53 protein-coding genes (1 of these 53 running past the window's edge) are annotated in these 56,141 nt (G+C 68.9%); 15 read left to right on the top strand and 38 right to left on the bottom strand.

The window, feature by feature from the left end:
* The 13 genes from AC3FMM_RS26760 to zwf form a co-directional block, all read right to left on the bottom strand.
* Positions 1-511: the 5' portion of an MFS transporter gene (locus AC3FMM_RS26760; RefSeq protein WP_115707971.1), read on the bottom strand. Its footprint begins 827 nt before the window's first position; 511 of the gene's 1,338 nt are visible here — the first part of the coding sequence; the start codon lies at positions 509-511; the stop codon falls past the left edge of the window.
* Between the two features lie 32 nt (positions 512-543).
* Positions 544-1,530, bottom strand: coding sequence for an amidohydrolase family protein (locus AC3FMM_RS26755; protein ID WP_116312090.1), 987 nt, complete (start codon positions 1,528-1,530; stop codon positions 544-546).
* Between the two features lie 3 nt (positions 1,531-1,533).
* Entirely contained in the window at positions 1,534-2,484 is a 951-nt protein-coding gene (locus tag AC3FMM_RS26750) for a VOC family protein (protein ID WP_326347038.1), read from the bottom strand.
* A complete protein-coding gene (locus AC3FMM_RS26745) occupies positions 2,481-4,073 on the bottom strand; it encodes an FAD-dependent monooxygenase (protein ID WP_488687716.1) in 1,593 nt (530 codons plus the stop codon). Before AC3FMM_RS26745 ends, AC3FMM_RS26750 begins: the two co-directional genes overlap by 4 nt.
* Entirely contained in the window at positions 4,070-4,834 is a 765-nt protein-coding gene (locus AC3FMM_RS26740; RefSeq protein ID WP_115679249.1) for an SDR family NAD(P)-dependent oxidoreductase, read from the bottom strand. Before AC3FMM_RS26740 ends, AC3FMM_RS26745 begins: the two co-directional genes overlap by 4 nt.
* Positions 4,818-5,762 carry a fumarylacetoacetate hydrolase family protein gene (locus AC3FMM_RS26735; protein WP_488687715.1) on the bottom strand — a complete coding sequence of 315 codons (945 nt, stop codon included), beginning with the start codon at positions 5,760-5,762 and terminating at the stop codon, positions 4,818-4,820. Before AC3FMM_RS26735 ends, AC3FMM_RS26740 begins: the two co-directional genes overlap by 17 nt.
* Before the next feature lie 30 nt (positions 5,763-5,792).
* Positions 5,793-6,191, bottom strand: a complete 399-nt coding sequence (locus tag AC3FMM_RS26730; RefSeq protein WP_115679247.1) for a RidA family protein — start codon at positions 6,189-6,191, stop codon at positions 5,793-5,795.
* On the bottom strand, positions 6,188-7,312 hold the full coding sequence (locus AC3FMM_RS26725) for an Ldh family oxidoreductase (RefSeq protein WP_197722696.1): 1,125 nt from the start codon (positions 7,310-7,312) through the stop codon (positions 6,188-6,190). Before AC3FMM_RS26725 ends, AC3FMM_RS26730 begins: the two co-directional genes overlap by 4 nt.
* Positions 7,293-7,709: a cupin domain-containing protein gene (locus AC3FMM_RS26720; RefSeq protein WP_115679246.1), complete on the bottom strand. Its 417-nt coding sequence runs from the start codon at positions 7,707-7,709 to the stop codon at positions 7,293-7,295. The genes AC3FMM_RS26725 and AC3FMM_RS26720 overlap by 20 nt, the downstream gene beginning before the upstream one ends.
* A gap of 55 nt (positions 7,710-7,764) precedes the next feature.
* Positions 7,765-8,523 carry an SDR family NAD(P)-dependent oxidoreductase gene (locus tag AC3FMM_RS26715; protein WP_115679245.1) on the bottom strand — a complete coding sequence of 253 codons (759 nt, stop codon included), beginning with the start codon at positions 8,521-8,523 and terminating at the stop codon, positions 7,765-7,767.
* Positions 8,520-8,924, bottom strand: coding sequence for a Zn-ribbon domain-containing OB-fold protein (locus tag AC3FMM_RS26710; RefSeq protein WP_115707966.1), 405 nt, complete (start codon positions 8,922-8,924; stop codon positions 8,520-8,522). Before AC3FMM_RS26710 ends, AC3FMM_RS26715 begins: the two co-directional genes overlap by 4 nt.
* The gene (locus tag AC3FMM_RS26705; RefSeq protein WP_488687714.1) at positions 8,921-9,850 is read right to left on the bottom strand and encodes a thiolase family protein; all 930 of its coding nucleotides are present in this window, start codon (positions 9,848-9,850) and stop codon (positions 8,921-8,923) included. Before AC3FMM_RS26705 ends, AC3FMM_RS26710 begins: the two co-directional genes overlap by 4 nt.
* 144 nt (positions 9,851-9,994) lie before the next feature.
* Entirely contained in the window at positions 9,995-11,482 is a 1,488-nt protein-coding gene (gene zwf / locus AC3FMM_RS26700; RefSeq protein WP_115707958.1) for a glucose-6-phosphate dehydrogenase, read from the bottom strand.
* 572 nt (positions 11,483-12,054) lie between these two features.
* On the opposite strand from zwf, the gene AC3FMM_RS26695 reads away from it, so the two are divergent.
* Positions 12,055-12,777, top strand: a complete 723-nt coding sequence (locus tag AC3FMM_RS26695; RefSeq protein ID WP_115707956.1) for a GntR family transcriptional regulator — start codon at positions 12,055-12,057, stop codon at positions 12,775-12,777.
* Here the strand turns inward: AC3FMM_RS26695 and AC3FMM_RS26690 are convergent.
* The 3 genes from AC3FMM_RS26690 to AC3FMM_RS26680 form a co-directional block, all read right to left on the bottom strand.
* Positions 12,759-12,947, bottom strand: a complete 189-nt coding sequence (locus tag AC3FMM_RS26690) for a hypothetical protein (RefSeq protein ID WP_111521806.1) — start codon at positions 12,945-12,947, stop codon at positions 12,759-12,761. The genes AC3FMM_RS26695 and AC3FMM_RS26690 overlap by 19 nt on opposite strands.
* 77 nt (positions 12,948-13,024) lie before the next feature.
* A complete protein-coding gene (locus tag AC3FMM_RS26685) occupies positions 13,025-13,666 on the bottom strand; it encodes a LysE family transporter (protein ID WP_115679238.1) in 642 nt (213 codons plus the stop codon).
* 81 nt (positions 13,667-13,747) lie between these two features.
* Positions 13,748-14,350: a hypothetical protein gene (locus AC3FMM_RS26680; protein ID WP_115679237.1), complete on the bottom strand. Its 603-nt coding sequence runs from the start codon at positions 14,348-14,350 to the stop codon at positions 13,748-13,750.
* 140 nt (positions 14,351-14,490) lie between these two features.
* Here AC3FMM_RS26680 and AC3FMM_RS26675 point away from each other — a divergent pair, with 140 nt between their 5' ends.
* From AC3FMM_RS26675 to AC3FMM_RS26665, 3 genes are all read left to right on the top strand, one after another.
* Positions 14,491-14,994, top strand: coding sequence for a thioredoxin fold domain-containing protein (locus AC3FMM_RS26675; RefSeq protein WP_488687713.1), 504 nt, complete (start codon positions 14,491-14,493; stop codon positions 14,992-14,994).
* Between the two features lie 134 nt (positions 14,995-15,128).
* Entirely contained in the window at positions 15,129-15,662 is a 534-nt protein-coding gene (locus AC3FMM_RS26670; protein ID WP_488687712.1) for a TlpA disulfide reductase family protein, read from the top strand.
* A gap of 152 nt (positions 15,663-15,814) precedes the next feature.
* Entirely contained in the window at positions 15,815-17,923 is a 2,109-nt protein-coding gene (locus tag AC3FMM_RS26665) for an ATP-dependent helicase (RefSeq protein ID WP_488687711.1), read from the top strand.
* A gap of 9 nt (positions 17,924-17,932) precedes the next feature.
* Here AC3FMM_RS26665 and AC3FMM_RS26660 read toward each other — a convergent pair whose 3' ends face one another.
* From AC3FMM_RS26660 to AC3FMM_RS26625, 8 genes are all read right to left on the bottom strand, one after another.
* Positions 17,933-19,381, bottom strand: a complete 1,449-nt coding sequence (locus AC3FMM_RS26660; RefSeq protein WP_488687710.1) for an aldehyde dehydrogenase family protein — start codon at positions 19,379-19,381, stop codon at positions 17,933-17,935.
* A gap of 16 nt (positions 19,382-19,397) precedes the next feature.
* Entirely contained in the window at positions 19,398-21,041 is a 1,644-nt protein-coding gene (locus AC3FMM_RS26655; RefSeq protein ID WP_488687709.1) for a GMC family oxidoreductase, read from the bottom strand.
* A 104-nt stretch (positions 21,042-21,145) separates the two neighbouring features.
* Positions 21,146-22,084 carry a LysR family transcriptional regulator gene (locus AC3FMM_RS26650; RefSeq protein ID WP_488687708.1) on the bottom strand — a complete coding sequence of 313 codons (939 nt, stop codon included), beginning with the start codon at positions 22,082-22,084 and terminating at the stop codon, positions 21,146-21,148.
* A 41-nt stretch (positions 22,085-22,125) separates the two neighbouring features.
* Complete coding sequence (locus AC3FMM_RS26645; RefSeq protein ID WP_116312082.1) at positions 22,126-23,322, bottom strand: class I SAM-dependent rRNA methyltransferase; 1,197 nt, start codon at positions 23,320-23,322, stop codon at positions 22,126-22,128.
* 218 nt (positions 23,323-23,540) lie between these two features.
* Positions 23,541-23,849, bottom strand: a complete 309-nt coding sequence (locus AC3FMM_RS26640) for a YbeD family protein (protein ID WP_111521801.1) — start codon at positions 23,847-23,849, stop codon at positions 23,541-23,543.
* A 61-nt stretch (positions 23,850-23,910) separates the two neighbouring features.
* The gene (locus AC3FMM_RS26635; protein ID WP_111521800.1) at positions 23,911-25,110 is read right to left on the bottom strand and encodes a D-alanyl-D-alanine carboxypeptidase family protein; all 1,200 of its coding nucleotides are present in this window, start codon (positions 25,108-25,110) and stop codon (positions 23,911-23,913) included.
* Between the two features lie 62 nt (positions 25,111-25,172).
* Entirely contained in the window at positions 25,173-25,814 is a 642-nt protein-coding gene (locus AC3FMM_RS26630) for an alpha/beta hydrolase (protein ID WP_012351581.1), read from the bottom strand.
* 154 nt (positions 25,815-25,968) lie between these two features.
* Complete coding sequence (locus AC3FMM_RS26625; RefSeq protein WP_012351580.1) at positions 25,969-26,289, bottom strand: (2Fe-2S) ferredoxin domain-containing protein; 321 nt, start codon at positions 26,287-26,289, stop codon at positions 25,969-25,971.
* Positions 26,290-26,677: 388 nt separating this feature from the next.
* On the opposite strand from AC3FMM_RS26625, the gene AC3FMM_RS26620 reads away from it, so the two are divergent.
* From AC3FMM_RS26620 to AC3FMM_RS26585, 8 genes are all read left to right on the top strand, one after another.
* The gene (locus AC3FMM_RS26620) at positions 26,678-27,979 is read left to right on the top strand and encodes a dicarboxylate/amino acid:cation symporter (RefSeq protein ID WP_092307412.1); all 1,302 of its coding nucleotides are present in this window, start codon (positions 26,678-26,680) and stop codon (positions 27,977-27,979) included.
* Between the two features lie 79 nt (positions 27,980-28,058).
* Complete coding sequence (locus tag AC3FMM_RS26615) at positions 28,059-30,062, top strand: sensor histidine kinase (RefSeq protein ID WP_326347043.1); 2,004 nt, start codon at positions 28,059-28,061, stop codon at positions 30,060-30,062.
* An 11-nt stretch (positions 30,063-30,073) separates the two neighbouring features.
* Positions 30,074-31,399, top strand: coding sequence for a sigma-54-dependent transcriptional regulator (locus tag AC3FMM_RS26610; RefSeq protein WP_115679231.1), 1,326 nt, complete (start codon positions 30,074-30,076; stop codon positions 31,397-31,399).
* Between the two features lie 249 nt (positions 31,400-31,648).
* Positions 31,649-32,782: an NAD(P)/FAD-dependent oxidoreductase gene (locus AC3FMM_RS26605; RefSeq protein ID WP_488687707.1), complete on the top strand. Its 1,134-nt coding sequence runs from the start codon at positions 31,649-31,651 to the stop codon at positions 32,780-32,782.
* Between the two features lie 9 nt (positions 32,783-32,791).
* Entirely contained in the window at positions 32,792-33,487 is a 696-nt protein-coding gene (gene creB / locus AC3FMM_RS26600) for a two-component system response regulator CreB (protein WP_277343476.1), read from the top strand.
* 9 nt (positions 33,488-33,496) lie between these two features.
* Positions 33,497-34,927 (top strand): two-component system sensor histidine kinase CreC, encoded by a 1,431-nt coding sequence (gene creC, locus AC3FMM_RS26595; RefSeq protein ID WP_488687706.1) that lies wholly within the window; start codon positions 33,497-33,499, stop codon positions 34,925-34,927.
* Positions 34,928-35,058: 131 nt separating this feature from the next.
* On the top strand, positions 35,059-36,036 hold the full coding sequence (locus AC3FMM_RS26590; protein ID WP_115707942.1) for an NAD(P)H-dependent flavin oxidoreductase: 978 nt from the start codon (positions 35,059-35,061) through the stop codon (positions 36,034-36,036).
* A gap of 85 nt (positions 36,037-36,121) precedes the next feature.
* A complete protein-coding gene (locus tag AC3FMM_RS26585; protein WP_115707940.1) occupies positions 36,122-36,523 on the top strand; it encodes a YbaN family protein in 402 nt (133 codons plus the stop codon).
* 77 nt (positions 36,524-36,600) lie between these two features.
* On the opposite strand, the gene AC3FMM_RS26580 is transcribed toward AC3FMM_RS26585, so the two are convergent.
* From AC3FMM_RS26580 to AC3FMM_RS26550, 7 genes are all read right to left on the bottom strand, one after another.
* Positions 36,601-37,851 carry a phenylacetate--CoA ligase family protein gene (locus AC3FMM_RS26580; RefSeq protein WP_488687705.1) on the bottom strand — a complete coding sequence of 417 codons (1,251 nt, stop codon included), beginning with the start codon at positions 37,849-37,851 and terminating at the stop codon, positions 36,601-36,603.
* Between the two features lie 172 nt (positions 37,852-38,023).
* The gene (locus AC3FMM_RS26575; RefSeq protein ID WP_018003769.1) at positions 38,024-38,839 is read right to left on the bottom strand and encodes an ABC transporter ATP-binding protein; all 816 of its coding nucleotides are present in this window, start codon (positions 38,837-38,839) and stop codon (positions 38,024-38,026) included.
* A gap of 191 nt (positions 38,840-39,030) precedes the next feature.
* Positions 39,031-40,368, bottom strand: a complete 1,338-nt coding sequence (locus AC3FMM_RS26570) for an ABC transporter substrate-binding protein (protein ID WP_115707936.1) — start codon at positions 40,366-40,368, stop codon at positions 39,031-39,033.
* Between the two features lie 93 nt (positions 40,369-40,461).
* Positions 40,462-41,538, bottom strand: a complete 1,077-nt coding sequence (locus AC3FMM_RS26565) for a branched-chain amino acid ABC transporter permease (protein ID WP_115707934.1) — start codon at positions 41,536-41,538, stop codon at positions 40,462-40,464.
* A gap of 120 nt (positions 41,539-41,658) precedes the next feature.
* Positions 41,659-42,573: a branched-chain amino acid ABC transporter permease gene (locus AC3FMM_RS26560; protein WP_062796483.1), complete on the bottom strand. Its 915-nt coding sequence runs from the start codon at positions 42,571-42,573 to the stop codon at positions 41,659-41,661.
* Between the two features lie 11 nt (positions 42,574-42,584).
* Positions 42,585-43,547 (bottom strand): ABC transporter ATP-binding protein, encoded by a 963-nt coding sequence (locus AC3FMM_RS26555; protein WP_115707933.1) that lies wholly within the window; start codon positions 43,545-43,547, stop codon positions 42,585-42,587.
* Positions 43,548-43,578: 31 nt separating this feature from the next.
* Complete coding sequence (locus AC3FMM_RS26550) at positions 43,579-45,537, bottom strand: AMP-dependent synthetase/ligase (RefSeq protein ID WP_488687704.1); 1,959 nt, start codon at positions 45,535-45,537, stop codon at positions 43,579-43,581.
* A 280-nt stretch (positions 45,538-45,817) separates the two neighbouring features.
* Between AC3FMM_RS26550 and AC3FMM_RS26545 the strand changes: the two genes are divergently transcribed.
* Complete coding sequence (locus AC3FMM_RS26545; protein WP_012351564.1) at positions 45,818-46,486, top strand: Crp/Fnr family transcriptional regulator; 669 nt, start codon at positions 45,818-45,820, stop codon at positions 46,484-46,486.
* 13 nt (positions 46,487-46,499) lie between these two features.
* On the top strand, positions 46,500-46,922 hold the full coding sequence (locus AC3FMM_RS26540; protein WP_116312078.1) for a DUF3293 domain-containing protein: 423 nt from the start codon (positions 46,500-46,502) through the stop codon (positions 46,920-46,922).
* A gap of 40 nt (positions 46,923-46,962) precedes the next feature.
* On the opposite strand, the gene AC3FMM_RS26535 is transcribed toward AC3FMM_RS26540, so the two are convergent.
* The 6 genes from AC3FMM_RS26535 to AC3FMM_RS26510 form a co-directional block, all read right to left on the bottom strand.
* Positions 46,963-47,313: a hypothetical protein gene (locus tag AC3FMM_RS26535; protein WP_116312077.1), complete on the bottom strand. Its 351-nt coding sequence runs from the start codon at positions 47,311-47,313 to the stop codon at positions 46,963-46,965.
* 127 nt (positions 47,314-47,440) lie between these two features.
* The gene (locus AC3FMM_RS26530; protein ID WP_488687703.1) at positions 47,441-47,566 is read right to left on the bottom strand and encodes a hypothetical protein; all 126 of its coding nucleotides are present in this window, start codon (positions 47,564-47,566) and stop codon (positions 47,441-47,443) included.
* A gap of 224 nt (positions 47,567-47,790) precedes the next feature.
* Complete coding sequence (locus AC3FMM_RS26525) at positions 47,791-48,645, bottom strand: 3-hydroxybutyryl-CoA dehydrogenase (protein WP_115707920.1); 855 nt, start codon at positions 48,643-48,645, stop codon at positions 47,791-47,793.
* Between the two features lie 44 nt (positions 48,646-48,689).
* On the bottom strand, positions 48,690-49,127 hold the full coding sequence (locus AC3FMM_RS26520) for an HIT family protein (RefSeq protein ID WP_115679221.1): 438 nt from the start codon (positions 49,125-49,127) through the stop codon (positions 48,690-48,692).
* A gap of 158 nt (positions 49,128-49,285) precedes the next feature.
* The gene (gene icmF / locus AC3FMM_RS26515; RefSeq protein WP_488687702.1) at positions 49,286-52,585 is read right to left on the bottom strand and encodes a fused isobutyryl-CoA mutase/GTPase IcmF; all 3,300 of its coding nucleotides are present in this window, start codon (positions 52,583-52,585) and stop codon (positions 49,286-49,288) included.
* Positions 52,586-52,850: 265 nt separating this feature from the next.
* On the bottom strand, positions 52,851-53,198 hold the full coding sequence (locus AC3FMM_RS26510; protein WP_115679219.1) for a DUF2917 domain-containing protein: 348 nt from the start codon (positions 53,196-53,198) through the stop codon (positions 52,851-52,853).
* A 201-nt stretch (positions 53,199-53,399) separates the two neighbouring features.
* On the opposite strand from AC3FMM_RS26510, the gene AC3FMM_RS26505 reads away from it, so the two are divergent.
* On the top strand, positions 53,400-54,809 hold the full coding sequence (locus AC3FMM_RS26505; RefSeq protein WP_116312076.1) for an aminotransferase-like domain-containing protein: 1,410 nt from the start codon (positions 53,400-53,402) through the stop codon (positions 54,807-54,809).
* Positions 54,810-54,812: 3 nt separating this feature from the next.
* On the opposite strand, the gene bcaP is transcribed toward AC3FMM_RS26505, so the two are convergent.
* Positions 54,813-56,141 (bottom strand): branched-chain amino acid transporter BcaP (bcaP, locus tag AC3FMM_RS26500; protein ID WP_488687701.1); only part of this gene is annotated, 1,329 nt, incomplete at its 5' end.

Raw genomic sequence — 56,141 nt, 5'->3', positions numbered from 1 at the left:
GGCTCCACGCCGACAGGAAGCCGCGCCGCGCGGGTGGTGCGTTCTCGCTGATGATCAGGATGCTGCCGCTCCATTCGCCGCCGGCCGCCAGGCCCTGCAGGAAGCGCAGCGACACCAGCAGCACCGGCGCCCAGATGCCGATCTGCTGGTAAGTGGGCAACAGGCCCATCGCGGTGGTGGCCACGCCCATCACCACCAGCGTCAGCACCAGCACCAGCTTGCGCCCGTAGCGGTCGCCCAGGTGGCCGCAGATCACGCCGCCCAGCGGGCGCGCGACAAAGCCCACGGCAAAGCCGCCGAATGCCGCCAGCGTGCCGACCAGCGGATCGGTGCCGAGCGGAAAGAACAGCTTGCCAAAGATCAGCGCCGCGGCCGTTCCATAAAGAAAAAAGTCATACCACTCGAGCGCCTGCCCGACGATCGACGTGATGATGGTCCTGCGCAGCGTGGCCTGCTGCGTGCCGGCCGCCGCGGGCATGCCGGTGGTGATGCTTGCCTCTTCCATGCTCATGCTGTCTCCCCCTTGTCCTTTCTGGAATTTGGTCAGGTGTTGCCTGTGGTGGTTGCGTGGTCTTGCGGCATGGCGGCGCCCCGCCAGGTGCGCGCGCTGCCGTCGGTGCCGGGTGACGGAATTCCCATCGGGAATGGCCAGTCGGAGCCGAACAACAGGTGCGATGCGCCAAACACCTCCGCGGCCAGCCGCAATCCGGCCGGGTGGTGTGCAATGCAATCGGCGTAGAACCGCCTTGCCGCCTGCAATGGCGGTTCGATCCCGGCAGGCACCCCGGGCCGGCCGGTGTCGAAGCCGCGCTGCAGCCGCCCGCATGCCGCGGGGAACAGGCCGCCGGCATGCGCCAGGCAAAAACGGATGCGCGGGTACTGCCGCGGCACATCGGCCAGCACCAGTTGGGTGGCCGCCAGCGCGGTTTCGTAGGGGTTGCCGAGCAGGTTGTCCAGGTAGGCGCGCGCCAGCCGGCCATCGCCGCAGCGGCCCGGGTGCAGGAAAACGAAGGCGCCGCGCCGGTCCAGCAGCTCCCATAGCGGCCGATGCGCGGGATCGCCGTAGTCGAGCGCCGGGTTGCCGCCGGCCGCCAGCGCAAACCCCGCGCACGGTGCCCCGTCATAGCTGTCGGCAAGCGCATGCGCGAGCGCGGCATGCTCGATCGGCAGGTGCAGCAGCGCGCCGAGCCGCTCGCGATGGCGCGAGGCCATCACCATCAGCCCATCGTTCAGGTAGCGCGCCCACTCACGCGCCGCCGGCGCGTCCAGCTGCTGGCGGTACAGCGGCGGCGGCACCGACACCAGCGCGCGCTGCACGCCCTGCGCTGCCATCCAGGCCAGCAGGCGCCCGGGGTGGTACAGGTCTGGCTGCCGGAGCGGCTGGCCGTCGATCACCAGCACGCCGTCGGCCTCGCGCCACCAGACGCCGTCGAGCCGCCGCAGTGCCGCGGTGTCCACCGGCACCAGGTGTGCATGCACGTCCAGTGCGATCGCGGACGCGGCGCCGGCCTCGGATTGGATCGGTTCCATGGCTTAGCGCGGCTCGAGGTTGGCATTCATCTCGCCGCCCCAGAATTCCGGCGACCATTCCGGCCCCCAGATATAGGGCAGCACCGACCAGTCGCGGCTGACCCAGCGCTCGCTGATCTTGTCCATGTCGGCGTAGTACTCGACCCAGCTGCCCCATGGATCGCGCACATACTGGAACAGGTTCGACGCCAGCGCATGGCGCCCCGGGCCGAAGCTGTCCCGGTAGCCGGCCTCGCGCATGCGCCACGCGCCCAGGCCGATATCGTCGATGCCGCCGACCTGGAAGCTGGCATGCTGGAAGCCGCGGTGCGTGCTGTGGACCAGGCCGAAGCAGTGATGGTCGATCACCCCCTCGCCGGCGGCGAGGAAGCTGACCTTGCCGACCGCGCGGTCGGCCACGCGCAGGCCCAGCACGTCGCACAGGAAGCGCTCGGCCTCGGCCAGCTGCGGCGTGAAGATCAGCACGTGGCCAAGCTTGCGCGGCGGCCGCGGCGCCTCCAGCGCCTGCCAGGCGGCAACGTCGACGCGCGCGGCCCAGCCGGCATCGCCCGGGCCGCCTTCGCGGCGGCGCGTCGAGGCCGGAAGCTGCGGGCACAGGTGGATCCATGTGCCCCACGGGTCCTGGAACCACAAGCCGTCGCGGCCGCCGCCCGGCGGCGGCTGGTCCCGCACCGCGAGGCCGGCGCGGCCCAGCCGGTCGGCAAAGGCGTCGCGTTGCAGCGGGTCGAAATAGAACGACAGGTGATGCAGGCGCTTGGCGCTGCCCGGCACCAGCACCAGCTCGTCGTTGCTGCGGCCCGGCGAGCGCAGGCGCAGCGCGCCCGACGGCTGGTCCGGCCCGGGCTGCGCCGCGACTTCGAGGCCGAAGGTTTCATAGAAAGTCCTGGCGGCGGCCAGGTCGGGCACTTCCAGGCCGAAGCCGTTCAGGCCCAGCACTTTGGGTCCGGCGATCATTGGGGGCTCCCTTGCGGCGCGGGCGCGCCGACGATGGCTGCATACAGGTCTTCGGCGCGCCGCGGCGCGATCGGCACGATCGCGGCAACGTGGTCGTCGGGACGGATCAGCACCAGCGTGCCGTCGGGCACGCCCAGGCGTTCGCGCAACTGGTTGCCGACGTCGAGCAGCGCGCGCTCGCGCAGCCCGGAATCGAGCGGCGCATCCCAGCGCGACACCACGAAATGCCGCAGCGCCGGCGAGGTGTTGTGCGGGATCTCGGGCTGGCGGCGCACGTCGGCGAAATACAGCGCGAGGAAGTTGCCGTCGACCAGGTCATGGAGCCGCAGCGGCCGTCCCGCCGGGCCGTGCAGCAGGAAATCCGGAATGCGCTCGCCCACGCGCAGCGGTGGCGGCTCGGCTTCGGCGCGGATCATCGACCAGTCGCCGCTGCCGTCGATGTCCAGGCGCACGCCCAGCAGCGTGCGGGTGCAGGCATTGCCCCAGTCCTGCAGCGCCGTGGGCGCATTGGCGCCGCCTTGCATGGCCATGTGGTGGCGCGCGGCCTCGGCCATCTCGCCGGCGCCTTCGGTCGCCACCGGGCGCTGCTCGCGCTCGTAGCCGTCGAGCAGGCTGCTGTCGGCCCAGCCGCGCAGCACCCACGCCAGCCGCCATGGCAGGCTGATGGCATCGAGCACGCCGGTATTCAGCCCGAGCGCCCACATCGGCGTGATCAGGTGCGCGGCATCGCCCATCAGGAACACGCGCTCGCGCCGCCACTGGCGCGCGATGCGGTGATGCACGCGGTAGGTCACGCGGCCGAGCAGCTCCACCTTGTCGACCTTGCCGATAAAGCGCAGCACCTTGGCGCGCAGTTCCTCGTCGCCGGGCTCGTCGGCATCCTTGGCCAGCGGATACAGGAAGCGCCAGCAATGCGGCTGCCGCACCAGGATCATCCACTCCTGCGCATCCGAGAAATACGCCAGGTACGGATAGTCGCGCGGGTTGGCCACGTCGAGGTCGAGCTTCAGGTCGACCAGCATGTAGCGCACATCGAGCGACATGCCGTCGACCGGCACGCCGCATTGCGCGCGCACGGTGCTGCGGCCGCCGTCGCACGCCAGCAGGTAGCTGCCCTCGACGCTGCGCGGACCTGCCGGCGTATCCAGCTGGACCACCACGCCGTCCGGGCCGGAACTGAATGACTCGAGGCGGTGCTGCATATGCAGGCTGCCCTGCGGCACACGCTCCACCGCCGCGCGCAGGATCGGCTCTAGGTGGTGCTGCGGCAGGTTGACCACGAACGGATAGCGGGTTTCGTCGCGCAGCACCGCGGTGCGCACCGACTGGCGCGCCAGGTTGGCTTCGCGCTCGATCTCGCCGATCTCTTCGACGCGCAGCGCGCGCGCCAGCACGTCGTCGGCCACGCCATAGCGGCGGAACGCTTCCAGCGTGCGCGTCAGCAGCGTGCCGGCCTTGGTGTCCAGCGACAGGCTGCCGTCCTCCTCGAAGATCTGGAACGGAATGCCGTAGTACGCCAGGCCGAGCGCGGTGGTCAGCCCGACCGGCCCCGCGCCCACGATCAATACGGGCTTCATGCCGGGGGTCATGGGGTGTCCTTGGTGGCGGCAGCGGGCGCGCTGGCGGGATAGGCATGGTCGCGGCTCAGCAGCGACGCGGTCATGGTGGCGGCATCCGACAGCAGGAACATCAGCGGGCCCACCACGTCTTCGGCCCGGCCCACGCCCAGGGTGTTGGCCCAGTGCGCGTCGTCGCTGCCGGCGTTGGCGTTGCGGTACTGCGCCGTGTCGATCACGCCCGGCGCGATCAGGTTCACGCGCACGCGGTGCTGCGCCACCTCCTTGGCGGCGCTCCTGACGAAGGCCCCCAGCGCGGCCTTGCTCGAGGCATAGGCCGCGGCCTGCGGCCAGCCGCTGTGAGCCAGTCCCGACGAGAACGCCACCACGCTGCCGCGCCGGCGCCGGATCATGCCCGGCACCACGGCCTGGTAGCACCACACCACGCCGTCCAGGTTGATCGCCAGTGCCTGCTGCCACGCCTGCGGCTCGGTCGCGTGGACCTCCCGGCGCGGCTGCACCGCGGCGGCGCACACCAGCCCGTCGATGCGGCCATGCTCGGCCTCGATCGACTGCATCGCCCGCATCACCGCGTCGCGGTCGCTGACATCGAGCCGGCAGAAGCGCAGCCGCGGCTCGCCAGCCAGCAATTGCGCGGCGGCGTGCTCGTCGACATCGCACACCACCACGGTGGCGCCGGCCTGCGCGCAGCGGCGTGCCAGCTCGGCGCCGATGCCGTTGGCGCCGCCGGTGATCACGATCACATCGCCGGCCGCATCAAAGATTGCCTGCATGGGCGCCTCCCGTGTCGTTGCCGGCCATCGCGGGGACGCTCGACTGGTGGTACAGGTCGGTGTCGACCAGCCGGTTCACCAGCTGGCCCAGTCCGGTACCGCGCACGGTGACGGTGTCGCCAGCGCGCAGGAACACCTGCGGCTCGCGCGCATTGCCGACGCCCGCCGGGGTGCCGGTGATGACCAGGTCGCCGGCCTGCAGGGTCATGCCGAAGGACAGCTCGGCAATCAGCTCCGGGATCGGGAAGGCCATCTGCGCCACCGACGCGTCCTGCATCAGCTCGCCATTGACCAGGCACTGCAGCCGTACCGACTCGGGGTCGAGCTCGTCGGCGGTGACCAGGAACGGGCCCAACGGCATGGTGCCGTCGATGCTCTTGCCCTTGAGCCACTGGCCGCCATGGCGCCGCTGCAGGTCGCGCTGCGAGACGTCGTTGGCCAGGCAATAGCCCCACACATGCCGCATCGCGCTGTCGGCGCGAATGCTGCGTCCGTCGGTGCCGATCACCAGCGCCAGCTCGGCCTCGTAGTCCCATTTGGCCGAGATGCGCGCATCGAAGGCGATATCGTCGCGCGGCCCGATCACGGTGTCGGGGCTCTTGGTGAAGAACGTCGGCGCCTGCGGGCGCGGCACGTCCTGGCCCTCGCGCTTGCCCTTGCCTTCGTCGAAGTGGTCCCAGTAGTTCCAGCCGACGCAGAGCACGTCGCGCCGCAACCGCTGCAGCGGCGGCAGCAGCCGCAGGCGGTCCAGCGCCAGGCGCGGCAGCTTGCCGGCACGCTGCGCCGCGGCCACCGCCTGCAGCGCGGCGTCGCCGCCCGCGATCACGTCGCGCAGGTCGCCCAGCGCCAGCGGCAGCAGCGCGACTTCCTCGCCCTCGACCACGCCGATGCGGGCCTGGCCGTCGCAGGTAAAACTTGCGAATCGCATGATTGAGTTCCGGTACGGATAAGGGTGGGCTCAGGCGTCCGGCAGGACGGCCACGGCGCTGATCTCGATCAGGTAGTCCGGCGACACCAGCTTGCTGACTTCGACCATGGTCGAAGCCGGCAGCGGCGCGCGGAAGTATTCGCGCCGGACCTTGTGGATGCGGTCGAAGTTCTCGATGTTGCGCACATAGACGTCGACGCGGCAGATGTCGTCGAGCGTGCCGCCGGCGGCTTCGGCCGCGGCCTTCAGGTTTTCGCAGACCTGCCGCGTCTGCGCCTCGATGTCGCCGATGCCGGCGATGCTGCCGTCGGGCCGGCGCGCGGTCATGCCCGAAATGAACACCAGCCGGCCGCGTGCCTCGATGGCTGTCGCTTGCGAGAAGTGGCCGTTGGGCTGGCGCAGGGCGTCGGAATGGATCTGGGTCTTCATGGTTGTGAATCGGTAAGGTTGGCAATGGATGACGGAACCGGCGCCGCAAGTGCGCGCGCCACGCTGACGATTTCGGCCAGCACCACCCGTTCGATGCTGCAGCGGCTGCCCTGCCGGCAGCGCGTGGCCCAGCCCAGTTCGCCGGGGCTATAGACGCGCTCGACCCCGGGCGCGTGGTCTGAGCCGCGTACCGCGGCGGCGGCGGCGCTGGCATTGCGCGCGAACGCGGCCGGGTCGCGGAAATGCGCCACGTCGAGTGCAAGGAAGAAGTGCGCGCAGTTGTACGGAACGGCGCTGTCGCCATAGAGCGGGCGCACCGCCGCACCGGTGCCGCCGCCGGACAAGCCGCCGCACAGCAGGTCGACCATGAAGGCCAGGCCGAAGCCCTTCGCGCCCGCGGCCGGCAGCAGCATGCCGCTCAGCGCGGCCACGGCGTCGGTGGTGGGATTGCCCTGCGCATCGGTGGCCCAGCCCGGCGGCAGCTCGAGCCCCCGGGTCGCCGCCAGCCGGATCTTGCCCATCGCGCTCGCGCTCATGGCCATGTCGAGCTCGATCGGAATCGGGTCTGCGCCCGGCAGCGCGATCGCCAGCGGGTTGTTGCCGACCACGCTCTGCGCGCCGCCCGGAGCGGGCATCAGCGGGCGCGTATTCGACATCACGATGCCGACGCAGCCGTCCCGGGCGAGCGCGCGCGCATACAGTCCTGCCGCGCCGAAGTGGAAGGCGTTGCGCACCGCCACGGCACCGATGCCGTGCGCCCGCGCCCGGTCGCGCGCCAGCGCCACCGCCTGCAAGGCCGACAGCTGCCCGAGCATGTTGGCAGCGTCCAGCACCACGCAGCCACCCCGGTCGCTAACCACGGCGGCGTGCGCGGCCGGCGTCACCGAACCGCTGCGCAACCGCTGCACATACATGGGCACCAGCATCACGCCGTGCGACGGAATCCCTTCGAGGTCGGCGTCGACCAGCGCATCGGCCACGCGCACCGCGTCCGCATCGGCCACGCCAAGCCGCGCGAAGATGGCACTCACGGCCGCGCTGAGCGCGCCCGCGTCGACTTCGCAGTGCGTGCGATGGCGATGCGCGTCGCCGCCGGTGAAGTCAGTGGGCATCGCGTTCATCGGTGTACCAGCTCGGTTTCTGCGGATAGTGCGGACCGTCGTAGATCTCGACCACGATGGTGTCCTCATGCGCCAGCGTGGGGCCGTGGACGTTGCCCTTCGGATTCCAGTAGAAGCATCCGGGCGTCAGCACCACCTGGGTTGCGGTGTATTCGTAGCGGCCCTGCAGGCAGAACATGAACTGGTTCGACGCGTGCGAATGGGGCTCGGGGATCGACACCCCCTTATCGAAGCGGATCAGCGCAATCGAAGCGCCGGTTGCCTCGTCGCGCCACAGCATCTTTTCGTAGAGGCCGGGCAGGGACTTGGGACGCCAGGGCATGTCGGCGCTTTGCAGCAGCACCTCCTCGAGCGGTGGAATGCCCGGCAGCGCCGGTTGAGGACAGGACGGGTTCATCGTGTTATCTCCGATCGTTCTGGTTGTATTGCGTGGCAGGCGCCGGTGACGGCGCTTACAAGGCCAGCGACGCGGCCAGGCTGCCGCCGCCGCAGACAAAGAGGTTCTGGCCGGTGATCCAGCTGCTGGCCGGGTCGGCGAAAAACAGCGCGGCGTGGGCCACGTCTTCGGGCAGGCCCAGGCGCCGCGCCGGCAGCGAGGCGGCCAGCGCGCGGGCGCGCTCGCCGTCCTCGGGAAAATCGCTGATCAGCATGCCGGTGACGGTCGGGCCGGGGGACACGGTATTGACCGTGATGCCCCACGGCCCCAGCTCCAGCGCCCAGGTGCGCGTCATTGCCGCCAGCGCCGCCTTGCTGGCGCCGTAGGCCGTGCGTCCGGCCAGGCCGACGATGGCGCGCGAGGCCACGTTGACGATGCGGCCGAAGTGCCGCGCCTGCATCCGCGGCAGGCATGCCTGCGCCAGTTGCATGGCACAGCGCGCATGCAGGTTCATCATCAGGTCGAATTCGGCATTGCCGACGTCGGCCAGCGCGGTGTTGCGCACCACGCCGGCGTTGTTGACGAGGATGTCGATGCGGGGCTCGTGCGCAACCGCGGCCACCAGCGCCGCAACGCCGTCGGACGTGGACAGGTCGGTCACGACACTGGTCAGCAACGGGTGCGCCGTCTCCGCCGGCGCGAGGCCCGCCGCGATCACGCGGGCCCCCTGTTTCAGCAGTGCATGGCTGATTGCCAGCCCGATGCCGGCGTTGCCGCCGGTCACCAGCGCGGTGCGCCCCGCAAAACGCAAACCTTGTTGGGTGCGCGGGCTCATGCGTGGTCTCCGTCCTGGTCCATGGGGAGGCAGCGGGCGCGCAGCACGCCATCGGGATGTGCATGGTCTCGGTCCAGCCATACCGTCACGCGCGTGCCGGCGGCCAGCATGGTGTCGGCGAGCGCGAACAGCGTCACGCCGGCATCCAGCCGCACCGCGGCCACGTGCACCGGCAGCCGGTCCGCGAAGCGCGGCTCGAGCGTGTAGTGCAGCACCGCCACCGACAGCACCACGCCGGCGCCGCCGTCGGGCAAGTGTTCGATATCGCCGTGCAGGCACCGCGGGCAGTACCTCTGCGGCGGATAGAAGCGGTGGCCGCAGGCCGCGCAATGCGGCAGCGCCAGGCCGTTGGACGGCGTCGCCGCGGCCAGCGCCTGCCAGGCCGGAGAATGGGCACTCATGCCAGGACTCCTTCGATGATCGCGGCGCCGGTCGCCAGGCAGCGGTCGTACACGGCCATGCCATAGCCGCTGGCAAGCCCGAGCCGTGCGCCCGGCACCTGGTTGGCGCCGGCCTGCCCGGTGACCTGGCGCAGCACCTCGACCAGACCCAGGTAGCCGCCGGCCGCGCCGGCCTGGCCGCAGCCGAGCTGCCCGCCGCTGGTGTTGTGCGGAAAATCGCCGCGAAAGCCCAGGTCATGCGCCTGTATAAAAGCCGCGGCGGTGCCAGGCTGGCAAAAGCCGAGCCCTTCCAGCTGCAGGAACACCACGGCGGGGTAATCGTCATAGGTGGCCAGCACGTCGATGTCTTGCGGCGTCGCGCCGGCCTGCCGGTACAGCCGCGCCTGCTCGAGCGCCCAGCCGCCGCGCAGGATGGCGTCGTCGTCGGCATAGGCGTTGTGGCGCTCCACCACCGCGCGCAGGTGCGCGTGCGCCAGGCCCAGACGGCGTGCCCTGCCGCGCGGCATCACCAGGAAACCTTCGGCGCCCGCGCACGGCATCACCAGGTCGAGCTTGTGCAAGGGCTCTGCGATCGGCCGCGCGTGCAGGTAGTCGTCCAGCGTGATCGCGGTGCCCAGCAGGGCATGCGGTACGGCGCTGGCGTTCTGGCGCTGGCTCACGCACAGGCGGCCGAAGTCTGCGCGGGTGGCGCCGGTGGCATCCATGTAGCGCCGCGTCAGATGCGCGAACGGCATGCCTGGCCCTGCCGCGCCGTACGGGTGGATGGCGTCGATGGCCGCCCACGAGAAGCGGCTCGCCAGCCCGGCAAAGCCGCCTTGCGGATTGGCGTCGGCACCGATGCAGGCGACCACGTCGGCGTCGCCGGCCTGCACCGCGCGCGCGGCGCGGCGCAGCGCGATCACGCCGCTGGCGCCGCCGAACGGCACCGATTGCGCGGCTGCACGCGCTCACGGCCGGGATGGATGCCGACGACAGCAGCGCGGCAACACGCGTGCTGCGCCATCTGCTCGCCGAAATCGACGATCAGGCCGCGGGCGGCACCTGAGGCAGGACGGCGCGGGCGCTGTGCCTCAGGCCTCTTCCGACCACTGCACGCCCTCGCGCGCCATGAACGCCGACGATGCCGCCGGCCCCCAGGTGCCGGCGGTATAGGGGCGCGGGCCCTCGTCCTGCGCGCGCCAGGCCTCCAGGATCGGATCGACCCAGGTCCATGCGGCCTGCAGTTCGTCGCGCCGCACGAACAGCGCCAGCCGGCCGCGGATGACGTCGAGCAGCAGGCGCTCGTAGGCTTCTGCGCGGCGCGTGGTGAAGGCCGAGTCGAGGTTCAGCGCCAGGCTCAGCGGCTTGAGCTTCATGCCCTCGCCCGGCTGCTTCACCATCAGCGTCAGCCGCACCGATTCTTCCGGCTGCAGCCGGATCACCATGCGGTTGGGCTGCAGCGTGCTGCCCGGGTCGAAGATGGAGTGCGGCACCTCGGCGAAGTGGATCACCACCTCGGTCACGCGCTCCTGCATGCGCTTGCCGGTGCGCAGGTAGAACGGCACCTGGTTCCAGCGCCAGGTGCCAAGCTCGGCCCGCATCGCGACAAAGGTCTCGGTGCGGCTGTCGGGCGGAATCCCGTCTTCCTGCAAGTAGCCGCGCACCAGCTCGCCGCCGATGGCACCCGCGGTGTACTGGCCGCGCACGGTATTGCGGCGCACGTCCTCGGGCGACATCGGCCGCAGCGAGCGCAGCACCTTGAGCTTTTCATCGCGCACCGCGTCGGAGTTGAGCGACGCGGGCGGCTCCATCGCCAGGATGCTGACCAGCTGCAGCAGGTGGTTCTGCACCATGTCGCGCATGGCCCCGGCCTCGTCGTAGAAGCCGCCGCGCGTGCCCACGCCCACGGTCTCGGCCACGGTGATCTGCACGCTGCGCACGAACGGCGTGCGCCACAGCGGCTCGAAGATCGAATTGCCGAAGCGCAGCGCCATCAGGTTCTGCACCGTCTCCTTGCCCAGGTAGTGGTCGATGCGGTAGGTGCGGTCCTCGCTGAAATAGCGGCTGACCACCTCGCCGATGTCGATCGCTGACGCCAGGTCCACGCCCAGCGGCTTTTCCAGCACCAGCCGGGTGTCGTCGGCAATCAGTCCGTGGCTGGCGAGGTTGTCGCAGGTGGCGGCGAACAGCCCGGGGGGCATCGCCATGTAGTAGATCCGCAGCGCATCGTTGCGCAGTTGCGCGGCCAGCGCCGGGTAGTCCGCCGCCTGCGCGGCGTCGAGATGGACGAAATCCAGCCGCTGCAGGAAGGCCTGCCATTTGGCGGCCTCGATATAGCGCGCATCGACAAACGGTTGTGCGCTTTCGTCGGCAAAATTGACAAAGGCCTCGCGGTCCCAGCGGTGCCGGCCCACGCCGAGGATGCGGGTGCCGTCGGGCAGGTTGCCGTCGCGGTGGCACATGTAGAGCGAGGGCAGCAGCTTGCGCGCCGACAGGTCGCCGGCGCCGCCGAAGATGACGAGGTCGAGCGGCCGGGCGTCGGCCGTGCCGAAGGCGGAGACGGTGCGGGAGGTTGGCATGACGGGCTCCTTGCGTGCCGATGGGGCGGATGAGGTTGGCCGGGGGCGGGGCAAGCCGGCATTGTTTGCGTTGTTCGTGCAGTCTGCCGGACCAGCATGTCTCGGTCACGTTGCGCGGCTATTGCGGCTGGCCGGCCGGCACAGCGGCAAACGCCATCGGACCATCCGCATCATCCGTGCCATCGAACGCGGCAGCGCAAGCGGACGGAGCACCGGAGTCCTGCCCGGTCAGCGTAACGATGAACGATTCACGCCAAAACGGGGATACCGGTTCGAGCCACTTCGACCAAGATGCATTGAACTGGTATTCAACGACGGTGCTGCGGCAGTATCACAGGCAGGCGTGGGACGAAAGTTCGGTGGCCCACAAAAAAGCGCAAACCGCAAAGGGTTCCGTAGCCAAGTGCCCTGCCGCAATGCCGTCCGGGCATGCCCGGGCTATGCAGTACCAATTGACGGATACCGTGCGCATGGCATGGGCGTCACCCCCTGCACTCCACTCCCCCGCAGGGCGATTAAATGTCCTAAAGTGGTATCACCGACATCAGGCCCTGGTACCCATGAGGAGTCGCATGGATCAAAGGCTGCAGGCGCTGCGGCCCGACGAGGCCGACGCCACGCCGATCTACCTGCAGGTAGCGCGCAAGCTCACCGCGGCCATCCAGGCGGGGCAATGGCGGGCGGGGGATGCGCTGCCGTCGGAACGCACGCTGGTCGATTCGCTGGGGATTTCGCGTGTCACCGCGCGGCACGCGCTGCAGGTGCTGGCCGAGGAAGGCACCATTACGCGCAACCGCGGCGCGGGCACCTTCATCGCCCCGCGCGCCGAGCCCAGGCCGGCGCGGCTGGACAACTTCAGCGAGCTGGCGCGCCGGCGCGGCATGACGCCGGCGAGCGAGCTGGTGGGGTTCGAGCGCCGCCGCGCCACCGCGCAGGAAAGCGCGGAACTGGCCCTGGCCGAGGGCGACGAGATCGTCCGGCTGACGCGGCTGCGCAAGGCCGATGGACAGATCTACTGGATGGACGTGACCACGCTGGCGCTGGCCGTGGTGCCCGATGCCAGCGCCATCGGCGAATCGCTCTACGCCTTCCTGGAGCGGATCGGCAAGCCGGTGCTGCGCGTCACCGAGACGCTGCGCGCGGTGGTCGCCACGGCGGAACTGGCCGCGCGCCTGGGGATCGAGCCGGGCGAGCCGCTGCTGCATATCCGCCGCACTGGCTACACCCATGGCGACAAGCCGGTCGAGCTGACCGACGCGTACTGCCTGAACGACTTCTACGAACTGAAGCAGTAGCGCCCGGCGGCGCCGGCCACTGGTGGTTCCACCGGCGGCGGGGGCGGGTCGTCCTCGGGCGACAGCGGCACATCGGGCGGCACGCCCGGCGGCGCGGGCTCTTCCACCGGGGGCACGGTATGGCGCGGCTGCAGGCGCGCACCGGCGATCGGGTTCAGCGAGGCAGGCATGCGGGGACTCCGTGGCGGGCTTACTTCCTCATTGAAGCAAACCCCGCGAGCGCGCGCCAGTGCGGATGCCGCGCCGCTCAGGCGTGCTGGCGGCGCACGAAGAACAGCGCCGCGCCCACCGCCATCAGCACGCTGCCGAAAAACCGGTTCTGCCACAGCACCGCGCGGGCATTGCGGAACAGCCCCTGCATGCGCGACGCCAGCAGCGCGTAGCCATGCATCACCACCAGGTCGACGCAGCACATGGTGGCCGCCAGGATCGCCAGCTGCAGCGCCAGCGGCCGGTTCGGGTCGATGAACTGCGGCAGCACCGCGACCATGAAGATGATGCCCTTGGGGTTGGTCACGTTGGTCAGCAAGCCCGTCGCAAAACGGCGGCGCCGGCTCATCACGGCCACGCGCACCGGGCCGCCGTCCTGCGCCGCATCCGCTTCCACGCGGGCACGCCATTGCTGGATGCCGAGATAGATCAGGTACAGCGCGCCGATGGTCTTGACCACCATGAAGGCCTGCTCGGAGGCCAGCAGCAGCGCGCCCAGCCCGCCGCCGGCCACCAGCAGCACGATCACCAGCCCGGCTTGCAGGCCGAAGATGGTGGTGGTGGTCCGGCGCAGCCCGTATGACAGGCCATGGCTCATCGACAGCACCGCACCCGACCCCGGCGACACCGCGATCACCCAGCACGCGGCGAAATAGGCCAACCAGACTTCCCAACGCATTTCAACTCTCCTATGACTGCAACATGCGGGGCGGCGCATCGCCCCCCCGGCACCTGTGATTCGCTGCGGCGCGGCGGCGCCTCAGAGCGGGTGGAACCCGCCCAGGAACTGCTCCACCTGCTCGGCCTGGCGCGCGTCGCGCGCGGCCTCGCCGGATTCCAGCACCACCGCCTGGAAGGCGCGCGTGCCCACCGCCACCAGCCGCGCGCTGAGCCGGCGCGGCGACTGGTCCTGCGGCGACACGCCGCTGGCCTGCAGCTCCAGCCCGGCCAGCGGGCGGCCCGGCCGGTCCGCGCTCATGATGGTGACCGGCCGCGTGCGCGGCTCGCCCGACAGCGTGCCCAGGTTGGCCAGCAGGCCGGCCTGCATCGCCGCCAGGGCCTCGCGCCGCAGCGCTTCATCGTCGGCGGGCAGGGTCACCACGCCGACGGCGAAGAGCGTGTCGTCGACGCGTGCGGCCTCCATCGTCATCGGCAGCTTGCGCCCGGCAATGGTCACGTCGCGCGCGGCGCTGGTGGGCTTGCCGGGATAGAGCGCGGCGTAGCCGCCCTCGCCCGACTGGATGGTGCGCCAGTCATAGCGCGGCGAACAGGCGCACAGGGCCAGCGCGAGCAGCGCGGCACAGCATGTGAGGGACCAGCGGGGCGCGGCAGCAGGGCTCGGCGGGGGCGGCACGGGACGCATGGAAAACGGGACGGAAGCACAGGCTCGGGACGGCGCGCGCGGGCGCGGTCGCCGGCGCGCGGAAACCGGTATTATCCCGGAAGCGGCGCGCCAGTGCTTGCCGCGCCGCCTGTCCCACCTGTGCCGCCCCGCGAACCGCCATGCCTGCCTCCCGCCTCGCCCTAACTGCTGCCGCCAGCACCCGTCTGCACTGGCTGGCCGCGGGCGTGTTGCTGGCGGCGATGGCCGGCGTGTCCGCCGCGGGCCCGGCGCACCTGCCGCCGGCCACGGACCTCGCCGCCCACGGCGCCGACGCCGCGCGCCGCGGCGAGCCGCTGGTGGTGCTGGTGTCGATGCCGGGCTGCGGCTATTGCGACGCGGTGCGCCGCAACTACCTGGGCCCGCAGGCCACCGCGGGCGAAATCGCCGTGCGCGAGCTCGACATGACCGCCGACACCCCGCTGCGTGATGCCGACGGCAGCCAGACCACCGCGCGCGCCTGGGCCCGCGCGCACCAGGTCCGGGTGGCGCCGACGGTGCTGTTCCTGGACCGCCAGGGCCGCGCCGCCGCCAACCCGCTGCGCGGCATGCAGCCCGACTTCTACGGCGCCTACCTGGAACAGGCGCTGGCGCAGGCGCGCGCCGCCGTCGCCGCGCGCAAGTGACGGAAGGGTTCCAGCGCATCACCGCAAGGCGGTACCGCGCAGCGCGCGAACGCCTGCCGCATTAGAATGTCCCACTGCTGATCGGCCCCGCCCGGTCCTCCCTGCACCAACGAAGCGGCTTCAGCCGGATTCCCATGACCACTACCCCCGCCTCCAAGACCTCCCGCAAGCCCTGGTCCATCGTCGCCGCCGTGGTGGTGCTGGCGCTGCTGGGCTGGTTCGGCTACCGCGCGCTGTCGCCGTCCGGTACCGCGCCGGCCGCCACCTTCACGCTGCTGTCCGGCGAAAAGGTCAGCACCGCCGACCTCAAGGGCAAGGTCTACCTGGTCAACTTCTGGGCCACCAGCTGCGCCACCTGCATCAAGGAGATGCCGGACATGGTCAAGACCTACGAGCAGTTCAAGGGCAAGGGCCTGGAATTCGTCGCGGTGGCGATGAACTACGACCCGCCCATGTACGTGATGAACTTCGCCAAGACGCGCGGGCTGCCGTTCAAGGTGGCGATGGACAGCGACGGCAGCGCGGCCAAGGCCTTTGGCAATGTGGGCCTGACGCCTACCACCTTCGTGATCGACAAGGAAGGCCGCATCCTGAAGCGCTATGTCGGCGAGCCCGAATGGGAAGCGCTGCACAAGCTGCTCGACGGCGCGCTGGCAAAGTCTGCGTAACTCAGCGCTGCGAACACACGACAAAAGGTGCTCATCGAGCACCTTTTTTTGTTTTCGGGACCGATCCCGCGCGCGGCGGGTTGCGCCGGCGGGCTGTATGGATATACAGTTGGCGCCAGTTTTCTCATCGCGTGTCCTGCCCGCCCCAACCCGTGACCCTGGACCTTGCCCCCGCGGCTGAATCAGCCGAAGCCGCCACCCCTGACGCCGAAGCGCTCCCCGCCTACCTGTCCCGGCTCAATCCGGAGCAGCGCGCCGCGGTCGAGCACGGCAGCGACGCGCCGCTGCTGATCATCGCCGGCGCCGGCTCGGGCAAGACCAATACGCTGGCGCACCGGGTCGCGCACCTGGTGCTGGCCGGCGCCGATCCGCGCCGCATCCTGCTGCTGACGTTCTCGCGCCGCGCCGCGGCGGAGATGGGGCGGCGCGTCGAGCGCATCGTCGACCAGGCGCTGGGCACCAGCACCGGCGCCGGGCGCGCGGCGCTGCAGTGGTCCGGCACCTTCCACGCCATCGGCGCGCGGCTGCTGCGCGAATACGCCGAGACCCTGGGCCTGTCGCCCGCCTTCACCATCAGCGACCGCGGCGACTCCGCCGACCTGATGCACGTGGTGCGCCACGACCTGGGCCTGTCCGAGACCGCCAGCCGCTTCCCGAAGAAGGAAACCTGCCTGGCGATCTACTCGCGCGTGGTCAACACCCAGGCGCCGCTGGAAGACGTGCTCAGGCAGCAGTTCCCGCGCTACGCGATGTGGGCCGATGCGCTGCGCACGCTGTTCGCCGGCTATGTCGAGGCCAAGCAGAAGCAGCACGTGCTCGACTACGACGACCTGCTGCTGTACTGGGCACAGGCCATGGCCGAGCCCACCATCGCGCAGGACATGGGGGCGCGCTTCGACCATGTCCTGGTCGACGAATACCAGGACACCAACGCCCTGCAGGCGTCGATCCTGCTGACGCTGCGGCCCGACGGCCGCGGCCTGACCGTGGTCGGCGACGACGCGCAGTCGATCTACGCCTTCCGCGGCGCCACCGTGCGCAATATCCTGGATTTCCCGTCGCAGTTCACGCCGGCCGCGCAGCAGGTCACGCTGTCGCAGAACTACCGCTCGACGCAGCCGATCCTGCAGGCCGCCAACGCCGTGATCGGGCTGGCGGCCGAGCGCTATACCAAGGACCTGTGGTCCGAGCGCCAGTCGGCCGAGAAGCCCGGCGTGATCGTGGTCAACGATGAGGCCGACCAGGCCCGCTACGTGGTCGAGCAGGTGCTGGCGCGGCGCGAGGCCGGCCTGGCGCTGATGGCACAGGCGGTGCTGTTCCGCGCCGCCGACCACAGCGCGCAGGTTGAGATCGAGCTGGCGCGGCGCAATATCCCGTTCGTGAAATTCGGCGGGCTCAAGTTCCTGGAATCGACCCACGTCAAGGATGTGCTGGCGGTGGTGCGCTGGCTCGAGAACCCGCGCGACCGCATGGCGGGGTTCCGCACGCTGCAGCTGCTGCCCGGCATCGGCCCCAAGACCGCGGCACGCGTGCTCGATGCCATGGCGCTGGCGACCGAGCCGCTGTTCTCGCTGCAGGAATTCGAGCCGCCGCCGGCCGCCGCGCCGGCGTGGGCCGACCTGCTTGCGCTGGCGCGCGCGCTGATGGCACCGACCTCGCCGTGGCCGTCCGAATTCGAACAGGTGCTGGCCTGGTACACGCCGCACCTCGAACGCCTGCACGACGATGCCCCCGCGCGCCAGGCCGACCTGCAGCAACTGGAGCGTATCGCCGCCACCTATGGCGCGCGCGAGCGCTTCCTGACCGAGCTGACGCTGGACCCGCCCAGCGCCTCCAGCGATGAATCCGGCGTGCCTTCGCGCGACGAGGATTACCTGATCCTGTCGACCATCCATTCGGCCAAGGGCCAGGAGTGGAAGGCGGTCTATGTGCTCAATGCCGTCGACGGCTGCATGCCGAGCGACCTGGCCACCGGCACCACCGAAGAGATCGAGGAGGAGCGGCGACTGCTCTATGTGGCGATGACGCGGGCCAGGGACCACCTCGATGTCATCGTGCCGCAGCGGTTCTACGTGCACCAGCAGGTGGGCTTCGGCGACCGGCATGTGTATGCGTCGCGCACGCGGTTCTTGCCTAATCGCGTGATGCCCAACTTCCACAGCCGGGCCTGGCCACCGCCGCCGATGCCGGGCGAGGCGCCGGCAAAGCCGGCGCTGGCGCCGGTGGACCTGGCCAGCCGGATGCGCAATATGTGGCGCTGAGCCGCCCCGCTACCCCGGCGCCAGCGCGATGTGCTTGTATTCGACGAAGTCGTCGATCGCGGCCACGCCGTTGAGCCGGCCCAGCCCCGACTGCTTGTAGCCGCCCTCCTCGAATTCGTCGTAGACCGAGGCCCAGTCGTTGATCCACACGGTGCCCGCCTCGAGCGCGCGCCCCATGCGCAGCGCGCGGTCGACGTCGCGCGTCCACACGCTGGCAGCCAGCCCGTACTCGCTGTGGTTGGCCAGTGCCACCGCCTCGGCCTCGGTGTCGAAGACCTGCAGCGTCAGCACCGGGCCGAAGACCTCCTTCTGCACGATTTCCATGCCCGGGTCGTCCACCTCAAGCAGCGTCGGGCGGTAGAACGCGCCGCGCGCAAGCGGGCCTTCGCTGACCGGCCCGCCGCGCACGAGCACGCGCGCGCCGTCGGCAATCGCCGCTTCCACCATACCGTTCACGCGCTCCACGTTGGCCTTGTCGATCAGCGGCCCCATCTGGCTGGCCGCCTCGGCGGCCGGGCCGACGCGTACCGCGGCCAGCCGTTCGGCCAGCCGCTGGCGCAGCGCGTCCGCCACGCCACGCTGCACCAGCAGGCGCGAGCCGGTCATGCAGAACTGCCCGGCGAATACCGTGAGCGCCTTCTCCAGCACCGGCAGCGCCGCGTCGAGGCTGGCATCGTCGAACACGATCATCGGGGTCTTGCCGCCCAGCTCGAGCCCGAAGCGCTTCAGGTGGCGCGCGCCAGCTGCGCTGATGGCGCGGCCCGTGGCCGAGCTGCCGGTGAAGCTGATCACCGGCACGTGCGGCGACTCCACCAGCGCGCGCGAGCCTTCCGCGCCCGACTCGCTGAACAGGTTGACCACGCCGCGCGGCAATGACGGCGCGCGCGCCATGATGCGCGCCACCAGCGCATTGGTCAGCGCCGTCTGGCCCGGCATCTTGATCACCGCGGTGCAGCCCGCCGCCAGTGCCGGCGCCAGCGAGCGCACCATCAGCACCACCGGCGAATTCCACGGCACGATGATGCCGGCCACGCCCATCGGCTCGCGCAGCACCAATGACAGCCGCCCCGGGCGCGGCTCGGCGGCGCGGCCGTATTCAGTGACCGTGAGCCCGGCGTAGTAGCGCAGCTTGGCCGGCACCATGCCGACCTCGAAGGCGGCCTCGGCGCGCACCTTGCCGTTCTCGGCGCAGAGCATGTCGACCAGCGTGTCGGCATCGCGCTCGAAGGCATCGGCCAGTTCGTTGAGCACCCTGGCGCGCAAGGCGCGGTCGTGCCGCCACGCGGTCGCCTGCAGCGCGCGGCAGGCGGCGCCGATGGCCTGTTCCGCCTCGGACCGGCCGGCGTCGGCGTAGCGGCCGATAACGGCCGAGGTAGCGGGATCGATGCTGTCGCGGTACAGGCCGGAGTGCACCCATTCGCCGTCGATCCAGTTCAGGGCTGCTGGCATGGTGTTCATGTCGTTCCTTTCCGGTTCAGGCAAAGCGGCTGGCGATGCGCTCGGCCGCGGCGATGGTGGTGATGTTGGTCGCCACTGAAGGCACATCGGGGAAGATCGAGGCATCGACCACGCGCAGGCCCTGTACGCCGCGCACATTGCCCTCCAGGTCGACCACCGCCCGCGGATCGCCGGCCAGGCCCATCGGCGCGGTCGAGGTGGGATGGTGGTAGGTGTCGAGCGTGGCACCCACCGCTTGCAGCACGGCCTCGTCGCTGGTGGCCTGCGGGCCGGGGTTCAGCTCGGCATGGATCAGGTCCGCCAGCGGCGCGGTGCGGCCCAGGCTGCGCGCCAGCCTGATGCCTTCCAGCAGGCGCTCGCGGTCCTGCTGCATCGACAGGAAGTTCAGGTCGATCTTTGGCGCCACCGCCGGATCGCGGCTGGCCAGCCACAGGCGGCCGCGCGACTGCGGGCGCGTCAGCGCCACCGCCAGCACGAAGCCCACGCCGGTCGGGCTCTGGTCGTGCGGGAACAGGTGGGTGGCGGTGATATGGAGGTCCAGCTCGCCAGCCGTGGCGACGGTGCTGCGGGTCCACACCTTGGCGCCGATCGCCGGCGACTGCGCGCCTACGCGGTCCGGCCGGGCCGCATAGGCGTTGTAGAAGAACGGGTGGTCCACCAGGTTGCGCCCCACCGGCGCGTCCTTCACCACCGGGATGCCGAGTTCGCGCAGGTGGTCGAACGGACCCACGCCCGAGCGCAGCAGGATGGCGGCACTGCCGTAGCTGCCGGCCGACAGGATGACCTCGCCGGCATGGATCTGCTCGCCATTGGCGAGTTGCACGCCGATCGCGCGACGGCCGGCGAACAGCACCTTGTCGACCAGCACGTCGGCGCGGATGGCCAGGTTCGGGCGCGCCCGCACCTCGTCGGTCAGGTAGGCCATGCCGGTGTTCACGCGCACATGGTCGACCACGTTCATCGGATACGGGCCGACGCCGTGCGCATCGGCGTCGTCGAAGTCGGCAATCGCGCGGAAGCCGTTGGCCAGCGCCGCATCGATAAAGGCGCGCTGCATCGGCGTGACGTCGGCACGGGTCAGCTGGCGCACCGGCAGCGGGCCGCTGCGGCCGTGCAGCGCGTCGCTGCCGCCGGTGCGGTGCTCCAGCTTGCGGAAGAAGGGCAGCATCTCGTCGTAGCTCCAGCCTTCCAGGTTCCAGCGCCGGAAGTCCTCCGGGCGCGCACGCAGCGCCACCGCGCCGTTGACCGCCGAGCTGCCGCCCAGCACCTTGCCGCGCACCGCGCCGATCGGATGGCCGATGTAGCCGGGCTCGGACTTGTAGCCCCAGTCGAACGCGGCCGGCGCCACGCTGTCGCTGCTGGCGATGGCTTCGGGATAGCCTTGCGGCGCATAGCTGTGCCCGGCTTCGAGCAGCAGCACCTTGCGCTGGCGGTTCTCGCTCAGCCGCCGTGCCATGACCGCGCCAGCCGAGCCGCCGCCGACCACGATCACGTCGGCGGCGCGGGCCGGCCCGGCAGTGCGCGGCTGGTCGGAACTGGCGGCCTGGGCGAGGCGGCCGAACGAGCCGCCGCAGGTGACGGCCGCTGCGGCCAGCGTCAGGCTATGGCCGAAGAACTTGCGCAGGGAAGGCTTGGGCTTGCGATGCTTGGGGCGGGTCATAGTGTCTGTGCGTTTCAGAGTTGGGGCGATGCCCCGGTGCACACAGACTAGTCAGCCCGCGCCGTCCGCAAAAGACGGCCGTTACAGAATCCGGAGTTCGTGTTTTACGAACTTAGTCCCGCGCTCGCCAGCTGGTCGGCAATGGCCAGCTCCCACAGCGGCGGCTGGCCGATCTGCGCGGCCAGGAAATCCGCCAGCGCATGGATCTTGGGCGAGGCCCGGTGCGAGCGCCGGTAGACCGCGGAAATCTGCCCGCCGGAGGGCTGGTAGCCGGGCAGCACGATGCAGAGTTCGCCGGCAGCGATGGCTTGCGCGGCGAGGAAGGCCGGCAGGATGGCCAGGCCCAGCCCGGCGCAGGCGGCCGCCAGCAGGTGATGGCCGCTGTCGGTGCGCAGGCGGCCGCGGATGCGGAACGACTGCAGCTCGCCCTGCACCGGCAACTGCCACATGCCGTGCGGCTCGCGGTTGGAATAGAGCAGGCCCTCGTGGTGGCGCAGGTCGGTCGGGTGCGCGGGCGTGCCGTGCGCGGCCAGGTAGCCGGGGCTGGCGCAGATCAGGTGCAGGTTGGGCGCGATCGGGCGCGCCACCAGCGAGGAATCGGGCAGCTGGCCCATGCGGATGGCCACGTCGAAGTTGCCGTCGTGCAGGTTGACGTAGCGGTCGTCGGACTCCACATCCAGGCGCAGTTCAGGGTAGCGCAGCGAAAACGCCGACAGCATCGGGCCCAGGTATTGCATGCTGAAGGCCATCGGCGCCGCCAGCCGCAGCGAGCCGCGCAGGCTGGTGTTGGCGGCCAGCACGGCGTCCTCGGCCTCGCCCACCTCGGCCAGGATGCGCACGCAATATTCGTGGAAGACCTGCCCCGCTTCGGTAGCCGCGGCACCGCGCCCGCGTTGCAGCAGCACGGCGCCGAGCCGTTGCTCCAGCAGCTGCACCCGCTGGCTGATCACCGACTTGGTCGTGCCCAGCCGCCGTGCCGCCTCGGTAATGCTGCCTGCATCGACCACGGCCACGAAGGCATGCATTTCAGAGAGTTTGTTCATGACTCGCGCCTGCCCGTCCGTGAATGCGTGGCCTGACTGGCCTACGCCACCTTTTCCAGCAGCAACCCCTTCAGGTACTCCCCTTCCGGGAACGCCGCCAGCATCGGGTGATCCGTGCCGGCGGACAGACGCCGCAGGATGCGCGCATCCGCCCGAGCATCGGTCACCGCGCCCGCCACGATCTTCTGGAACAGCTCCATGCTGATCGCTCCCGAGCATGAGTAGGTGAACAGCAGCCCGCCCGGGCGCAGCAGCTGCGTGCCGACCAGGTTGATCTCCTTGTAGGCGCGCGCGGCACGATCGATATGCTGCGCCGACGGCGCGAACTTGGGCGGGTCCAGCACGATCAGGTCGAACTGGCGGCCCTCGGCGCGGAATTCGCGCAGCGTCTTGAACACGTCGGCGTCGAGCCAGGTCGCGCGCTCCGGATCAAACCCGTTCAGCGTCACGTTGCCCGCGGCGATCTTCAGCGCCTCGCCCGACGAATCGATCGACGTCACCGCTTTCGCCCCGCCACGCAACGCCGCCAGCGAGAAGCCGCCGGTATAGCAAAAGCAGTTGAGCACCTCGCGCCCTTCGGCGAGGTCGCCGACCAGCTTGCGGTTGTCGCGCTGGTCGACATAGAAGCCGGTCTTGTGGCCGTTGCGCACATCGACGTAATAGCGCACGCCGTGCTCGGTCACGGACAGTGCCGGATCGGGCTCGGCGCCGGCCAGCACGCCGGTGACCAGCTCCAGCCCCTCGCGCTGGCGCACGGCGGCGTCGGAACGCTCATAGACATTGGGGCAGCCGGTCTCCTTGACCAGCGCCTGCACGATCGCGCTCTTCCAGTGCTCGACGCCGGCGGAATTGAACTGGCACACCAGCTGGCCCGTGGCGCCGCTGCCGTAGTAGTCGACGATCAGGCCGGGCAGGCGGTCCGATTCGCCGAAGATCAGCCGTACCGCGTCGCTGTCCCGCACCCACTGGCGCCGGTAGGCGATGGCCGCCGCCACGCGGCGCTTGAACAGCGCGTGGTCGACCGGCTCGTTCTCGTCGAAGGTCCACACCCGCGCGCGGATCTGCGATTCGGGGCTGTAGGCGGCCTTGGCCAGGAAGCGGCCGTCGGCGGCGCGCACGATCACGGTGGCGCCCGGCTCGCAGCGGCCTTCGGTGGTGGCAATGCCGGTGGCATAGATCCACGGGTGGCGGCGCAGCAGGGATTTTTCCTTGCCGGGTTTCAGGGTGATGGTGTTCATGTTGGTATGGGAAGGGAGCGTGCCGCGGCCCGTTGCGCTTCACACGCTGCGGGAGTGGCTCCCCTCTCCCGCTAGCGGGAGAGGGGTTGGGGGTGAGGGCGCGAGTGTCGAACGAAGTGACGGTCGTCGGTATGCGAGGGCCTGCCCTCACCCCCGGCCCCTCTCCCGCAGGCGGGAGAGGGGAGCAAACAGAGCGGGAGGGAAAGTCTTCTACTGCCTTACAGCACCACCTTCACCATCGGATGCGCAGTCAGCGCCCGGTACAGGTCATCCAGCTGCTCGCGGCTGGTGACCCATACCGTCACGGTCAGGCCCAGGTAGTTGCCCTTGCTCGACGGGCGCATTTCCATCTTGCCGGCGTGGAAGTCCGGATCGAACTCCTGCACCAGCGCGACGATGGCTTCGGCGAAGCCGTCCTGCATCGCGCCCATCACCTTGATCGGGAAATGGCTCGGGTATTCGATCAGCGACTGCTCCGGCGGAATATCGCCGGGCTTGTTGCCGCTGCCTTGGTTGTCGGTCGTCATCTCGGATTCTCCGGCGCGAGGCCGGCGCGCCGCGTGGCGCTCCGGCTCGCGCGCATTCAGGTCACTTGCGCTTGAACCACAGGCGGATGGTGTCCCACAGGCGGCCGAAGAAGCCGGCCTCGGGCACCTCTTCCAGCGCCACCACCGGGAATTCGGCCACCTTGTTGGTGCCGTCCATCAGCTTGACCATGCCCACCTGCTGGCCCGCCGAGATCGGCGCGATCAGCAGTTCCTGGCGCTCCAGCACCGGCTTGAGGCGCCCGCCGGTGCCCTTGGGCACGGTGACGAAGGTCTCGTTCTGCACGCCGATCTTGACCGTGCCGCTCTTGCCCTTGTAGATGTCCGGCGTGGCCAGCACCTGGCCCTTGTCGTACAGGCGCAGCGTGTCGAAGAACTGGAAGCCGTAGTTGAGGATCTTCAGGCTTTCCTGGGTGCGCACCTGTTCGGTGGTGGTGCCGATCACGATCGAGATCAGGCGGCGCGAGCCGTCCGGCACGTTGGCCAGCGGCCGCTTGGCCGACGAGATCAGGCAGTAGCCGGCCGACTTGGTGTGGCCGGTCTTGACGCCGTCGACGGTCGAGTCGATGTACAGCAGGCGGTTGCGGTTGGGCTGCCTGATCTTGTTATAGGTGAACTCCTTCTGCGAGTACATGCTGTAGTACTCGGGGAAGTCCTTGATCAGGCGCGTGGTCAGTGTCGCCAGGTCGACCGCGGTGGTGTAGTGGTTGGGGTCGGGGATGCCGTCGGTATTGGTGAAGTGGGTGTTCTTCATGCCCATGCGCTGGGCCTCGCGGTTCATCATCGCGACGAAGCCCTCTTCCGAGCCGCCGACGGCCTCGGCCAGCGCCAGCGCGGCGTCGTTGCCCGACTGCACGATCAGGCCCAGCAGCAGGTCCTGCACCGTGACCGGCTTGTTGGGCTCGATGAACATGCGCGACTCGTCGCTTTTCACCTTGAGCACCAGGTTGGTCGGCACCACCGCCTGGTCCAGCGTCAGGCGCTTTTCCTTGAGGGCCTCGAACGCCAGGTAGGCGGTCATCAGCTTGGTCAGCGAAGCCGGCTCGATGCGCGCATCGGCATTCTGCGAGGCCAGGGCCTGGCCGCTGGTGACGTCATACAGCATCCACGACTTGGCTGCGACCTGGGGCATCGGCACGCCCTGCGCCAGCACGGCGGCGGGCGCGGTGGCCAGCACGATGGCGGCGGCGATGGCGGCGGGAGCAAAGGCGGACGAAAGGCGTGTCGTGGCTCTATTCAGCATGTTTCTGTTTTCCGACAGTAAGAAGGTGGCGCGGGAAGTTCCGGGACGGCGGCGTGCCGGCCTTACCGGTCCCACGCATTGACGACGAGCTGCTTGATCAGGTGCAGCTTGCGGTGAAAGAAATGGTCGGCGCCGGGGATCACGATCACCGGCAGTTCCTGCGGGCGGGCCCAGTCGAACACGCTGGCCAGCGGCACGGTGTCGTCCTGTTCGCCATGGATCACGATGGTGTCGGCCGGCACCTGCGCGACTTCCCAGCGGCTGGCGGCGGTGCCCACCAGCACCAGGCGCTGCACCGGGGTGCCGGCCTCGGCCAGGCGGCGCGCCACGTGAGTGCTGACAAAGCTGCCGAACGAGAACCCGCCCAGCGCCAGCGGCAGCGTCGCGGCCTGCGCCGACCACGCGGTCTGCTGGCGCATCCAGGCCGCCACGGCGAGCAGGTCGTCCTGTTCGCCGATGCCGTTGTCATGCTCGCCGGCGGTTGCGCCGACGCCGCGGAAGTTGGGGCGCACGGTGGCATAGCCCAGCTGCACGAAGGCGCGCGCCAGCGTCTGCGCAACCTTGTTGTCCTTGGTGCCGCCGAACAGCGGATGCGGGTGCGCCACCAGCGCCAGGCCTCGGGGCTCGCCTTGCGGCAGGTCCACCGACACATCGATCGCGCCGACGGGGCCGGCGATGGAAAGTACCTGGGTATGCGCGTTCATAGGGCGGTCTGGAGCGATCAGGAGGCCAGCTGGCTCAGGTGGGAAACTCAGGCGGGAAATCCCGGGGCAAAAATGAAAAAACCGTCCGGCGTGCGGGCGGCGGGGTCTGGCATCGGCGCTGCGGCATCGGCAGCGCCGCGGACTTCGTTCTCGTTCAGCGGTCCACCATCAGCCGCTCGACCGGCTTGCCCTTGAGCAGGTGGCTGTCGATGATTTCATCGATGTCATGCTCGTCGACATAGGTGTACCAGATGGCCTCGGGGTAGACCACCAGCACCGGGCCGAGTTCACAGCGGTTCAGGCAGCCCGCCTTGTTGATGCGCACGCGGCCTTCGCCGCCGGCGATGCCCAGTTCCTTGCAGCGCTTCTTGGCGTATTCCTGCATGGCCTTGGCGTTGTAGTTGGCGCAGCAGTTCTCGCCGGCCTCGCGCTGGTTCAGGCAGAAAAAGACGTGGTGCTGGTAGTAGCTGCGCATGCGTACGTGTGAAGACGGCCCCGGACGGCGGCACGGCCCGGACGGCATTGAACGGAAGCTCGGAATTATACGGCGTTGCGAGCGCCGGGCCGCGATATGCGGCAGCTTTGCGCGCACCGCCATGCACCCCGGGCCCTGCCAGGTGGCGCCTCGCGCACCCTGTGCCCGCCCGCTATTCCGGATTGCCGGATCCGCGCCGTCCGGGATTCCGGAATCCCGGAGGCCCCGCCCTCGCCCGCCGCCGCCCTTTCCTTGTGAATCAACCAGTTAGCAATACCGGTTGGACTGGCATGCCGGTTGCGAATTCCCGCCCCTGAACGCGCCGCAAGCGTGACGGCGCGCGCCCGTGCGGACCCGCCCGGGTACGGTCAACACCGAGGACGACATCATGAGGAAACCCTTCTACAAGATCCTGTACGTGCAGGTCCTGTTCGCCATCTGCATCGGCATCCTGCTTGGCCACTTCTGGCCCGACACCGGCGTCGCCATGAAGCCGCTGGGCGATGGCTTCATCAAGCTGATCAAGATGATCATCGGCCCGATCATCTTCTGTACCGTGGTGACCGGCATCGCCGGCATGAGCGACATGAAGAAGGTCGGCCGCGTCGGCGGCAAGGCGCTGCTGTACTTCGAGGTGGTGTCGACCTTCGCGCTGCTGATCGGGCTGGGCGCCGCGCACCTGCTCAAGCCGGGCGTGGGCTTCAACATCGATCCGGCCACGCTCGACACCAAGGCCATCGCACAGTACGTGTCGAAGGCGCACGGCCAGAGCACGGTCGAGTTCCTGATGCACATCATCCCCGACACCGTGTTCAGCGCCTTCGCCAACGGCGACATCCTGCAGATCCTGCTGGTGTCGCTGTTCTTCGGCGCCGCGCTGGCGGTGCTGGGCGAACGCGCCCGCATCGTGGTGCAACTGATCGAGCAGGTCTCGAAGGTGTTCTTCCACATCGTCCACGTGATCACCAAGGTGGCCCCGATCGGCGCCTTCGGCGCGATGGCGTTCACCATCGGCAAGTACGGCCTGGGCTCGCTGGTGCCGCTGCTCAAGCTGATCGGCACCTTCTACTTCACCGCCATCGTGTTCGTGCTGGTGGTGCTGGGCACGATCGCGCGCATGACGGGCTTCAGCATCGTGCGCTTTATCTCGTACATCAAGGAAGAGCTGCTGATCGTGCTGGGCACCAGCTCGTCCGAAGCCGCGCTGCCGCACATGATGGAAAAGCTGGAGAAGCTGGGCTGCTCCAAGTCGGTGGTGGGCCTGGTGGTGCCGACCGGCTACTCGTTCAACCTGGACGGCACCAACATCTACATGACCATGGCGGTGATCTTCATCGCCCAGGCCACCGGCATCGAGCTGACGCTGATGCAGCAGCTGACCATCCTGGCGGTGGCGATGATCACCTCCAAGGGCGCCAGCGGCGTGACCGGTTCGGGCTTCATTACGCTGGCGGCGACGCTGGCGGTGGTGCCGACCATTCCGGTGGCGGGCATGGTGCTGATCCTGGGCATCGACCGCTTCATGAGCGAGTGCCGCGCGCTGACCAACATCATCGGCAACGGCGTGGCCACGGTGGTGGTGTCGGCGTGGGAACGCGAGCTGGACCGCAAGCGCCTGGCGCGCGTGCTGCAGCACGGTGCCGGCGACGATGCCGATACGCTTGGCGAAGCCGGCCAGCGCGCCGCCTGAAACGGTCGCGCCCGCGCGCGCGGCTGCCCCCGCCGCGCGCCTGCGGGTATCATCGGCGCGACACCCCTCGCGCGCGCCGATGCCACACTCCGACGACTTTCTCGCCGTGCATGACCCCGCCGCCACCCGCCCGGTGCACGCGCCGGAGACCGGCAGCGGGCGCTGGTGGGGCTTTGCCGTCGCCCTTGCCGCCGGCCTGCTGCTGCTGTGCGCGCTGACCTGGCTGGTCTCGGTCCAGCGCGGCCTGGCCAGCCTGCAGCAAGGCACCGCGACGCGCGCCGACCGCTACGCCGCCACGCTCGAAAGCACGCTCGACCGCTACGAGTTCCTGCCCGCGCTGGTGTCGCTGCATCCGTTCGTGCGCGAACTGCTCGCCGCCCCCGACGACGCGCAGCGCGTCGCCGCCGCCAACCAGTACCTGGCCGAGGTCAACCGGCGCGCGCATGCGTCGGCCACCTATGTGATCGCCGCCAACGGCATTGCGCTGGCGGCCAGCAACCACGGCCAGCCCGGTAGCTTTGTCGGCACCGACTACCGCTTCCGCCCCTACTTCCAGACCGCCGCGGGCGGCAGGATGGGGCGCTTCTATGCCATCGGCATCACCAGCGAAGAGCCCGGCTACTACCTCGCGCAGCCGATCGAAGCCGGCGGCAAGGTCATCGGCGTGACCGTGGTCAAGCTCAACCTGGAGTGGTTCCAGCGTGCCGGCAGCGGCGCCGAGCCGCTGATGGTCAGCGACGACCACGGCGTGATCTTCCTGTCGTCGGTGTCGGCGTGGCAATACCGCACGCTGCGCCCGCTGCCGCCGGCGCTGCGCGCGGAGATGGAGCGGACCCGCCAGTACCACGGCCGCGCGGTGACGCCGCTGCCGCTGGAGCCGCTGGCGTCGCCGCTCACGCGCTGGCTGGCCGACACCACGCTGGCGCACGGCGCGCGCCTGGTGCGCGTGCGCGATGAGGCCGCGGCCGGCCGCACCACCTTCGCGCCGGACGGCGCCGGGCGCGCCGACCGCTATCTGGCGCTGAACCGCACCGTGGGCCCGGCCGGCTGGACCATGCAGGTGATGGCGCCGCTGGAGCCGGTGCTGGCCAACGCGCGCAACGCCACCGTGGCCGCGGCGCTGGGCTATGCCTGCATCTGCCTGCTGCTGGTCAACTGGCGCCAGCGCCGCCAGCGCGCGCGCGACATGCAATACAGCCGCCGTTTGCTGGAGGCTGCCTACGACGAGCTGGAGCGCCGCGTCGAGGCCCGCACCGCCGACCTGATGGCGATCAACGAAAAGCTGGAAGACGAAGTGGCCGAGCGCACCCGCGCCGAAAGCGAGCTGCGCGCGGCCCAGGACGAGCTGGTGCAGGCCAGCAAGCTGGCCGCGCTGGGACAGATGGCGGCCGGCATCACGCATGAGCTGAACCAGCCGCTGGCGGCGCTGCGCACGTTCTCGGACAACACCCGCGTGCTGCTTGAGCGCGGCCAGCTGGCCGCGGCCGAGGGCAACCTGACGGCGATTGCCGACCTGACCGAGCGCATGGGCAAGATCACCGGCCAGCTCAAGCTGTTTGCCGGCAAGGCCCGCCCGGTGCGCCGCCCGGTGGCGCTGCGCGCGGCCGTCGAGCACGTGCTGGCGCTGCTGGCGCCGCGGCTGGGCGCGGTCACGGTCAGCGTCGCCGGGCTGGATGCGGTGCCAGGCCTCGCCGTGCGCGCCGACGAGCTGAAGCTGGAACAGGTGCTGCTGAACCTGCTCGGCAACGCGCTCGATGCGATCGCCGCGGCCGCGCCGGCCGCTCCGGCACACGGCCGCATCGACCTGGAAGTGCAGGCCGGCGAGCACGCCGTCACCATCGTCGTGCGCGACAACGGCACCGGCATCGCGCCGGAAGCGCTGCCGCGCCTGTTCGAACCCTTTTTCACCACCAAGGAAACCGGCCAGGGGCTGGGCCTCGGGCTGGCGATCTCGTCGTCGATCGTGCGCGAGTTCGGCGGCCAGCTCAGCGTCGCCAATGTCCCCGGCGGCGGCGCGCAGTTCACGCTGGTGCTGGCGCGCGCGCCGGCCGTCGATCCGGCGCCATCGGTTTCCGCGTCCTGATGAGTATTGCCATGCAAGATGGTCTGCGTGTCCTGTTTGTCGAAGACGAGCCGCTGGTGCGGCAGGCCACCGCGCAAAGCCTGGAACTGGCCGGCTTCCGGGTGCTGGCGCTGCCCTCGGCCGAGGCCGCGATCCCGCACCTGCACGGCGCCTTTGCCGGCGTGGTGGTGACCGACGTGCGCCTGCCCGGCGCCAGCGGGCTGGACCTGCTGCAGCACTGCCGCAACGCCGCGCCCGGCGTGCCGGTGATCCTGGTGACCGGCCACGGCGACATCACCATGGCGGTGCAGGCCATGCGCGAGGGCGCCTATGACTTCATCGAAAAGCCCTTCGGCGCCGACCGCCTTACCGACACCGTGCGCCGCGCGCTGGAACGGCGCGCACTGGAGCTGGAAAACCAGGCGCTGCGCCGCGAACTGGCGGGGCCCGCCGCCGGCACGCGCATCATCGGCCGCTCGCCGGCGATCGAGCAGGTGCGCGCGCTGGTGGCCAATGTCGCGCCCACCGACGTGCCGGTGATGATCAACGGCGAGACCGGCACCGGCAAGGAACTGGTGGCGCGCAGCCTGCACGCGCTGTCCGGGCGCGCCGAGGGGCCCTTTATCGCACTGAACTGCGGCGCGGTGCCCGAGGCCATCTTCGAGAGCGAGATGTTCGGCCACGAGGCCGGCGCCTTCACCGGTGCCGGCAAGCGCCGCATCGGCAAGCTCGAGCATGCCTCGGGCGGCACGCTCTTCCTCGACGAGATCGAAAGCATGCCGCTGGCGCTGCAGGTCAAGCTGCTGCGCGTGCTGCAGGAGGGCTCGCTGGAGCGGCTGGGCTCGAACGCCTCGGTGCAGATCGATGTGCGCATCGTCGCCGCGGCCAAGGGCGACATGGACGCGCTGGTGGCGCAGGGCACGTTCCGCGAAGACCTGTATTACCGGCTCAATGTCGTCACCATCGCGCTGCCGCCGCTGCGCGAGCGGCGCGAGGACATCGTGCCGCTGTTCGAGCATTTCTCGCTGGTGTCGGCGGTGCGCTACCAGCGGCCCGCGCCGCTGCTGTCCGAGGCGCAACGCCAGGCGCTGGCCCAGCGGCCGTGGCCGGGCAACGTGCGCGAGCTGCGCAATGCCGCCGACCGCATGGTGCTGGGCGTGCCCGAGGGCGGCCAGGCCGGCGCGCAGGCGGCGGGCCCCGACGAAACCGCGCCGCTGCGCGAGCGCATGGAGCACTTCGAGCGCGCCGTGATCGCCGACGCGCTGGCGCGCACCGGCGGCGCGGTCAGCCAGGCGGCGGACCTGCTGCAGGTGGGCAAGGCCACGCTCTACGACAAGATCAAGCGCTACGGGCTGTGATGTCATGCGCGGTTCATGTCGCTGCCACGGCGCCGTCACATTGGCGGCCTATGCTTCGTGTGCGGCTGCGGCATTGGCAGGTGCCCGCCGTGTGTATCAGTCTTCGTGGTAATTGATGGCCCCGCGCATGCGGGGCGTTTTTTTGCGCGAATGGATCGGATCTGGCGCCGCCGCGCCGCTTCACACCCGCCACACATTGCCCTCACCCCGGCTGGCCAGACTGGAGCCCTTCGCTCTCCGGACAACGCCATGCCCTCCTTCGACTACGACCTCGTCATCGCCGGCGCCAGCTTTGCCGGTGCCGCCTGCGCCCTGGCCGCCGCGCGCGCCGGCCTGCGCGTGCTGGTGCTGGAACGCAAGACCGATCCGGGCGACAAGCTCCACACCACCGGCATCCTGGTCAAGGAAGCCATCGAACAGACCTGGCTGGGCCAGGCGCCGGCCGACTGCGTGCATCGCGTCGAGCAGGTGCGGCTGTACTCGCCGCGGCTGCGCAGCCTCGACCTGCGCGCGCCTGGCTACTACTTCCACACCACCGACACGCCGCGCCTGATGCGCTGGCTGGCAGCGGAGCTGGTGCGCCACCGGGTCGAGCTGCGGCTGGGCCAGGCCTTCATCGGCGCGGTGCCGCGCCACGGCGGCTGGCATGTCACGGGTGCGGGGCATACGCGTTATCTGGTCGGCGCCGATGGCGCGCAGTCGCGCGTGGCGCAATGCGCCGGGCTGGGGCGCGTGCACAGCTTTCTGTACGGCGTGGAATATGAATTCCCCGGACTGGCCTTGCCCGAGCCGAACGCGCTGCACTGTTTCATCACGCGCCGCTTCGCGCCCGGCTATATCGGCTGGATCGCGCAGAACCCCACTGGCGTGCAGGCCGGGCTGGCGCTGCGCTACCTGCCGCGGCGCGGCCGCGCGCCGGACCTGGACGGGCTGCTGGCGCACGTGCGCGAACGCGCCGGCCTGCCGCAGCTGACGCGGCCGGCGGCGACGCGCGCCGGGCTGATCCCGTGCGGTGGGCCGGTGTGGCCGCTGGCTCGCGACGGCGCGATCCTGACCGGCGATGCCGCGGGCATCGTGTCGCCACTCACCGCGGGCGGCATCCACCATGCCTTTGCCCACGGCGAAGCGGTCGGCGACGCAGTGGCCGCGCACCTGCTGCGCGGCGGCCCGGCGCCGGAAGCCGTGGCCAGCGCCAGCGCGCCGCGCTTTCGCGCCAAGCGCGCGCTGCGCTGGATATTCGAGCGCTTCCAGTGCGACTGGCCATTCGACCTGATGCTGTATTCGCCGCCGCTGCGCCGGGCCGCCGAGCAGATCTATTTCCACCAGCGCGGCGCGGAAGCGGCACCTCCCGCGGCGCCGGCGCGCGCGGCGGCCCGCGGCTGAGCGGCTAGAATGCCGGGCATGGAACAACCGCGCATCCTGGTGGTGGAAGACGAGCAGGCCATCGCCGACACCATCCTCTATGCCCTGCGCACCGACGGCATGCTGGCCGAGCACTGCACGCTGGGCGGCGACGCGCTGGCTTGCCTGCGCGCCGCGCGGGCCGACCTGGTGATCCTGGACGTGGGGCTGCCGGACCTGAGCGGCTTCGAGGTCTGCCGCACGCTGCGCACCTTCAGCGACGCGCCGGTGATCTTCCTGACCGCCCGCCATGAAGAGATCGACCGCATCGTCGGGCTGGAGATCGGCGCCGACGACTACGTGGTCAAGCCGTTCTCGCCGCGCGAGCTGGCCGCGCGCGTGCGCGCCATCCTGCGCCGGGCCCGCGCCGCCGCGCCGCCGGCAACGCCTGGCGCGGCGGCCGGCTTCACGCACGACCCGGACGGCGCCCGCCTGGCCTACCACGGCCACTGGCTGGCGCTGACGCGCTACGAGTACCTGCTGCTGGCCTGGCTGGTGGCGCATCCGGGCCGCATCTACTCGCGCGCGCAGCTGATGGACGGGGTCTGGGCCGGCGCGCTCGACACCAGCGACCGCACCGTCGACACCCATGTCAAGACCCTGCGCGCCAAGCTGCGGGAGGCGTCCCCCGACGGCGCCGAGCGCATCCGCACCCATCGCGGCATGGGCTATTCGCTGGAGCCCTGAGCGCGCGCCATGCATATCGGCCTGCGCATCTTCTTCGGCTTTTTCCTGATCGTGGGCCTGGCCACGGTGCTGACGCTGCGCGTGTTCGTGCAGGAGGTCAAGCCCGGGGTGCGCCAGGCCATGGAAGACACGCTGATCGATACCGCGCACGTGCTGGCCGCGCTGGCCGCCGACGACCTCAAGGCCGGCCGCATCGCCGATGGCGCTTTCGCCCGGCATATGGCGGCGCTGCGCGAGGTGCCGGTCAATGCCGAGGTCTCGGGGCTGCACAAGGACAGCATTGGCTACCGCGTCTACGTGACCGATGCCGGCGGCATCGTGCGCTTCGATTCCACCGGCACCGACGTGGGCCGCGATTATTCGCGCTGGAACGACGTCTACCTGACGCTGCGCGGCAAGTACGGCGCGCGCAGCACGCGCGCCGACCCCGCCGACGAGGCCAGCACCGTGATGCACGTGGCGGCGCCGGTGCGCGATGGCGAGCGCATCATCGGCGTGCTGACCGTGGCCAAGCCCAATGCGGCGATGGCACCGTTTATCGCGCGCAGCCAGCGCAAGATCCTGCTCTACGGCGGCCTGCTGATCGGCACCGCCTGCGTGATCGGGCTGGCCTGCACACTGTGGCTGGTGCATGGCCTGAGCCGCCTGCGCGGCTACGCGCGCGCGGTGGCGGCCGGCGAGCGCGCCGAGATGCCGCTGCGCGGCGCGGGCGAGCTGGCCGAACTGGGGCGCGCGGTGCAGGGCATGCGCGAGCGGCTGGAAGACAAGCAGTATGTCGAGCACTACATCCACACCCTGACCCACGAGATGAAGAGCCCGCTGGCGGCCATCGGCGGCGCGGCGGAACTGCTGCAGGAAGAGATGCCGGCGGCCGACCGCCAGCGCTTCGTCGCCAATATCCGCACCCAGTCCGGACGGCTGGAAACCATGATCCGCAAGCTGCTGGCGCTGGCCGAGGTGGAACAACGGCAACGGCTGGAAACCCGCGAGCCAGTGCGATTGGGCGAGCTGCTGGCCCAGCTGTGCGCAGAACTGGAACCGCGCGCGCGGCAGCGCGGCGTGGTGCTGCGGCTGGAGCCGGCGCCAAACCCCGATGTGGTGGCGGGCGACCCGTTCCTGCTGCGCCAGGCCATCGCCAACCTGCTCGACAACGCCATCGACTTCGCGCCCCGGGACAGCGCCATCGCGGTAGCGCTGGAACGGCGCGGCGCGCAGCTGGCGATCACCGTGGCCGACCACGGCCCCGGCGTTCCGGACTATGCCCTGCCGCGCGTGTTCGAGCGCTTCTACTCGCTGCCGCGCCCGCAAGGGGCCGACAAGGGCACTGGCCTGGGCCTGTGCTTTGCGCGCGAGGTGGCGGCGCTGCATCACGGCAGCGTGATGCTGGCCAACCGGGCGGGCGGCGGGGCGCTGGCCGAGCTGACCCTGCCCGTGTACTGATCCGCCCGCCATGGCGCGCAGGATCGGCATAGACTTGGGCTTCTAGCGACGCAGCCCATAAACTCCCTATAATCGAACGACCGTTCATTTAGGGCACGACCAGCGTGCCCGCCAGTGGTTCAGGAGACACCATGCCCGCCGCCAAGCAACTGCCCCAGGTCTTGCAGAACCTGGCCCTGCCCGTGATTGCCTCGCCCATGTTCATCGTCAGCTATCCCGAGTTGGTGCTGGCGCAGTGCAAGGCCGGCATCGTCGGTTCGTTCCCCGCGCTCAATGCGCGTCCGGCGGAGCTGCTCGACGAGTGGCTGACGCAGATCGAGCAGGAACTGGCCGCGTTCAAGGCCGCCAACCCCGGCGCGCCGGTCGGTCCGGTGGCGGTCAACCAGATCGTCCACAGCTCCAACGCGCGCCTGGAGCATGACATCAAGGTCTGCGTCGAGCACAAGGTGCCGATCTTCATTACCTCGCTGCGCGCGCCGCCCAAGGAGCTGATCGACGCGGTGCACAGCTACGGCGGCATCGTGCTGCACGACGTGATCAGCCTGCGCCATGCCGAGAAGGCGATCGAATCCGGTGTCGACGGCCTGATCCTGGTCGCGGCGGGCGCCGGCGGCCATGCCGGCATGCTGTCGCCGTTCGCGCTGGTGGGCGAGGTGCGCAAGCTCTTCGACGGCCCGATCGCGCTGTCGGGCTCGATCGCCACCGGCGAGGCGGTGCTGGCGGCGCAGGCCATGGGCGCGGACTTCGCCTACGTGGGCACGCGCTTCATCGCCTCGCAGGAGGCGCACGCGGCCGAGACGTACAAGCAGTCGATCACCAGCTCGGCCGCCGCCGATATCGTCTACACCAACCTGTTCACCGGCGTGCACGGCAACTACATTCGCGAAAGCATCAGCAACGCGGGCCTGGATCCGGACAACCTGCCGGTGGCGGACAAGAGCAAGATGGACTTTTCCAGCGGCAGCTCCAAGGCCAAGGCGTGGAAGGATATCTGGGGCGCCGGCCAGGGCGTGGGCCAGATCCACGACATCCCCAGCGCCGGCGAGATCGTCGCGCGCATGAAGGCGGAGTACGATGCGGCCAAGGCGCGACTCGGGATTTCGCGCTGACCGATCCAGCACCGGGGCCGCTTAGCGGCCCTTTGTTCGACCATTGCCCCGTTCCGGCCCTGACCTTTCGCCCGATCCTGAAGCCGTGCTGAGCCACCGCCAGCGCGTGCTGCGCGCCGTCTGGGTGGCGCTGGGCGGACTCTGCCTGCTGCTGGGCGTGATCGGGATCTTCCTGCCGGTGCTGCCGACCACGCCATTCGTGCTGCTGGCGGCGGCGTGCTTCGCGCGCGGCTCGACGCGCTTCCATGAATGGCTGATGGGACATCCGCGCTTCGGGCCGCTGGTCAGCGACTGGCAGCGGCATCGGAGCATCCCGTTCAAGGCGAAGTGCCTGGCGCTGTCGATGATGTGGCTGTCGATGGGGACCACGGCGTGGCTGCTGCGCGGGCGGCCGCTGGTGTCGGCGGCGTTGCTGGCTTGTGCGGTGGGGGTCAGCGTGTGGATGATCCGCTTGCCGACGCGGCCTGAGGATGGGGGGAAGACTTGAGTCTTTCTGGCCTTTCGACGCCCGTCACTTCGTTGACGTTCCGGCCCGCACCCCCACTCCTCGCCCGGCAAGCTCCTTCACTCGTACTTGCGTGCATCCTCGATCAGCCGCCCGTCCTGCGGCAACGACCCCGCCGCCACGAACGCCACCTCGCCTCTTAGCCGCATCACATCGCGCAGCGACTCCGCCACCGCGCGCTGCAGGTCGGCGTCTTCACGCGTGGCCTCGCAGCGCAGCGTCATCACGTCGGCGCCCGGATCGCCGGTCACCACCAGCCGCGCGGCGCGGATTTCCGGGTGGCGGCGCAAGACGTCGGCCACCTGGCCCGGATGCACGAACATGCCCTTGACCTTGGTCGCCTGGTCCGCGCGCCCCAGCCAGCCCTTGAGCCGGATATTGGTGCGCCCGCACGGGCTCGGCCGCCGCGAGGACTCCGCCACCACCGCCGACAGGTCGCCGGTGCCAAAGCGGATCAGCGGATAGTCGCCGTTGCCCAGCACCGTCACCACCACCTCGCCGGTCTCGCCTTCGGGCATGGGGCGCGAGCCGCCGGGCTCGACGATCTCGACCAGCACGCCCTCGTCCACCACCCAGCCGTCGCCGCCTTCGGTTTCATACGCGATCAGCCCGACATCGGCGGTGCCGTACATCTGCTGCACGCGCACCCCGCGATCCCGGAACCAGTTGCGCAGCGACGGCGGCAGGGCCTCGCCCGAGACCAGCGCCTTGGCCAGGCTGGTGCAGGGCGTGCCGAGTTCATCGCCGCGCTCCAGCAGCAGCTTGAGGAACGACGGCGTGCCGGCATAGGCGGCCGGCTGCAGGCTCGCCAGCGCCTGCACCTGCGAATCGGTCTGGCCGACGCCGGCCGGGAACACGCAGCAGCCCAGCCGGTGGGCGCCGCTTTCCATCATCATGCCGGCCGGGGTGAAGTGGTAGGAGAAGGTGTTGTAGACCAGGTCGCCGGCGCGAAAGCCGGCGGCGTGCATGGCGCGGGCGGTGCGCCACCAGTCGGCGTCGTGGCCGTCGGGCTCGTGGATCGGGCCGGGCGACTGGAACACGTGGCGCAGCTTGCCCAGCGGCGTCGCGTTGAGCCCGCCCAGCGGCGGCAGCGCGCGCTGGCGTGCGCTCAGGTCGGACTTGCGCGTCACCGGCAGTTGGGCCAGTGCCGCGCGCGAGGTCAGCAGGCGCGGATCGACGCCATCCAGCAGTTCGGCAAAGTATGGCGCTTGGTCGCGCGCATGGGCCACCTGGCGTGCCAGGGCGGCAAGGAGCGCCTGCTCGCGGACTTCCGGCGCGCGGGTTTCGAGCGGATCGAAGTGTTCTGGCATGGTCAATGCTGCCGGGGGTGGCAAAGGTTTGCGTTAATGGTCGAGCGTTTCGAGAAGGGCGCAGAGACCGCCGCGAGCGGGCCGTAGCGAGTCCGGGAAGCGCAGCCGTACACCGGTACGGCGAGCATCGCAGGGCTCGATACGGCCCGCGCAGCCGGTCTATGCGTCCTTCTCAGGCCAGCCAGCGCTTGCGGCGGCGGTAACTTTTGACGTCGCGGAACGACTTGCGGCCGGGGCCGTCGGCGTCGTTGGCGGCCACGCCCAGGTAGAACTCCTTGACGTCCTCGTTGGTGCGCAGCGACTCGGCGTCGCCATCCATCACCACGCGGCCGTTCTCCAGGATGTAGCCGTAGTCGGCGTAGCGCAGCGCCACCATGGTGTTCTGCTCGGCCAGCAGGAAGCTGACGTTCTCGCGCGAATTCAGGCCGCGCACGATCTCGAAGATCTCCTCGACGATCTGCGGCGCCAGCCCCATCGAGGGCTCGTCCAGCAAGATCATCGCAGGCTTGGCCATCATGGCCCGGCCGATCGCGCACATCTGCTGCTCGCCGCCGGAGGTGTAGCCGGCCTGCGACTTGCGGCGCGTCTTCAGGCGCGGGAAGTATTCGTAGATCTTCTCCAGCTCGTCGCGCGTCTGGCCGCGCGACAGGCCGCGCGTGTAGGCGCCGGTAAGCAGGTTTTCCTCGATGGTCAGGTGCGCGAAGCAGTGGCGCCCTTCCATCACCTGGATCACCCCGCGGCGCACCAGGTCGTTGGGCGTGAGCTGGTCGACGCGGTCGCCGCGGTATTCGATCGAGCCCTTGGTGACATCGCCGCGCTCGGCCTGCAGCAGGTTGGAGATGGCCTTGAGCGTGGTGGTCTTGCCCGCGCCGTTGGCGCCGAGCAGCGCCACGATCTTGCCTTCCGGCACTTCGAGCGAAACGCCCTTGAGCACCAGGATCACGTGATCGTAGATGACTTCGATATTGTTGACGGACAGGAGGCTCATGGTGCGGCTCGTGTTGGTGTTGCGGTTTCCAGCTTGCCTATTGGGTACTCCCTCTCCCTCTGGGAGAGGGTTGGGGGGCGGGCGGGCGCTGCCACGAAGTGAACGCACTCGCTATTGCCAGCGCCGGCCCTCACCCCCGCCCCTCTCCCGCAAGCGGGAGAGGGGAGAACCCAGTCGGGATTCGGGCGGCCTCAAGACTTCGAGCACCCCGGCGTAATCCCCTTCTCCTTCGCGTACTGCGCCGCGGTGGCCTTGAACAGCGGGTGGATCAGGCCCTTGTTGCCCTCGATCCAGTCCGACACCACCACCCACTTGCTGCCGTCCCACTGCTGGATCTTCACCTTGCCCGAGCCCTCGTGGTTCTCGCAGCTGGTCTTGATTTCAGGCAGCAGGCCGGTGGCACCCAGCTGCTGCAGCCGGGCATTGGTCAGGTTCAGGTTCTCGAAGGCCCAGCGCATCTGCTCGCCGCTCATGGGCTTGCCCTTGCCGAACTTGGCCTGCGCCACGCGCACCGCTTCCACCGTCACCACCGCCGCCGACACGCCGCGGTTGTACAGCACCGAACCGACCTTGTTCTTGTCCTGCATGTTGCCCTTGCCGGCACCGTAGACCACCTTCTCGATATCGGCGATCAGCGGCACGCTCTTGCCCGCCACGTTCCAGGTCGCGCTCATGTAGCCCTTGGAGGCATCGCCGGCCGGCACCGTGTCTTCCTCGGAGCCCGCCCACCAGGAGCCGATCATCTTCTCGCGCGAGAAGCCCACCTTCTGCGCCGCCTTCAGCGCGGTCTGGTTCATCACGCCCCAGCCCCAGAAGATCACGTAGTCGGGATTTTCCTGGCGGATCTTCAGCCACTGCGCGCCCTGCTCGTTGCCCGGGTGCGCCACCGGGATCTCGACCAGGTTGAACTTGCCCAGCCGCGCCTCGGCCTGCAGCGCCACGATCGGCTCCTTGCCATAGGCCGAGTCGTGGTACAGGTAGACGATCTTCTTGCCGGCGAGCGAGCCGCCGCTCTTGCCGGCCAGGTACTTGACGATGGCCGAGACCTGCATCTGGTATGTGGTCACCAGCGGGAACGCGTACGGGAACACCGAGCCGTCGACCGCGTCGGTGCGGCCGTAGCCCATCATCACCAGCGGCACCTTGTCGGCGGCGGTCTTGTCGACCAGCGCGTAGGAGATGCCGGTCGACATGGCGTGGTAGGCGGTGCCCTTGGTGGTGGCGTTCTTGGACTTCAGGCGCTCATAGCACTCGACGCCCTTGGCGTTGTTGTATTCGGTCTCGCACTCTTCCCAGCTCAGCTTGACGCCGTTGACGCCGCCATCCTTCAGGTTGACGTAGTTGAGGTAGTCGATGAAGCCGCCATACCAGGACTGCCCGTTGGCGCCATAGGGTCCCACGCGATAGCTCGGCAGCGCGATGAACTGCTCGTTGCTTTGCGCCAGTGCCGGCGCCGCCGGCGCCAGCAGTGCAGCCGCGGCGCTGACCACCAGGGCGGCGCGTTGCACGTTGCGGATCAGGTTGGTCATGACAGTCTCCTTCGCCCTCGGTGGGGCGTTTCGTTATGCGTAGGCTTCAGTACTTCACTCAGGACCTGCGTTCAGACAATAGACCCCGCTCCGTCAGTGCGGGAACGGCCACAGCCTCAGCTTCTCCTTGGCGATCTGCCACAGCCGGGCCAGCCCGTGCGGCTCCACGATCAGGAAGAAGATGATCAGCCCGCCGAACACCATCAGCTGGATGTGCGACACAGTGGCATTGGTAAAGGGCAGGTGCAGCAGCGACGCCAGCGGCGGCAGCACGTTGTCCAGGAAGATCGGCAGCAGCAGGATGAAGGCGGCGCCCAGGAACGAGCCCATGATGCTGCCCACGCCGCCGATGATGATCATGAACAGCACGCGGAACGACAGGTCCAGCGAGAAGCCGTCCGGCTCCACCGAGCCCAGGTAGCAGAACGCATACAGCGCGCCGGCCACGCCGCAGTAGAACGAGCTGACCGCGAACGCCAGCAGCTTGGTGCGCATCAGCGGGATGCCGATCACCTCGGCCGCCACGTCCATGTCGCGCACCGACATCCAGGCGCGGCCGGTGGCCGAGCGCACCATGTTCTTGGCCGCCAGCGCCAGCACCGTGACGATGGCCAGCACGAACAGGTACTTCTTCACCGGCGTATCGATGGCGTAGCCGAACAGGTCCAGCCGCTGCGCCGTGATCACGCCCGACGAGCTGTTGTTGGAGAACCAGGGAAACTTGGTCAGCGCCCACACCACGAAGAACTGCGCCGCCAGCGTCGCCACCGCCAGGTAGAAGCCCTTGATGCGCAGCGACGGCAGCCCGAACGCCACCCCCACCAGCGCCGCCGACAGCCCGGCCAGCAGGAACGACAGCAGCACCGGGATGCCTTCGATGCGCAACTGGAAGTTATAGGCCGCGTAGGCACCCACCGCCATGAAGGCCGCGGTGCCGAGCGACAGCTGGCCGGCATAGCCGGTCAGGATATTCAGCCCCAGCGCCGCCAGCGAAAAAATCAGGAACGGGATCAGGATGGCCGAGAACCAGTATTCCGAACCGATGAACGGGATCGCCACGAAGGCGATCGCCATCAGCACCGCAAAGCCGATGCGGTCCTGGCGGATCGGGAAGATCTGGCTGTCGGCGACGTAGCTGGTCTTGAACTGGCCGGCTTCACGATAAAACATGGGGAATCTCCTAACGTCTTCGCCCCTTCAGGCGACATCGAAGTGCTTTTGGCTTCGGCCGTCGCTTCGCGACTTAACTTTGCTGCGCAAAGTTAGCCTTCGCCGAAAACACATTGCTCGCTATACGCGATCAATGTGTTTTTCGCCGAAGAGGCCCTCGGGCCGCACCAGCAGGAAGAGCAAGGCAAACACGTACGGGAACCACCCTTCGATGCCGCCGAAATTGCCCCCGAACATCGACTGGAACACCGGCGGGATATAGATCTCGGCCAGCTTTTCCGAGGCGCCGATGATCAGCCCGCCGACAATGGCGCCGGGCACCGAGGTAAAGCCGCCCAGGATCAGCACCGGCAGCGCCTTCAGCGCGGTCAGCGTCAGCGCGAACTGCACGCCATTGCGCGAGCCCCACAGCATGCCCGCCACCAGCGCGACGAAGCCGGCCACGCCCCAGACGATGGCCCAGATGTTCTGCAGCGGGATGCCCAGCGACAGCGCGGCCTGGTGGTCATCTGCCACCGCGCGCAGCGCGCGCCCCACCTTGGTGTACTGGAAGAACAGCGCCAGCGATCCCACCAGCACGCCGGCAATGGCGGCCGCCGCGAGGTCGAACTTGGAGATGACGATGTTGAACGTGGTCAGGATCGACTCGATCGGCTCGTCGACGATGCCCAGGTTGATCGGACGCACCTCGTTGCCGAACAGCAGCGGCCCCAGCCCTTCCAGGAAGAACGACAGCCCGATGGTCGCCATGAACAGCGTGATCGGCGGCTGGTTGACCAGCTTGCGCAGCACGAAGCGCTCGGTGCTCATGCCCACCAGGATCATCACCACGAAGGCGCCGATCACCGCCGCCCACATCGGCATGCCCTTGTCCATCAGCCCCACCACCGCCAGCGCGGCAAAGTAGACCATCGCGCCCTGGGCAAAGTTGAACACGCCCGAGGCCTTGTAGATCAGCACGAAGCCCAGCGCCACCAGCGAGTACATCAGTCCCGACAGCAGGCCGCCAAGCAGGATTTCAAAGAAGAACGTCATGGTTCAGACCCTCAGTGCGAAGTGCCCAGGTATGCCTTGATCACGTCAGGGTTGCCCTTGACCTCTTCCGGCGTGCCGTCGCCGATCTTCTTGCCGTAGTCCAGCACCACCACGCGGTCCGAGATATCCATCACCACGCCCATGTCATGCTCGATCAGCACGATGGTGGTACCGAACTGCCGGTTCACATCGAGGATGAAGCGGCACATGTCCTGCTTCTCTTCCACGTTCATGCCGGCCATGGGTTCGTCGAGCAGCAGCATCGACGGCTCGGCCGCCAGCGCGCGCGCCAGCTCCACGCGCTTCTGCAGGCCGTACGGCAGGCGCCCCACCGGGGTCTTGCGGATCGACTGGATTTCCAGGAAGTCGATCACCTCCTCCACCTTCTGCCGGTGCCGCATTTCCTCGTTGCGCGCCGGGCCCCACCACAGCGCATGCGCGAACCACGAGGTGCGGAACTGCGTGTTGCGCCCGGTCATGATGTTGTCCAGCACCGTCATGCCCTTGAACAGCGCGATGTTCTGGAACGTGCGCGCAATGCCCTGGCGCGCCGCGGCGGTCGGGTGCATCTGCTTGCGCTCCTCGCCGCGGAACACGATGCGTCCCTGCTGCGGGTGGTAGACGCCGTTGATCACGTTCAGCATCGAACTCTTGCCGGCGCCGTTGGGGCCGATGATGGCGCGCACCTCGTGCTCGCATACGTCGAACGAGATATCGGTCAGCGCCTTGACCCCGCCGAACGACAGCGAGATGTGCTGCAGGTCCAGGATCACCTCGCCGCCGGTGCGCGCCTGCGCGCCGGTGCGCTGCGCGTGGCGCGTACCGGGATGCACGCCGCTGTCTTCCGCCAGCCCCGCCGGGGGCAACGGTCCTGCCGGCGCCATCGCACCGCCACCGCCGGCACCGCTCGCATCGGTGCGTGCCGCCGCGCTCCATTCGCGCTTGCCGGCGCCTTGCCAGGCCACTTGCGTCATATTGCTGCCTCCACCTGTGCTGTTATGGCGCTTATGCCGCGCGCGCCGCTACCGGCAGCCGCCTGGCATCCACCAGCTTCAGCGTGGCCGACACGCTGCCCTCGCGCCCGTCTTCAAACTTGACGCGCGTCTCGATGAACTGCTCCGACTTGCCCGCATAGAGCGCGTCGACCAGCACGCCGTACTTCTCCGCGATAAAGCCGCGCCGTACCTTGCGCGTGCGGGTCAGCTCGTCGTCGTCCGGGTCCAGCTCCTTGTGCAGCACCAGGAAGCGCGCCACCTGCGACCCCGCCAGCATCGGGTCGTTGGCAAGGTCCGCGTTCACCTGGTTCACGCATTCGGCGATCATCTCCAGCACCTCGGGCTGCGCGGCCAGGTCGACGTAGCCGGCATACGGCAGGTGGCGGCGCTCGGCCCAGTTTCCCACCGCCTCGAAGTCGATGTTGATGAAGGCGCAGACCTGGTCGCGGCCGTTGCCGAAGGCCACCGCCTCCTTGATGTACGGAAAGAACTTGAGCTTGTTCTCGATGTACTTGGGCGCGAACATCGAACCATCGGCCAGCTTGCCCACGTCCTTGGCGCGGTCGATGATCTTCAGGTGGCCGTCGGCGTCGATCACGCCGGCGTCGCCGGTCATGAAGTAGCCCTCGTCGTTGATGGCCTCGCGCGTGGCATCGTCGCGCTTGTAGTAGGACTTGAGCAGGCCCACGCCGCGCACCAGCACCTCGCCGTTGTCGGCGATGCGGATTTCCATGCCCGGCGCCGCCGGGCCGACTGAATCGAACTTGACCTTGCCGTCAGGCTGCAGGCACACATAGGCGCAGGTCTCGGTCTGGCCGTAGAACTGCTTCAGGTTCACGCCGATCGAGCGGTAGAAGCGGAACAGGTCCGGGCCGATCGCCTCGCCCGCGGTATAGCCCACGCGGATGCGGCTCATGCCCAGCACATTGCGCAGCGGGCCGTAGACCAGCGCCTCGCCCAGGGCATAGCGCGCGCGGTCCGCAAGCGATACCGGCTGTCCGTCGAGGATATCGGTGCCGCAGCGCTTGGCCACGTCCATGGCCCAGTGGAACAGCTTGCGCTTGATCCAGCCGGCGTCCTCCATGCGGATCATCACCTGCGTCAGCAGGCCTTCGTAAATCCGCGGCGGCGCGAAGTAATAGGTGGGGCCGATCTCGCGCAGGTCGGTCATCACCGTCTCGCGCGATTCCGGGCAGTTCACCGTAAAGCCCGCCACCATCGCCTGCGCATACGAGAACAGGTTGTCGCCGACCCACGCCATCGGCAGGTAGGACAGCACGTCGTCGTCGGCGCTGAGCTTGTCGAAGGCGCAGCCGTTGCGCGCCGAGCCGATCAGGCCCTGGTGCGAATGGCACACGCCCTTGGGCTTGCCGGTGGTGCCGGACGTATAGAGGATGATCGCGGTATCGTCGGGCTGCCCGGCGGCGATGACCTCGTCATAGAAGCCCGGGTGGGCCTGGTCGAACTCGCGCCCCAGTTCCTGCAGGCGCTCGTACGACATCAGCGACGGGTGATCGTAGTCGAGCAGGCCGCGCGGATCTTCAAAGATGACGTGGCGCACGGCGCGGCCGGATTCGGCCAGCAGCGCTTCGACTTCGAGCAGCTTGTCGACCTGCTCCTGGTCCTCGACGATGGCGAATTCGATTTCGGCATCGTTGAGCACGTAGACCATCTCGTTGGCGATGGCGTCCTGGTACAGCGGCACCGGCACGCCGCCCAGCGCCTGCGCCGCGGTCATGGCCCAGTACAGGCGCGGACGGTTGTCGCCCACCACCGCCAGGTTCATGCCGCGCTTGAAACCGAGCGCGGCCAGACCACATGCCAGCGCCCTCACCTGCTGTGCCGCCTGGGCCCAGCTGTATGTCTGCCAGATGCCGAGATCCTTCTCGCGATACGCCGGATGCTCCGGCCGCTGCTGGGCGTGCGCCAGCAGCCATCGCGGGAAGGTCGTCGCCGACGATTCCTGCATCGCTGTCTCCTGTCCCTCCGGCGTGGGGGTCCACGCCCGGTGTCAAGCGCCGGTCCGGTCGTTATACTTGGCTTGCTTTGCCCGGCGGCATCTGCCGCGTCGCATCAAGCCCGTCTGTGCCTTGTCTTGAGGGGCCGGGAGAAGCGTCTTCTGCCTTCCCGGCGTGCCCCTGGTGGCACCCGCGGCTCCGTTGTGATCGTACGATAGCCCATGCCAACACCCCCAGTTGTCACGCCGGTGACAATTCCGGGTTAATCCCTACCGGAGCTTCCGCGAGGCCATGCTGAACGATTTTGTCGACCGCTGCGTGTGGGCAGCAGACCTGAGTCCGGAGCAGCGCGAGCGCGTGCGCCGCGCCATGTTCGTGCACGAGTACAGCCAGGGCGACTATGTCTGCCACAAGGGCGACAAGGCCGAGCACTGGCTGGGCGTGCTCGAAGGGATCGTCAAGATCACCACGGTGTCGCCGTCGGGCAAGTCGGTCACCTTCACCGGCGTGCCTACCGGCGGCTGGTTCGGCGAAGGCGCGGTGCTGAAGTCGGAGATCCGCAAGTACGACGTGATGGCGCTGCGCCGCTCGACCATCGCCTTCCTGCCGCGCGACACTTTTCAGTGGCTGCTGGATACCAGCCTGCCGTTCACGCGCTTCCTGCTGACGCAGTTCAACGAGCGCCTGGGGCAGTTCATCGCGGCGGTGGAATATGAACGGCTGCTCGACATCGATTCGCGCGTGGCGCGCGCGGTGTCGTCGCTGTTCAACGAGCACCTGTATCCGGGCATCGGCAAGACGCTGGAGATCTCGCAGGAAGAAATCGGCCTGCTCGCCGGCATCTCGCGCCAGCGCGCCAACCAGGCGCTCAAGGTGCTGGAACAGCAGGGCCTGGTGCGGGTGGACTACGGCGTGATCGAGGTGCTGGACCTCGACGGACTGCGGCAGTACGGGGAGTAAGGTGGGGAATAAGGTGGCCAGCGCCATCGACGCCGAGACCCTGCGGGCGTATCGCGAAACGCACTACCGGGTGCTGGGCGACACGCCGATGACGTTGCGCATCGACCAGCCCAGCGCCGCGCTGGCCGCGCTGCACCGCGCGCTGGGCGTGGACTGCAGCGCCTTCATTACCGCTGCCAACCCCTTCAGCCAGCGCTGCGACGATACCGCCAACGCGTGCCGGCAACAGGCGCTGGCGCAGGATCTTAGCGCGCTTGGGCGGCGCGCGATCGAAGCCGCTGGCGAGCATCCCGACAACGGCTGGCCCGCCGAACCAAGCTTCCTGGTGCCCGGGCTGGCGCTGGCCGAAGCGCGGGCCCTGGGCCAGGCCTACCAGCAGAACGCCGTGGTCTGGAGCGGCGCCGACGCGGTGCCGCGACTGGTGCTGCTGCGCTAGCCGGGCCGACCCGGCCTGTCAGCGCCGCGGTCAGGGTCGATCAGTGCCCGTGGCCGCGATGGCCGTGATGACCGTGATGACCACGGTGTCCATGGCCATGGTGGCGGTAGTGGTGATGCCGGTGATGATGGTGCCGGTAATGGTGATGCCGGCCGCGCCACTCATGCCGCCCATACCAGCGCCGGCCGTCCCAGTAACGGTCGCCATGCCAGCCGTGATAGCGCGGCGCGTACACCACGGGAGGCGGCGGCGCCACATAGACCGGCGCCGGCGCGGCATAGACCGGAGTGCCGATATGCACCCCCACGTCCACATGCGCCATCGCCGAACGCGCCGCGAGCAGGGACATGATGCCAGCAAGCAGCGCTGCGAAAAGAACCGGATGAGCCATGATGCGGTGTTGTCGTAAACGGAATGGGTGCACTCTACCGCGCATTCCTGTTACCAGATGCGGCGGATTGTTTCGGTATATAACGCGGTGTAAGCGGGATTACGGCAAACCGGGGTAAAGGCGATGGTCACCGTTTCTTGACCACGGTCGCGTCGAGCTGCTGCTCGATTCGTTCCAGCGCCGCGACATCCTCGGCGCGTCGGCGGGTCAGACGCAACCCTTCAGCATTCCTTAATTGTTGCTGCCTTTCCAAGCATGCTTCTGCGGCAAATATGGACATTGGAGATCGGGACATTCGAAACGGCTTCGGCATTTTCAGCTGCGACAGCCAGAGAGTCCCCCCGCAGCCGGATTCGAACGTGCCGATGCAACGTTGAAGGTCATCACAAACGAAAAAGGCCGGCGCTGACCCTAAGCCCAGCCGCCGGCCTCGCTCAGACCAGACCAGCCCATTGCACGGGCCGGTCCCGGTCCGATTTACTTGCTATACACGTACACCCCACGCCCCGTCTTGCGCCCCAGATACCCCGCGGCCACCATCTCGCGCATCAGCATCGCCGGACGGTACTTCGGATCGGCAAACTCGGTGTACAGCACCTCCATCACCGCCAGCATGGTGTCCAGGCCGATCATGTCGGCCAGCGCCAGCGGACCGATCGGGTGGTTGCAGCCCAGCTTCATGCCTTCGTCGATTTCTTCCGGCGAGGCCAGGCCTTCGCCCAGCACGCAGAAGGCCTCGTTGATCATCGGGCACAGGATGCGGTTGACGACGAAGCCCGGGCTGTTCCTGACCGTGATCGGGTACTTGCCCAGTTGCTTGGACAGGGCCTCGACGGCGGCGTGGGTGGCGTCGCTGGTCTGCAGGCCGCGGATCAGTTCGACCAGCGCCATCACCGGCACCGGGTTGAAGAAGTGCATGCCGATGAAGCGGTCGGCGCGCGCGGTCACGGCGGCGAGCTTGGTGATCGAGATCGACGAGGTGTTCGACGCGATGATGACGTTGTCGCCGACGATGCCGTCGATCTGCTTGAGGATCTTGACCTTCAGGTCGTAGTTCTCGGTCGCGGCCTCGATCACGATGTCGGCGGCCTTGAGGTCGTCATAGGCGGTGCTGCCCTTGATCAGCGCCAGCGCGGCGGCCTTCTGCGCCTCGGTCAGCTTTTCCTTCTTGATCAGCCGGTCCAGGCTGCCCGACACCGTGGCCACGCCCTTCTGCACGGCGGCGTCGCTGATGTCGACCATCACCACGTTCAGTCCCACGACCGCGCAGGCCTGCGCGATGCCATTGCCCATGGTGCCGGCACCGACGATGCCTACAGTCTTGATTGCCATCTTGTCTTCCTCTGCTTGCTTGGTTGAATGCTTGGATGCGTGGTTCAGGACGCCTGCTCGCGCAGCGCGGCGATGATGCGTTCGGCATGCCCCTGGAGCACTTCCGGCTCCTGCATGTCGCGCGCGTGGCCGCGCAGCGACTGGTCGTTGTAGCGCGGCACGATATGGAAATGGATGTGCGGCACGGTCTGGCCCGCCGCGGCGCCGTTGAACTGGCCGATCGAGATGCCGTCCGGGCTGAAGGCCGCGCGCACCGCGCGCGCCACGCGCTGGGTGGCGACGATGGCGGCCTGGGCGCCGCGCTCGGACAGGTCGAACAGGTTGACCGCGGCTTCCTTGGGCACCACCAGCGTATGGCCGTCGGCCTGCGGCATGATGTCCATGAAGGCGATGGTGTCGTCGTCCTCGTACACCTTGATGCACGGCATTTCGCCGCGCAGGATCTTGGCAAAGATATTGTTCGGGCTGTACTGGGTGTCCATGGTCTTGTGTTGCGGTGGTCTCGGGATGGGTTGCCGCCAGGCGCCGGATGGTCGGGCTTGCCTGCGATGACGGTGCGGCGCAGCATCCGAGTGTAACGCAGGGCGGCCCTCCATCGCGGCCGCCCTGCGCGATTACCGGTCAGCGCGTGGACCGGGGTCTACATATTGCGCCGATACTGTCCGCCGACCTCGAACAGCGCATGCGTGATCTGTCCCAGCGAGCAGACCCGCACCGCATCCATCAGCACCGCGAACACGTTCTGGTTGTCGATCACGGCCTGGCGCAGCCGCTGCAGCATCGCCGGGGCCTCGCCGGCGTGCGCCTGCTGGAACGCCTGCAGGCGCTCGAGCTGGCTTTGCTTCTCGGCTTCGCTGGAACGCGCCAGCTCCAGCTTCTGCGGCACCGGGTCGCCGTCCGGATTGCGGAAGGTGTTCACGCCGATCAGCGGCAGCGTGCCGTCGTGCTTGAGCTGCTCGTAGTAGAGCGATTCCTCCTGGATCTTGCCGCGCTGGTAGCCGGTCTCCATCGCGCCGAGCACGCCGCCGCGCTCGGCGATGCGCTCGAACTCCTGCAGCACCGCCTCTTCGACCAGGTCGGTCAGCTCCTCGATCAGGAAGCTGCCCTGGTTGGGGTTCTCGCACCTGGCCACGCCCCACTCGCGATTGATGATCAGCTGGATCGCCAGCGCGCGGCGCACCGATTCGCCGGTGGGTGTGGTGATGGCCTCGTCGTAGGCGTTGGTGTGCAGCGAATTGCAGTTGTCGTAGATCGCGATCAGCGCCTGCAGCGTGGTGCGGATATCGTTGAAGTCGATCTCCTGCGCATGCAGCGAGCGGCCCGAGGTTTGGATGTGGTACTTCAGCTTCTGGCTGCGCTCGTTGGCGCCATACTTGTCGCGCATGGTCACGGCCCAGATGCGGCGCGCGACGCGGCCCAGCACGCTGTACTCCGGGTCCATGCCGTTGGAGAAGAAGAACGACAGGTTGGGCGCGAAATCATCGATATGCATGCCGCGCGCCAGGTAGGCCTCCACATAGGTGAAGCCGTTGGACAGCGTGAAGGCCAGCTGCGAGATCGGGTTCGCCCCCGCCTCGGCAATGTGGTAGCCCGAGATCGACACCGAATAGAAGTTGCGCACCTGGTGGTGCACGAAGTACTCCTGGATATCGCCCATCACCTTGAGCGAGAACTCGGTGGAGAAGATGCAGGTGTTCTGGCCCTGGTCTTCCTTGAGGATGTCGGCCTGCACCGTGCCGCGCACGTTCTGCAGCACCCAGGCGCGGACCTTGGCCTCTTCGTCGGCGGTGGGGTCGCGGCCGTTGTCGGCGCGGAACTTGTCGAGCTGCTGGTCGATGGCGGTGTTCATGAACATCGCCAGGATGGTCGGCGCGGGGCCGTTGATGGTCATCGACACCGAGGTGCTCGGGCTGGTCAGGTCGAAGCCGTCGTACAGCACCTTCATGTCGTCGAGCGTGGCGATCGACACGCCCGAGTTGCCGACCTTGCCGTAGATATCGGGGCGCACATGCGGGTCTTCGCCATACAGCGTGACCGAGTCGAACGCGGTCGACAGGCGCTTGGCATCCATGCCCTGGGACACCAGCTTGAAGCGCCGGTTGGTGCGGAAGGCATCGCCCTCGCCGGCGAACATGCGCGTCGGGTCTTCGTTCTCGCGCTTGAAGGCGAACACGCCGGCGGTGTACGGGAAGCTGCCGGGCACGTTTTCGCGCATCAGCCACTTCAGCACCTCGCCGTCGTCATCGAAGCGCGGCAGCACCACCTTGCGCACCTTGGTGCCCGACAGCGTGGTGGTGACCAGCCCGGTGCGGATTTCCTTGTCGCGGATCTTCACCACGTATTCGTCGCCGCTGTAGGCTTCGCGCATCTGCGGCCACATCGCCAGCAGCTTGCGTTCGACCTGGCCCAGCGCGCTGTCGCGCTCCGCGGCCAGCGCAGCCAGCGCGTCCAGCGCGGCGCCGTCGCCCTGCGCGGCCTGCAGCATGCGGCTGGATTCGCGCAGCTGCTGGCGCTCGCGCGCGATGCGGCTCTGCTCGGCGACGCGGCGATGGTAGGCGCGCACGGTGTCGGCCAGCTCGGCCAGGTAGCGGCTGCGCGCGGGCGGCACGATCACGTTCTGGCCGGTGGAGATGCGTCCCGCGAGGACCGGCAGCGTGCCCGCCTTCACCTTCAGTCCGTGTCCGGCCAGCGCCTCGCGCAGGCCCTGGTACAGCATGGTGACGCCATCGTCATTGAAGCGCGACGCCTGGGTGCCATACACCGGCATGTCCTCCGGCTTGCCGTGCCATTGCTCGCGGTTGCGCTGCACCTGCTTGGCCACGTCGCGCCAGGCATCCTGCGCGCCCTTGCGGTCGAACTTGTTGATGGCGACGAAGTCGGCGAAGTCCAGCATGTCGATCTTCTCGAGCTGGCTGGCGGCGCCGAACTCGGGCGTCATCACGTACAGCGACAGGTCCACGTGCGGCACGATGGCGGCATCGCCCTGGCCGATGCCGGAGGTCTCGACGATCACCAGGTCGAAGCCCGCCACCTTGCACGCGGCGATCGCGTCGGGCAGCGCCTGCGAGATCTCGGAACCCGCCTCGCGCGTCGCCATCGAGCGCATGAAGATGTTCGGGTGGTTGATCGCGTTCATGCGGATGCGGTCGCCCAGCAGCGCGCCGCCCGACTTGCGCCGCGACGGGTCGATCGAGATCACGGCGATCGACAGCGCGTCCTGCTGGTCCAGCCGGAAGCGGCGGATCAGCTCGTCGGTCAGTGACGACTTGCCGGCGCCGCCGGTGCCGGTGATGCCGAGCACGGGAATCGATGCCCGCTGCGCCTGCGCATGCATCGCCGCCACCAGCGCCGCATCGGCCTTGCCGTTCTCGAGCGCGGTGATCAGTTGCGCCAGCGCGCGGCGGTCGCCGCCGGCGACGGGGTCGAGCGACGTCGGCGCGTAGCGGCTCAGGTCCAGGTCGCAGCGCTGCACCATATCGGCAATCATGCCGGCCAGGCCCATGCGCTGGCCGTCCTCGGGGCTGTAGATGCGGGCCACGCCGTAGGCCTGCAGCGCGCGGATCTCGTCGGGCACGATCACACCGCCGCCGCCGCCGAACACCTGCACCTGCTCGCCGCCCTTGTCGCGCAGCAGGTCGACCATGTACTTGAAGTATTCGACATGGCCGCCCTGGTAGCTGGAGATGGCAATGCCCTGCGCGTCTTCCTGCAGCGCCGCGGTCACGATCTCTTCGACGGAGCGGTTGTGGCCGAGGTGGACCACCTCGCAGCCATGCGACTGCAGGATGCGGCGCATGATGTTGATCGAGGCGTCGTGGCCGTCGAACAGCGACGCTGCCGTGACGAAGCGCACCTTGTTGGCCGGGCCGGTGCCCGGCTGCACCGGCTTGGGCTGGGGCGCGCCGCGGCGCACATCGTGGACATCGGAAAGGTCGGTCATTGTCTCCACCGTGTCGGGTGTTGGCTGCGACCGCGGCGTCCGCCGGCGCCGCTCTGTGCCGGCTTGGCTGGAAACGCGCGGGCCGCGCCCCGGGGTTGGGGCGGGTCGATTGTATGACGTTGACGTTAACGTAAATCAATGGGGCGGAACCCGGACGGCGGGGTGCCAGCGTTCTTATAGAGTAGGTGTCTGCGGGCCGCGGACAAACAAAAGGCCACCTTGTCGGTGGCCTCTGCGCCGCATCCTGGTTTGACTGCCAGCCAACTCACCGGCACAGCGCCCCGATCCGCGGGCACTCGCCAAATGCATCGGTGCTGTGCTCGTCGACCCGATGCCGCAGCGCCCGCAGCCACGCCGCCATCCGCTGCATCGACCACGGTGCCGGCGTCTGCGCCAGCGTGAAGCGTGCCCCCGCACCATCGCCGGACAGCCAGACCCGATAGCCCTCCGGCAGCGCCAGTTCCTGGCCCGGTTCCAGCCAGATATCGTTGGGATTGCCTTCCACCGTCACCCACAGCTTGCCCGCCACCGCGCAGACGGTCTGCCCGTAACCGGCGCGCCAGCTCACCGGCAATCCGGGTTGGTCCAGTTCGAAAGTCCGTAGTTCGCGCATGTTGCACTCCTTGTCAGCCCGGCGGTCATCGCGGGGGCCGGAGCATCCTGGATGCGGATGCCGGCGCCTTCGTCCGCCATGCTTCCATTATTCGCATCCCTCACTACAATCCCATGTACAGTTGTGAACAGTTTTCGATGGACTGTTCAGTAGTTTTTCCTGACAGTTGCGCCCTCGCCGGCTTTCCCGGCAGATCCGCCCATGAAACTCATCTTAGATGCTTCCACCGGAATTCCGCTGACCGAGCAGATCGTCGAAGGCGTGAAGGCGTGGATCGGCAACCGCGAGGCGCGCCCCGGCGCGCGGCTGCCGTCGATCCGGCAGCTGGCGGCCGAGAACGGCATCAGCCGCTTCCCGGTGATCGAGGCTTATGACCGGCTGGTGTCGCAGGGGCTGCTCGATTCGCGGCAGGGCTCGGGTTTCTATGTGGCGGACAGTCCGCTGGCGGGACGCTCGGCGCGCGGCTGGTCGGACCCCAGCCTGGCCGAGGACCTGTCCGACCATATCCTGGAGCAGTTCAACCACCCCAGCGGCACGCTCAAGCTGGCGGGCGGCTTCGTCCCCGAGAACTGGCGCGACGTGGAGGGCCTGACCCAGGCGATCCGCGCGATCTCGCGCAACGAGATCGACAGCGTGATCCACTACGCCACGCCGATGGGCCATCCGGAGCTGCGCCGCCAGGTGCTGCTGCGGGTGCGCCAGCTTGGCATTGCGGCGGAATTGCCGCAGGTGCTGATCACCACCGGCGCCAGCCAGGCGCTGGACCTGGTGGTGCGCCACCTGCTCAAGCCGGGCGACACGGTGTTCGTCGAAGACCCGGGCTACTACAACCTGTTCGGCCTGCTGCGGCTGCACGGGGTGCAGCTGGTGGGCGTGCCGCATACGCCCGACGGGCCCGACCCGGACGCCACCGAGGCGCTGCTGCGCCAGCACAAGCCCAAGCTGTTCTTCACCAACAGCGTGCTGCAGAACCCGACCGGCTCGACCCTGGCGCCGCCGGTGGCGTTCCGGCTGCTGGAGCTGGCGCGCCGCCATGGCTTCCGCTTTGTCGAGGACGATATCTTCTCGGACTTCCAGACCCACTTCACCGACCGGCTCGCCACGCTGGACCAGCTCGAGCACGTGATCTACATCGGCGGCTTTTCCAAGACGGTGTCGGCGTCGCTGCGGATCGGCTACCTGGTCGCCGACAAGGCGCTGGTCAAGGACCTGGTCGACGTGAAGGTGCTGACCAGCGTGGCCGGCTCGCACTTTGCCGAGGCGGTGACCGCGGCGCTGCTCGAGCGCGGCGGCTACCGCAAGTACGTGGAGCGGCTGCGGCTGCGCGTGCGCGAGGCCGTCGCCAACGCGGTACGGCAGCTGCACGGCAACGGCTGGGAGGTGTTCTGCCACCCCTCGGGCGGCAACTTCCTGTGGGCGCGCCCGCCGGGCATCGAGGACTCGCGCGAACTGGTGACGCTGGGCGAGGAATACGGCGTGACGCTCGCGCCGGGCAACTACTTCCGCCCGGGCGGCGAGACCTCGGCGTGGATCCGCATCAACGCCGCCTATGCCAACGAGCCGCGCGCGGTGGCGTTCATGCAGGCGGCAGCGCAGCGCGGCGCGCGCTGACGTTCAGCCGCCGTGGTTATGCAGCACGGCATTGCGCCGCGCATAGGCGAAGTAGATCACCAGCCCCAGCGCCAGCCACACCAGGAAGGCGACCCAGGTCAGCGCCTGCAGGTGCGCCATCAGAAACAGGCAGAAGCCGATCGACAGCAGCGGCACCACCGGCACGCCCGGGCAGCGGAACGCGCGCGGCAGCTCGGGCCGGGTCTTGCGCAGCACCAGCACCGCCACCGAGATCAGGGTGAAGGCGGCCAGCGTGCCGATATTGATCAGCTCGGCCAGCACGTTCAGCGGCACGAAGGCGGCAATCGCGGCAAATACCACGCCCACGGTCCAGGTGGCGAAATACGGCGTGGCATGCACCGGGTGCACCGACGACAGCCGCTCGGGCAGCAGCCCATCGCGCGACATGGCAAAGATCACGCGGGTCTGGCCGTAGGTCATCACCAGGATCACCGTGGTCATGCCCAGGATCGCGCCCAGGTCGACAAAGCCCGCCACCCAGTTCTGGCCGGCGAACTGCAGCGCCAGCGAGACCGGGTGGTCCACGCCGGCAAACTTCGCGAACGGCACGATGCCGGTCATGATGGCGGCCACCACCACATACAGCACGGTGCAGACCGCCAGCGAGCCGATGATGCCGATCGGCAGGTCGCGGCGCGGGTTGCGCACTTCTTCCGCGGCCGAGGTCACGGCATCGAAGCCGATAAAGGCGAAGAACACCAGCGCCGCCGCATTGAAGATGCCGGCAAAGCCGAACGGCGCGAACGGCTGCCAGTTGGCCGGCTGCACGTGCCACACGCCCACCGCGATAAACAGCAGCACCACGCCGATCTTCACCGCCACCATCAGGTTGTTGACGCGCGCGGACTCGCGCACGCCGTACGACACCACCCAGGTGATGGCCAGCATGATCAGGCACGCCGGCAGGTTCAGCACGGTGTGCACGCCCGGCACCGAGCCCGGCGCCGCGCTCAGCGCCGCCGGCAGCTTCATGCCGAAGCCCGCCATCAGCGACTGGAAATAGCCCGACCAGCCCACCGACACGGCCGAGGTGGCCAGCCCGTATTCCAGCAGCAGGTCCCAGCCGATCATCCACGCGACGATCTCGCCCAGCGTGGCGTAGCTGTAGGTATAGATCGAGCCCGACACCGGGATCGCCGAGGCGAACTCCGCGTAGCACAGCGCGGCAAAGCCGCACGCCAGCGCCGCGATCACGAACGACACCGTCAGCGCTGGCCCCGCGGTCAACGCGCCGGTGCCGGTCAGCACGAAGATGCCGGTGCCGATGATGGCGCCGATGCCCATCAGCACCAGGTCGACCGGACCCAGCAC

The organism is Cupriavidus sp. 207A1 (genome assembly GCF_057798955.1).
The sequence above is the reverse complement of the archived record's forward strand: the minus strand, read 5'-3'. Positions and strand labels throughout refer to the sequence as shown.

Bases quoted from the DNA above. Each gene is read 5' to 3' on its own strand.
- AC3FMM_RS26755 (WP_116312090.1), bottom strand. From the start codon at position 1,530: ATGGAACCGATCCAATCCGAGGCCGGCGCCGCGTCCGCGATCGCACTG.
- AC3FMM_RS26750 (WP_326347038.1), bottom strand. From the start codon at position 2,484: ATGATCGCCGGACCCAAAGTGCTGGGCCTGAACGGCTTCGGCCTGGAA.
- AC3FMM_RS26745 (WP_488687716.1), bottom strand. From the start codon at position 4,073: ATGACCCCCGGCATGAAGCCCGTATTGATCGTGGGCGCGGGGCCGGTC.
- AC3FMM_RS26740 (WP_115679249.1), bottom strand. From the start codon at position 4,834: ATGCAGGCAATCTTTGATGCGGCCGGCGATGTGATCGTGATCACCGGC.
- AC3FMM_RS26735 (WP_488687715.1), bottom strand. From the start codon at position 5,762: ATGCGATTCGCAAGTTTTACCTGCGACGGCCAGGCCCGCATCGGCGTG.
- AC3FMM_RS26730 (WP_115679247.1), bottom strand. From the start codon at position 6,191: ATGAAGACCCAGATCCATTCCGACGCCCTGCGCCAGCCCAACGGCCAC.
- AC3FMM_RS26725 (WP_197722696.1), bottom strand. From the start codon at position 7,312: ATGAACGCGATGCCCACTGACTTCACCGGCGGCGACGCGCATCGCCAT.
- AC3FMM_RS26720 (WP_115679246.1), bottom strand. From the start codon at position 7,709: ATGAACCCGTCCTGTCCTCAACCGGCGCTGCCGGGCATTCCACCGCTC.
- AC3FMM_RS26715 (WP_115679245.1), bottom strand. From the start codon at position 8,523: ATGAGCCCGCGCACCCAACAAGGTTTGCGTTTTGCGGGGCGCACCGCG.
- AC3FMM_RS26710 (WP_115707966.1), bottom strand. From the start codon at position 8,924: ATGAGTGCCCATTCTCCGGCCTGGCAGGCGCTGGCCGCGGCGACGCCG.
- zwf (WP_115707958.1), bottom strand. From the start codon at position 11,482: ATGCCAACCTCCCGCACCGTCTCCGCCTTCGGCACGGCCGACGCCCGG.
- AC3FMM_RS26695 (WP_115707956.1), top strand. From the start codon at position 12,055: ATGGATCAAAGGCTGCAGGCGCTGCGGCCCGACGAGGCCGACGCCACG.
- AC3FMM_RS26690 (WP_111521806.1), bottom strand. From the start codon at position 12,947: ATGCCTGCCTCGCTGAACCCGATCGCCGGTGCGCGCCTGCAGCCGCGC.
- AC3FMM_RS26685 (WP_115679238.1), bottom strand. From the start codon at position 13,666: ATGCGTTGGGAAGTCTGGTTGGCCTATTTCGCCGCGTGCTGGGTGATC.
- AC3FMM_RS26680 (WP_115679237.1), bottom strand. From the start codon at position 14,350: ATGCGTCCCGTGCCGCCCCCGCCGAGCCCTGCTGCCGCGCCCCGCTGG.
- AC3FMM_RS26675 (WP_488687713.1), top strand. From the start codon at position 14,491: ATGCCTGCCTCCCGCCTCGCCCTAACTGCTGCCGCCAGCACCCGTCTG.
- AC3FMM_RS26670 (WP_488687712.1), top strand. From the start codon at position 15,129: ATGACCACTACCCCCGCCTCCAAGACCTCCCGCAAGCCCTGGTCCATC.
- AC3FMM_RS26660 (WP_488687710.1), bottom strand. From the start codon at position 19,381: ATGAACACCATGCCAGCAGCCCTGAACTGGATCGACGGCGAATGGGTG.
- AC3FMM_RS26655 (WP_488687709.1), bottom strand. From the start codon at position 21,041: ATGACCCGCCCCAAGCATCGCAAGCCCAAGCCTTCCCTGCGCAAGTTC.
- AC3FMM_RS26650 (WP_488687708.1), bottom strand. From the start codon at position 22,084: ATGAACAAACTCTCTGAAATGCATGCCTTCGTGGCCGTGGTCGATGCA.
- AC3FMM_RS26645 (WP_116312082.1), bottom strand. From the start codon at position 23,322: ATGAACACCATCACCCTGAAACCCGGCAAGGAAAAATCCCTGCTGCGC.
- AC3FMM_RS26640 (WP_111521801.1), bottom strand. From the start codon at position 23,849: ATGACGACCGACAACCAAGGCAGCGGCAACAAGCCCGGCGATATTCCG.
- AC3FMM_RS26635 (WP_111521800.1), bottom strand. From the start codon at position 25,110: ATGCTGAATAGAGCCACGACACGCCTTTCGTCCGCCTTTGCTCCCGCC.
- AC3FMM_RS26630 (WP_012351581.1), bottom strand. From the start codon at position 25,814: ATGAACGCGCATACCCAGGTACTTTCCATCGCCGGCCCCGTCGGCGCG.
- AC3FMM_RS26625 (WP_012351580.1), bottom strand. From the start codon at position 26,289: ATGCGCAGCTACTACCAGCACCACGTCTTTTTCTGCCTGAACCAGCGC.
- AC3FMM_RS26620 (WP_092307412.1), top strand. From the start codon at position 26,678: ATGAGGAAACCCTTCTACAAGATCCTGTACGTGCAGGTCCTGTTCGCC.
- AC3FMM_RS26615 (WP_326347043.1), top strand. From the start codon at position 28,059: ATGCCACACTCCGACGACTTTCTCGCCGTGCATGACCCCGCCGCCACC.
- AC3FMM_RS26610 (WP_115679231.1), top strand. From the start codon at position 30,074: ATGCAAGATGGTCTGCGTGTCCTGTTTGTCGAAGACGAGCCGCTGGTG.
- AC3FMM_RS26605 (WP_488687707.1), top strand. From the start codon at position 31,649: ATGCCCTCCTTCGACTACGACCTCGTCATCGCCGGCGCCAGCTTTGCC.
- creB (WP_277343476.1), top strand. From the start codon at position 32,792: ATGCCGGGCATGGAACAACCGCGCATCCTGGTGGTGGAAGACGAGCAG.
- creC (WP_488687706.1), top strand. From the start codon at position 33,497: ATGCATATCGGCCTGCGCATCTTCTTCGGCTTTTTCCTGATCGTGGGC.
- AC3FMM_RS26590 (WP_115707942.1), top strand. From the start codon at position 35,059: ATGCCCGCCGCCAAGCAACTGCCCCAGGTCTTGCAGAACCTGGCCCTG.
- AC3FMM_RS26580 (WP_488687705.1), bottom strand. From the start codon at position 37,851: ATGCCAGAACACTTCGATCCGCTCGAAACCCGCGCGCCGGAAGTCCGC.
- AC3FMM_RS26575 (WP_018003769.1), bottom strand. From the start codon at position 38,839: ATGAGCCTCCTGTCCGTCAACAATATCGAAGTCATCTACGATCACGTG.
- AC3FMM_RS26570 (WP_115707936.1), bottom strand. From the start codon at position 40,368: ATGACCAACCTGATCCGCAACGTGCAACGCGCCGCCCTGGTGGTCAGC.
- AC3FMM_RS26565 (WP_115707934.1), bottom strand. From the start codon at position 41,538: ATGTTTTATCGTGAAGCCGGCCAGTTCAAGACCAGCTACGTCGCCGAC.
- AC3FMM_RS26560 (WP_062796483.1), bottom strand. From the start codon at position 42,573: ATGACGTTCTTCTTTGAAATCCTGCTTGGCGGCCTGCTGTCGGGACTG.
- AC3FMM_RS26555 (WP_115707933.1), bottom strand. From the start codon at position 43,547: ATGACGCAAGTGGCCTGGCAAGGCGCCGGCAAGCGCGAATGGAGCGCG.
- AC3FMM_RS26550 (WP_488687704.1), bottom strand. From the start codon at position 45,537: ATGCAGGAATCGTCGGCGACGACCTTCCCGCGATGGCTGCTGGCGCAC.
- AC3FMM_RS26545 (WP_012351564.1), top strand. From the start codon at position 45,818: ATGCTGAACGATTTTGTCGACCGCTGCGTGTGGGCAGCAGACCTGAGT.
- AC3FMM_RS26535 (WP_116312077.1), bottom strand. From the start codon at position 47,313: ATGGCTCATCCGGTTCTTTTCGCAGCGCTGCTTGCTGGCATCATGTCC.
- AC3FMM_RS26525 (WP_115707920.1), bottom strand. From the start codon at position 48,645: ATGGCAATCAAGACTGTAGGCATCGTCGGTGCCGGCACCATGGGCAAT.
- AC3FMM_RS26520 (WP_115679221.1), bottom strand. From the start codon at position 49,127: ATGGACACCCAGTACAGCCCGAACAATATCTTTGCCAAGATCCTGCGC.
- icmF (WP_488687702.1), bottom strand. From the start codon at position 52,585: ATGACCGACCTTTCCGATGTCCACGATGTGCGCCGCGGCGCGCCCCAG.
- AC3FMM_RS26510 (WP_115679219.1), bottom strand. From the start codon at position 53,198: ATGCGCGAACTACGGACTTTCGAACTGGACCAACCCGGATTGCCGGTG.
- AC3FMM_RS26505 (WP_116312076.1), top strand. From the start codon at position 53,400: ATGAAACTCATCTTAGATGCTTCCACCGGAATTCCGCTGACCGAGCAG.